Origin of the sequence: Cysteiniphilum sp. JM-1, from assembly GCF_008711525.1 — a bacterium.
Lineage (GTDB): Bacteria > Pseudomonadota > Gammaproteobacteria > Francisellales > Francisellaceae > Caedibacter.
Map to the genome: position 1 here is coordinate 112242 of NZ_VXKS01000004.1, position 48072 is coordinate 160313.

A 48072-nucleotide genomic window follows, 5' to 3' on the forward strand; every position below is an offset into this window, starting at 1 on the left:
AATCGCGATCAACTCTTCGATACGCAGAAGTAACGCTTTAAATTCATCAAGAATCTTATCCTGTTCTAAGCCTGTCAAGCGATGCAAGCGAAGCTCTAAAATCGCATCAACCTGCGCTTGTGACAGGAAATATTCATCATTGTGTAAACCGTAATGTGATGCCAAGCCATCAATGCGATAAAGTCCTTGATCAACCCCTTCAAGCATTTGTCCGACAAGTTTACCAGACCATGAACGAGCTAACAGTGCTTCTTTAGCTTCAGCTGGTGTTTTAGACGCTTTAATCAATGCGATCATTTCATCAATATTTGATAAGGCAATCGCTAAACCTTCTAAAAGATGCGCACGCTCGCGCGCTTTACGCAATTCAAAAATCGTGCGGCGCGTTACCACTTCTTTACGATGACGAATAAAGGCTTCAATCACTTCTTTTAAATTTAACAACTTCGGCTGACTGTCAACCAAAGCAACCATATTGACACCGAAGCTTAACTGCATTTGTGTTTGTGCATATAGGTTATTTAATAGCACTTCAGCCATTTCGCCACGCTTAACATCGACAACAATACGCATACCATCCTTATCGGACTCATCACGTAGCTCAGAAATACCTTCGATTTTTTTGTCTTTAACCAGTTCGGCAATTTTCTCAATTAAACGCGCTTTATTTACCTGATATGGGATTTCAGTAACAATAATCTGCTCTCGATCAGTTTTCTTATCGGTTTCAATCGATGCTTTAGCGCGCATAATAACACGCCCCCTGCCCGTCTTATACGCATCAACAATGCCGGCACGTCCATTGATATAAGCACCCGTTGGAAAATCAGGTCCTGGAATATACTCCATCAATTCTTCAATGCTTAACTCAGGGTTTTCAATGAGTGCAATCACACCATCAATGACTTCATTTAAATTGTGTGGCGGAATATTTGTTGCCATCCCCACCGCAATACCGGATGAACCGTTGACCAACAGGTTAGGTATACGCGTTGGTAACACATCCGGAATCATCTCGGTTTCGTCATAGTTTGGCGAGAAGTTAACCGTTTCTTTATCGATATCGATTAATAGTGAATGCGCCATCTTTGACATGCGCACTTCGGTGTAACGCATTGCCGCAGGTGAGTCGCCATCAACCGAACCAAAGTTACCCTGACCGTCAACTAGCATATAACGCAATGAAAACGGCTGCGCCATACGCACAATCGTGTCATAAACAGCCGTATCACCATGCGGATGATACTTACCAATCACGTCCCCAACAACACGTGCTGATTTCTTATAAGGCTTATTAAAGTCATTTCCTAATTCTTTCATCGCAAAAAGAACGCGTCGATGCACAGGCTTTAAGCCATCACGCACATCAGGAAGCGCACGTCCAACGATGACGCTCATTGCATAATCAAGATATGATTGCTTTAATTCCTGCTCGATATTAACCGGAAAAACTTCATTGGCAAATTGTGTGGTCATAAGGATATAAACGCTTCAAATATTCTAAAAACTGGCACGAATTATAACATACTCGCCACAGCACAGAAACAGGATTCTCCAGCATATGAAGTAAATATTTCTAAGTTTAAAAACGTCATGCTACAATGTTGTTTGCATAACAACACTCTCTACGCAATGGCAAGTAATATGAGCAGCAAAATAAATATGAAACCTGAAAACTACGTTTACTTTTTTGCCATTTTCCTCGTGGGCGTTTATGTCTGCGCTTATGATATGTATATCTCAGCGCTGCCATTGCTACAAAATGACTTTGCGGTGAATGTTGGACAAAGCCAGTTAACACTGACCTTATTTGTTATTGCAGGTGCGATCTTCGCGATTCCAGCGGGTCTTATCAGTGATCGTTTTGGACGCAAGAAAACACTGATTCTTTATTGTTTAATCGTCATTATTGGCAGCATTGTGTGCCTGTTATCGCAAAGCATCTTTGCCTTTTATATCGGGCGAATACTGCAAGGCATTGGCGCTTCTGGTTTGTATATTCTTGCCGTTGCTTTACCCAAGGATATGCTAACGGGTAATACCTATGTTAAGACCTGGCAGAGCTTAACACTTTTGTTTTATTTAGCGCCCTCACTTGCTGGCTTCATCGGTGGCTATATCGTCTATTACGGAGGTTGGGAATGGGTTTTTAATGGTGTTGTTTTGGTGGCACTGCTCGCTCTTATCTTGATTACTATTTACTTCAAAGAGATACCAACCGCAACCACTGGAGTCAAAACTTCAAGTCGCAAAAAATTCTTTAGCATTGCCAGCAACACGCAATTCTTAAGCTACTGCTATATCACGTCAGTGGCATGGGCGGGCATGTCGGTTTTTTACATCTGCACGCCTTATATTGTGATCACAACGCTTGGCTTTAATACAATTGTCTATGGTTGGTTATCCTTTTTATTGATCTTCTTTGGCGCCTTAGCACGTTGGATTAACATTCGCTGGCTTAATGGCTTGATAAGCTACGAGCAAAGCGCTTACAGCTTCTCTTTTGTTGCTGTATTGAGCGGCATATTATTTATCAGCGCTTATTTTCTACCGGCACATTACGCCATTTACTTGATTGGTCTAAGTGCGATTTTATTTGGCTTTTCCTCAGCACTTGTGAGCGTAAACACATCAACGATGGCGTTTTTGCTGATTGACAAGAACCATAGTGCTGTTGCTTCATCAATCTATGGACTCACCATTGATCTTATTGTCGCGTTATCGCTTATCTTTGCTAATTTAATGCGCGCTAACTTAATTCTCCTAGGTGCAATGATTGCTGTGTTTTACGTCATTGCTATTATGCTGCTGATGAAATTCAAAGAACCCACAGCTGCCAAAATTCGCGTTTAGTGATCTAGAACTTTCCATCTAAAGATAATTTACATACAATAAGCGCACTTTTCTAAGTTAATAAACACGGAATCATCTAATGTCTAAAATCCAAGCCGTGCGTGGCATGAATGATATTTTACCGAGCGATATTTACAAATGGCACTTTTTTGAAAACGCCATAAAACAAACCTTACACAACTATGGTTATCAGGAAATTCGCCTGCCTATCGTTGAAAAAAGTGAATTATTTCATCGTGGCGTTGGCGCAGGCACGGATATCGTTGAAAAAGAAACCTATGATTTTAACGATCGCAATGATGAAGCATTGACTTTAAGACCTGAAGGCACTGCAGGCTGCGTGCGTGCGATGATTGAACATGGGCTTTTACGTAATCAAATCCAAAAGGTGTGGTATACAGGTGCTATGTTTCGCTATGAGCGTCCGCAAAAAGGACGCTATCGCCAATTTTATCAACTGGGTGTTGAGGTATATGGCAATAGTCATATTGCTCAAGATGCTGAAGTGTTAAGCTTGTCATGGCAACTATGGCAAGCCTTGGGGCTTGATACACATGTTACACTTGAGCTTAACAACCTAGGCAGTGGTCAAAATCGTGCTGATTATGTCAATGCATTGGTTGATTATCTGACACCACTTAAAGATCAATTGGATGAAGACTCACAGCGTAGACTAGGTAAAAACCCACTGCGCATTCTTGATAGCAAAAATGAAAACACGCAACGACTGTTGGATAATGCACCTAACCTGCATGATTTTCTTGATCAAGATATTAAAAAAGACTTTGAAGCACTTACTAAGTATCTAAGTACACTAAACATCCCTTACAAAATCAACTCGCGATTGGTTCGTGGGATTGATTATTACTGTAATACCGTATTTGAATGGGTCACAGACAAGCTAGGCGCACAAGGCACCATTTGCGCTGGTGGACGCTATGATTCACTTGTTAGTGATTTGCAAGGTCCTGAAACACCTGCTGTTGGTTTTGCTATGGGCATTGAACGTATTATTTTGCTGTTAGAAACCCTTGATCTTATCCCCGAAGCTACACAAACTGCAGATATTTATGTAATCAGCGATGAGTCATCAATCTTTAAATCCATGCCAATGATCGAAACCCTACGTAAGTCCTTGCCTCACCTAACCATTGAACAAAACACCTCGCTAGGTAGCTTTAAATCACAATTTAAAAAGGCTGATAAGTCAGGGGCAGCATTAGCATTGGTAATCGCTGAAGATGAAGTTAATAACAACACCTGTGTAATCAAGTTCTTACGTGAAGATAAAGAACAAGTGACCATACCGCAAGCTGAACTGGCTTCGTACATTCAAAGCCATTACGCCTAGTATGATTATTTATATCGATGCCGATGCGTGCCCTAAAGCAGTCAAAGAAGTGCTTTATAAGGCAGCGCACCAACGCAAAGTTATGTGTATTTTTGTTGCCAACCAACCACTTACACACCCGCCATCGCCTTTTATCAAAATGCGCTGTGTCGATAAAGGCTTTGATGTTGCCGATAATTATATTGCTAACAAGGTTGAAACGTGTGACTTGGTGATTACCGCGGATATTCCACTGGCAAAAGAGGTTGCTGATCGTGATGCCGTGGTGATTACACCGCATGGCAAGCAATATACCAAGGCAAATATTTCGCAAACTTATGCCATGCGTAATTTTTTCACTGAACTACGAGATGCCGGATTAGTTGAGACAAAAACCAAGGCGTTCTCAAATAGCAATATCAATGCCTTTGCCAATGCTTTGGATCAGCTATTGACTAAACGCGGGTTTATCAAGCAATGAATTTATACGATATCCCTAAGCATGCTGAGCATGAATTGTTTGATATTATTCATGCAGTCAAAAATGCACAAAATCTCAAGATTGAACGGATTGTTTCCTACGGACAAATAACACCTAAAGACAAACCTTATATTCAAACACAAGATGAACTGGTATTTGTTTTGCAAGGTGAGGCGACACTGTTGATGGATGGTACAATCCACACACTCACTGCAGGCGAGAGCTTATTGATTCCTAGCAACACCATGCATTGGGTGACTTACACATCGCCTTCCCCTGCCACGATTTGGCTTGCGATTCACTTTGATACAGTCATTTAACCCAAAATGCATCATATCCTGCGCGTAATCGAAGGATATAATACTTCGTTTATCGTAACAAAGTATCGTTATTGCCAAAAACTTGTTTGTCTTAGTACTTTTGCCTCAGGTATACTGATGCAATTTATTTTCTTTTGACAAAAATTTATGAGCTTATCTTCAAGCATCTTACCTAAAAGCATTACCGAGGACTTTACCAAGGCGACCATTTCGCGTGCACATGCCTATTGCAATCAATACTCGATCAAATCATTGCAAGCAACATCCGATGATGGCATTAATTTTGTCATTAAGAGCGAGGTTTTTGGCTCTGGCAAAGAATCCTACTCCCAAAGCATTTTTGTCGATGTGAACTCACGAGCAAAAACACTCTTAAGCGTACTTGATGCTGAGTGTTCATGCCCTGTAGGCTACTTTTGCAAGCATATTTATGCCGTATTATTTATGTTTAATAAATCACTCGCTGAGCGTTTAACAGAATTCAATGCATACACTCCAATTGCAGCGACAAAATCTGTCAGCGCTCAACCGACAAAAAAAGCGAAAATCCCCGCATCTCATTTTGACAAAGCCGCCTTTGAGCGCCAATTTAATGACAATATACGCCTTGAGAAAAGCACACTATTATCCCAAGGCAAAGCACCTTCTAACTTGGTGATTGCCTATCAACTCGTCGCTTTTAAAGAAGGGCAGCAGCTTTCTTATAGGATAGAGGCAAGCTATGTGCGCATTCTAAAAAGTGGTGATGGCTATGGCAAACCACAAAGCGCCAACCTTACCAATATCGTTGCCGGTTATGCTAAATACCCAGACTGTGCCGACATCAAAGACCTTGAGATTTTTAAATACCTACAAGCACAAATCAATCGTTATGCGATACATTTACCGAGCTTAACAGGAGAGTACGGCGCGCAATTTTTAAAACTGCTTATTGCAACTGAACGTTTTTTTGTTGGCGACATCGTCATGGGCAAACATTGCACCTTAGCACCAGATGTCAAGCTTGATATTGATTGGAGTGAAGTCAACGGCACATTTCGCTTTAATGCGCAAATCAATAGCAAAACAAACACCAAAATCATACCGACAACACCTGCTTTTTACATTGATGGCAACAAAATGGGGCAGATCGTCAGTGACATTCCTGGCAATCAATTAGCACTTCTTAATACGCTTAAAGATATCTCAAAAGATGATATGTCATTTGTTCGTCACACCATTGAGAAATCGACACTTGGCAAGCAAATAAAATTCCCAAGCAAAGTCAAAAAGCTTAAAACTGAAAAAATCACGCCAAAAGCAATTGCCCATTTTAGCAAAGGATCATCAGTAAACTGGCCACATTATGGCTTCTTTGCTGATGTTAGCTTTGAATATGACGGCACACGCTTTGAGCCACATGAAAGTGGGACACACATTATTGAGCATAATGGTCGCTTGATTGAAAAAGACATAAAATTTGAAAAAGCTAAGCTTGAAACCTTAGGAGGATTTGGCTTTGTAAAATCAAGACGTGCTTACTTTGGCTATGGCAATCAAGCACACAAGCCATTTGGTGAAAGTTATATTTTAAACAGCAATCCTTATATTGAACCAGAAGAGCAATGGGAAGGCTTCTATGTTGAAGATCTTGAGGACTTCAAACTTTTAGGCTGGCAGGTTGAGTTTGATGATGACTTTGCACATCACTATATTGTTGCTGATGATATCGACATTGGCATCGAAGAAGGTGCGCAAAATGATTGGTTTAATGTACATCTGAGCGTTAATCACAACGGCAACACCATCGATCTACAGCCGCTGATTATGCAATATCTACAAAAAGGGCTTAACAAAGAAGAGCACGACCTTGTTGCCATTGTTGATAAGAATCACCGTTTGAAAATTGATTACAGTATTATTGAGCCGGTTATTAATTCATTGTTTGAATTAAATGATGAGCGTGGCGGCACACTAAAACTCTCAAAATACCAAATCGGTGCGCTGATGAGCCTTGAGGAGCAACTAGGCAAAAGTGGCGCGATTGATTATAGTAAAGCCAATGCTTTAAAGCGCTTTGTTGACTCACTGAAAGACACAACAAAATTACCACTACTAGATACACCAAAAGAAGTACAGGCAACTTTACGCGACTATCAGCGCTATGGCGTAAGCTGGATGGATTTCTTATCCAAACATGAAATGGGTGGTTTGTTAGCCGATGATATGGGACTTGGCAAAACCCTGCAAACGCTCACTTGGCTTCAGTTACAACACGATACTGATAAAGATTTTGGTACAAGCCTTATCATCGCGCCCACCTCGGTTGTCGGCAATTGGATTAGAGAAGCTGAGAAATTCACACCTAAGCTCACAATTTTGCTATTGCATGGCTCTGAACGTGCCGAGCATTATAATAACTTGCTTAACTACGATATCGTCGTCACAAGCTATCCACTTATTTTAAAAGACGAAGAAATTCATCGCCAAAATACCTATAGCGCACTGATTTTGGATGAGGCGCAAACGATTAAAAATGCTAAGACAAAGCAAGCGCAAAGCATTTTCACCCTTTCAGCTAAACATCGCTTTTGTTTAACAGGCACGCCACTTGAGAATCACCTCGGTGAATTATGGTCGCAATTCAACTTCTTAATGCCTGGTTTCTTGGGCAATGATAGCCAGTTTCGTAAACACTTTAAAAATCCAATTGAAAAACATCAAGACAGCGATCGTTTAAAAATACTGAAAAGTCGCATTGCACCCTTTATGCTTCGACGCACCAAAGCGCTAGTTGCTAAAGATTTGCCTGAAAAGACTGAGTCGATTGAAATTATTGAGCTGCCAAATACGCAAAAGCAACTATATGAAAGTGTGCGCATGACAATGGAGAAAAAAGTACGTGAGCTCTTGAAAAAACAAGGGCTTGCCAAGAGCCATATCCATATTCTTGATGCACTCTTAAAGCTACGTCAATCATGTTGTCATCCGCAATTGGTTAAGCTAGAGAGCGCCAAAAAAGTCCATGAATCGGCTAAGCTTGATTATTTACTAGAAATGCTGACCGAACTTGCTGCTGAAAAACGTAAAGTACTGGTGTTCTCACAATTTGTCGAAATGCTTGATTTAATTGCACTTGAACTTGGCAAACATAAGATCCAATATGTACAGTTAACCGGACAAACTAAAAATCGCCAGAAACTGATTGATGACTTTAGTGAAAACCCTGATATCACGGTTTTCTTAATCAGCCTAAAAGCCGGCGGCACGGGCTTAAATCTTGTTGCCGCTGATACGGTTATCCACTTTGATCCATGGTGGAATCCAGCCGTTGAAGCCCAAGCCACGGATCGAGCCTATCGTATTGGTCAAGATAAACCCGTCACAGTTTATAAACTCATTGCCAAAGACAGTGTTGAAGAAAAAATCTTAAAACTTCAGCAGAAAAAAGCGGATCTTGCCAGTGGGCTTTACAACAAAGATGGACAAGCTGATTTCAAACTCAGTGAAAATGATCTATTGAATTTATTTGAACCGATTGTTTAAGATAAGACTATTTACTTTGAGTGAACTCCGTTAAATATAGAAGTTTAGCTGCCGTTGATAACAACTTAAATAAGCTTTAGCACGCTCGAAATAAGGTCATCCTTTTGATGTGCCACATACGCTTGGCTTTCGCTTTTACCCCACACTACATCTGGCCAACAAAAATCATCTTTTTTGCGCCCGATTACGTGAATGTGCATCTGTGAGACGACATTGCCAATTGTCGCAACATTGACTTTATCAACGTGTAAATTCTCTTTGAGAAAACGGGATAATGTATTTATCAAGGCATTGAGTCTTAGCTGCATCTCCAGATCAAGCTCAAACCATTCAATGACGGACACTTTAGGTACGATGAGAAACCACGTTACTAGCGCGTTGTTTGATAATCGTAACTGAACATCGCCAAGATCTTTGATGAGGCTACTGGAATCAGCTAAACGTTTATCGAGCACAAAAGCTGTCATACATCTTCCTTACTTTGTCTAAGTCAGCTTGTGTGTCAATCCCAGGAGGCGTTGACGCCTTAGCTTCAGCAATTGCAATTTTTTGATTATGCCATAACACACGTAATTGCTCTAAAGACTCAATTTGCTCTAACGGACTTTTCTCCATCTGTGCATACACCTTTAGAAACCCTGCGCGATAAGCATATAAGCCAATATGACGATAATGATCTCCCATCTTAATCTCACCTTGGTCAAACACACCACGCTGCCATGGAATCGGCGCTCTTGAGAAATACAAAGCATATTGCTCACGATTAAAGACGACTTTTACGCAATTTGGATCATGCACTTCACTTTCATCAGTTATGCGCTCACACAAGGTTGCTATTACTGCTTGCGATCTATCCACCAACAAATCAGCAGCTTGAATCACATTTTCCATCGGAATTAATGGCTCATCCCCTTGAATGTTAACAACGATATCCTCATCAGCAATTGCTAATTTCTGCACGGCTTCAGCTAAGCGATCAGTGCCTGATTGATGATCTACTGCCGTCATGCATACTGTCGCACCAAAACCATGTGCTATGGTTTGAATTTCCTCACTATCCGTCGCAATCACCACTTGCTCAAAGCCACATTGTAATGCACGCTCATAAACATGCTCAATAATGGGTTTGCCTGCCAAATCAAGTAATAACTTATTGGCAAGGCGACTGGATTGCAAACGCGCTGGAATAATAATATGGCGCTTACTCATAGTGTTTGACTTCTTCAAGCGTTAGCTTCTTGGCTTCTTCCAATAGCATACGCGGCACGCCATCAATAATGGGGTATGCCAATTTATCCGCTTTACACACAAGCATCTTGTTTTGTTTGTCATATATCAATGATGATTGACACTCAGGACACACCAAAATACTTAATAAACCTTGATCCATTTGTTACGCCTTAATCACAAAAATAAATTCATTATCTATTTCAAGTTGCTCTAAGATAGCATAGCCATTGATCTTACACCAAGCAGGAATATCATGCTTGACACCCGGATCGGTACAAGTCACTTTTAACTGCTCACCGGCGGTCATCTTTTTTAATGCATTTTGTGTTTTAATCACAGGCATTGGACATAATAAACGACGCAGATCTAGCTCAACATTAACTTCCATCAGACATACCACGCTTGTTGTACTTCATCAACGGTAAAAGGCTTCACCGTATGCTCGCGTGCAACACCATCAGGATAAGCAAAACGCACAGTCACTTTTTCAGCCTCTCTACCTTGTGAAAAACGCGCAATAATTCTGGCGACAAACGCTTCATCTTGAGTGTCAAAATTGCCATCAATCAATGTAAGTGGTCCACCATGACTTTCAACGGTGATATGTGGAAATTGTCGCTTATAACCATTTAGAAAATTATTTTCACCTTCTTCGCGTGCAATAATCAATTTAAACTCAGGTTTAGGACGCAAGTGGCGACCAACTTTCAACAACATAATGTCATCAAAATCATAATCACGCTTGTCATTGCGACCTTTCCACAAATCAACCAACTTATCCGAGTATTGCTTATCGGTTAAAAAGCAGCACCCACCTGCAGGTGTTGCATAATCAACAAAACCATATGAACTGGCTAGTTCAAATTGTGGCGTGCGATTGCGTCCGTGAAAACCAAATAGTTTCTCACGATCAACCCAACCTTCGCGCTCAGGCTTGGTTTCAGGTAGATTTTTAGCGCATAATGGACGCAATAATAAATCATCAATACCTGATTGCTTTTGAATAACTGGCATGGTGTCTTTACGTTGCGACATCGGACGCTGACCAATGACCTCACCAGTAATAATGAAATCAAAACCATTTTCAAGCGCCCATTCTTTGGCTTTTTTAACCATAAAGATCTTACAATCCAAACACGGATTCATATTTGCACCATAGCCATACTTTGGATTTAAGAGCACATCTTTGTACTCTTCAATCACATCGATAATATGCAGTTTAATCCCAAGTTGCTCAGCAACCCATAAGGCATTATTGCGCTTTTCTTTGCTTTGATCTTTCTTACGAATGGCATGCGTATGTCCTTCGACACAAAACCCGGTGAAGAAGTTAATCCCTTCAACATGAATGCCTTGATCTGCAATCACCTTGGTTGCCAACATAGAATCTAAACCACCGGAAATAAGCGAAACCGCCTTATATTGCTTAGGTTTTTCTGAATGAGAATTATGTAATGATGTCATTTATTCTTTTGTGTCTACTTTAAAATTTGCGCACATTGTACGCGCTATAGACAATTTTTTCATTATTCAAATGAAACTTTCTATAACTTTCTGTCGAAGTATTTGTTTAAAAAGCTGCCTGAACCCACTGGATCTCATCTCCTGTGATACCGATGACATCAAAACGGCATTCGGCATGTTGGTAATGTCGATGTTGCTGCAGAAAAACTTGCGCTGTTTTACGCACTTTAATCTGTTTAGATTTGGTCACCATCTCGAGTGCCGAGCCAAACTGTGCTGATTTTCGTGCCTTAACCTCAACAAATATCAATACATCAGCAATTTGACCAATTAGATCGATCTCACCTAATGGCGTCAGAAAATTCTTAGCAATTAAGCTAAAACCTTGGGTCTCTAGAAACACTAAGGCTTTATTTTCCGCCTCACCACCAATGGCTCGGCTCATCTAAACAATACCATTATGACGCAGTAGCGCATCAACTGACGGTTTTTGTCCTTTAAATTTCTCAAATAGCTCTGCCGCTGGAGCTGAGCCGCCTTTTTCTAAGATAATGTGCATAAACTTCTGACCAATGGCTTTGTTTAATACTGTCTGACCCTGTTCAAATTCCGCAAAAGCATCACTGGATAGCACTTCCGCCCATTTGTAACTGTAATAGCCCGCCGCATAGCCTCCTGCAAAAATATGTGAGAAGCTATTTTCAAAGCGATTAAATGCAGGCACTTCTAACAATGCCGTTGATTGGCGCACATCCTCTATTATTTGATGAATATCTAAATCCTCAACACTACTTTGGTGTAGTTGCATATCAAACAGTGCAAACTCAAGCTGACGTAACATTGCTAAGCCCGATTGATACTGACGTGAGGCAACTAGCTTCTGAAATAGCTCTTTTGGTAAGCTTTTTTTAGTCTCAACATGCTGTGACAGCAATTGTAATCCTTCTTCACACCAACAGAAATTCTCCATAAACTGACTTGGTAACTCAACAGCATCCCACTCAACACCATTAATCCCTGAAACAGGCAAATACTCCACTTGCGTTAGAATGTGCTGCAAGGCATGCCCAAACTCATGAAATAAAGTCAATACATCATTATGCGTCAATAACGCATCAGCACCTTCATTGGCAGGCATAAAGTTACAGGTAACATACGCCACAGGCGTTTGCACTGAATGATCAAGACGCTTATAGCGCGTACGGCATTCATCCATCCACGCACCATCACGCTTATGTGCTCTTGCAAAGAAATCAACTAAAATTGCCCCACGAAGTTGCTTGTTTTCATCATAAAACTCATACAACTCTGTTTGCGGGTGATAGCGATCCCAATCATTACGCTTCTTCGCCGTGATACCATAAAGAGATGACAACACACTAAACAAACCTTTCATCACGTGATTCAAAGGAAAGTAAGGACGCAGCTCTTCAGAGGTAAAGTCATAACGTGCTTTTTTCATTTTATCTGAATAATATACGCTATCCCAAGGCTTAAGCTCATCATCCAATCCAGACTGTTTAGCAAATGCTTGAAGCTCTTGAAACTCTTTTTGTGCATGCGGTTTCGCCTTTTGTAGCAAATCTTGCATAAAGTGCATCACCTCATCAACTGAGGTTGCCATCTTCGTTGCCAGTGAGACTTCAGCATAGTTTTTAAATCCCAAAAGTTTAGCTTCTTCAGCCCTTAAGCGCATAATCTCTTGCATAACCTTGGTATTATCAAAGCTTTTATTGTCCGCTTCGCTTGAGGCGCGCGTGACATAGGCTTTATAGAAAGTCTCGCGCAGCTTGCGATTATCTGCTTGCTGCATCACGGAAATATAGGTTGGTGCGTCAAGACCCAAGACAAAACCATCCTTTTCTTCTGTTTGCGCCTTCAAACGTGCTTGCTCTTTAGCACTGTCTGATAAACCTTTTAATTCATCTTCATCTAATGTGTGATAATGCCACGCCATCGTCGCATCAAGCACATTATTCTCAAAATCACTTTGCAACTTGGCAAGCTTGGTAACGACTTGCTCAAACTTCTCGCGCTTATCACCCTCCAGATCCACTCCTGACAATTTAAAACTGCGAATAGCATCATTAATCGCCTTAATCTGTGCTTGATCCAAAGTTTTATCATGTTGCAAAATAATTTGATACGCCTTTAACATGCGTTCATCCTGCGCTGTTTGCGTTGAGTATTCTGAGATTTTCTCAACACAATGCTGATAGACTTCACGCAACTGCGGTGTATTTTTAACAGCATTTAAATGCCCCAAAGGACCAAAAGTTTTACTAAGCGCATCTTCGGCTTCTTCCAAAGGATAAATAAAATTATCCCATGTATAATTACTCTCTTTAAGTAATTGCTCTTTTAAATCACGGCAATACTGGATGCACTTTTCCACTTCATTTTTGGTGCTATTAATGTCTATTTGTGAAAATTTGGGTAAATCTAATGTAACTACATCGCTCATCTGTATGTTCCTTGGCATAAATTCTTCATTCTGCTAAGGCTTTATAATACACTTATTTCACTGCGAAAAAACACGAAAAAAGCACTAATAGACAATGCCTGCTGATCTTAACACTTATTTAACAGCTTTTGTGATGTTTATCATCCCAATGCTCTTTGCTATCACACTACATGAAGCAGCACACGCCTACATTGCCAAATTACGCGGCGACAAAACCGCCTATCTTATGGGGCGAGTGACTTTAAACCCGATTAAGCATATCGATATTCTCGGCACGATCATTCTACCAACTGCAATGTTTCTATTAGGCACAGGGTTCTTGTTTGGTTGGGCAAAGCCTGTGCCTGTTAATTTTAATAACCTCAAAAAGCCGCGACAAGATATGATTCTTGTCGCAATTGCTGGACCTTTAGCCAACTTCATTATGGCAATTATCTGGTTTTTGCTGTGGAAATTTGTGCCTAACTTTGGCTTCCATCAGATGGCACAATTTGGCGTAATGCTAAATTTAATGTTAATGGTATTTAATTTACTACCCATTCCACCGCTTGATGGCAGTCGTGTTATTAGCGCATTATTGCCTTATAAAGCAGCCTTACAATATAACCGTTTAGAACGCTGGGGATTTTTGATCGTATTATTATTGCTATTTATTCCTTTTGGGCAATCAAATTTACTGGCAAGCATCTTGTTACCACTAATCAATAAACTCTCTTTACTCATTCAATTTATCTTTTAATTTCAAGGTCAAACAATGCAATTAGAATATGAAAAACCAGACACCCTCATTTTTGTTAAACATTATAAGTCTGGCGAGCTGACACTCTCACAACAAACATTTTCTCACAGCGTGATTATCACACCTGAAAAAATTATTAATAATAATTGGGATGTCAAATCCATTGACGCGCTTAATCTTGATGCTATTGAAGCCCTTATCGAACTTGATGCTCATATTTACCTTCTTGGCACCGGTGAAACATCATTGATTCCACCGCAAGAAATCATCATTGCTTTTGCCCGCCTAGGAAAATCCATCGACTTTATGGACTCAGCTGCCGCATGCCGCACTTTTAATATTTTGGCAAATGAAGGACGACGCGTTGCCGCTGCCATCATCGTTTAAAGCCGTAACACTCGGCATAAATCAATTTTTCGTCATTTTTTATTAAATTTTCTCTAACCTCCTTGATATCTTTTTGCTATACGCTAGGATTAGGTCTATAGTAATCAGTGATTCTTATAGGTTCATACAACAGAAGGAAGACAACGATGAGAAAAATCACACTACTTGGCATTGTTTCTAGTGCCGCATTATTATCTGCTTGCGCTACATCACCTAAAGCGCCAGCACCACAAAATACAGATGCATCTGTTACAGCAATGTCAACACCAGCGTCAGTCAACTCAACACAAACAACAAGCAATAGCTCATTACCAAGCTCAACGGTTAAACTAAGCGCCAAAGATGGTCGCTTGGTTGCAAAAATTTATACTGACTGGAATGGCGCCAAACAAGGCGATCTAAAACTTCACTGGGTTGCACCTAGCCAATCACACTGCATGAGCACAACCTTTCCAATCATGAAATACAAAGAAGCCAGTGATTACTCTTGGGCTTACCGCACACTTGAGCATCAAAGTGCTAATGGCGCAATCGCATGCCCAGGCGTATGGAAAGCTGAAGTAGTTTACACTCCAACCAAAGCAGTTGTTGGTCAAGCGGAGCTTAACGTTTCTCAATAGAGTGCAGCAGCGCCTCAGCAGTAACTTTCCTATCCATTAATACTTTTTCAACTCGATTAAGACTAATATTCACCTTACCCTGAGCGTAAGTCAAAGCGATGCACTGAGTATCAGTCGAAGTGGGTACGCTTGGGAAAATCACACTTCATAGAGGCTTCGACTTGCGCTCAGCCAACGCTTACACAATTAAAGCGGGCAGGAATATGGTCATAGCCTTAAATTCTACAAAAAATTCAATCTGACCTTGCTACTGCTTCTCTCAAAACTTAAGCACAGCGGTGTATTTTCATCTAATTGTTGATGGAAATAATATATATCTTGGACATTTTTCTTTTTGCATTCGCCACTTTCAGTTACTTCAAAAACATAACGATTTAACCCATTGGCAATCCCTTGACCCGTCAGTTTAAGGCTTGCCTCTTTATATGCCCATAACCAATAAAACACGTCTCGCTGCGCACTGTCGCCCTTCTTAGCAGCAATCAAATCATACTCGCTCTTTGCAAAATACTGTTTTGCTATCGCTAACACATCGACTTTTTCTTTTTTGGTCTGTACATCGATACCAACACGCTGTCCTTTGCCAATTGCAATAACAACATAATCACGCGTATGACTGATATTAAAATCAATCATACTATTAACGAGAAACGGTCGACCATTGCTCGTCTTTGAAAACTGTAGGTTAGTGATGGCAACCCCTGAGCGTTCACTTAATAACTTATAGCGCAACCACTGTGATGCGATATATTCAACACGCTTGCGCTCCAATTTCAAATCGCTGGCATAATCTCTCACTTCAAGTGGTAATGTATTAAGCGCTTCCAACGCATTAAAGTTGTTTAAATTTAGAACATATATATCAATCATCATTATAGACTTATTGAGCAGATTCATTTTAGCTTCATAGTTAAATTAGAAATTTAAACGTAAACTTACAGAAATGAAAGCATTTCAAGCACTTGAGGCACCTTATATTAATCCTTGGGAATGTTAGTATTTAATTAAACGCGACTATTCAACTGCATGCTTGCATTATATAATTGGCATAGTTTACTTAATTGGAGACCGACCATGAAACAAAAACTCCGTTATATTGCTGATGCTATCTTCTTTCTTGCTTGCATTACCTTTATTGCCTCACTTACCTCTATTTTCTATTTCAATAACTTTAGCATTATCGTTAAAGGGCACGTTGTTTACTGGGTTTATGCGGCTCCTTTAGCAATGGTTTTATACACTTTTTTACGCAATCAATTCTTAACAGATAAACCAAATAAAACAAATTCCGAAAATCCGCTTGAACCGACTCAAAAAACGAGCTAACGTAACCCCACACATTGCTTTTCACAAGATTCTAATATGAGAGTATCGCAAACTTTACTTGCCACTGAAAAAGAAACGCCAAAAGACGCTGAATTAATCAGTCATCAATATATGTTACGTGCCGGCTTAATTCGCAAACTTGCCTCAGGTATTTATCAATGGCTACCTACGGGGATGAAAGTGCTACAAAAAGTGCAAACAATCGTCCGTGAGGAGATGGATAACGCAGGCGCCTGTGAGATTCTAATGCCTAGCATATTGCCTGCTGAGCTACTCCAAGAAACGCATCGTTGGCAAAAATTCGGTCCTGAGCTTCTAAAAATGCAAGATCGCCATGAACGTGATTTTTGCTATGGACCAACACATGAAGAGTCGATTGTTGACATTGCACGCAAAGAAATTAAAAGCTATAAACAATTACCACTTAACCTATATCAAATCCAAACAAAATTCCGTGATGAGATACGTCCACGCTTTGGCGTGATGCGCGCACGTGAATTTATTATGAAAGATGCTTATTCATTTCACAGCAATTATGATTGCTTAGAAGACACCTATCAGAAAATGCATCAAGCATATTGCAATATCCTAACGCGTATGGGGCTTAAGTTTCGTGTCGTTAATGCTGATGCTGGTGCCATTGGTGGCAGCAAAACGCATGAGTTTCAGGTACTTGCTGCAGCGGGCGAAGATATTGTTTGCTACAGCAATCAAAGTGATTATGCTGCCAATATTGAGATGGCAGAGTATTTAAAACCAGATCTTACGACACGCAAGTCTCCTTTTCAATCACTTGAAAAAACAGCAACACCTAACTTAAAAACCATTAGCGATATTTGTCAAAAGTTTGACTTGTTACCTGAAAACACGATCAAAACCATTATTATCAAGGATAGTGATAATACACTCTTTGCCTTAGTGCTACGTGGGGATCATGAGTTAAATGAGATCAAAATCGATAAGTTACCTCAAATCAATGCACCTTTTACTTTTGCCACGGAAGCCGAAATACAACAAGCATTTAATGCCAACATTGGCTCTTTAGGTCCTGTTAATTCACCGATTAAAGTGATTGCTGATCATAGTGCTGTCATGTTACACGACTTTGTATGTGGAGCTAATGAAGATGATTTTCACTTCTTTGGTGCAAACTGGGATCGCGATATTAAAAGCTATGATGTTGCTGATCTTCGCAATGTGGTTGTCGGCGATATATCTCCTGATGGCAAGGGCACACTTGAGCTTACCAGCGGCATTGAAGTTGGGCATATTTTCCAACTGGGTGACAACTACTCCAAAGCGATGAACGCTAATATTCTTGATGAAAATGGCAAGAAGCAGGATCTTATCATGGGCTGCTATGGTTTTGGTGTCACACGGATTATTGCGGCGGCAATCGAGCAATCACATGATGATAACGGTATTATTTGGCCAAGTGAGATCGCACCGTATGATATCTCGATCATTCCAATGAACATGCATAAATCAACTAAAGTCTTCGAGGTTGCCAATAAACTTTATAATGACCTTAGAGCTGCCGGCTTTGATGTTTTATTTGATGATCGCAAAGAACGCCCTGGTATTATGTTTGCTGATGCGGATTTAATTGGCGCACCACATCAGCTTATTATTGGTGAGCGTGGACTAGAGAGTGACATCATCGAATACAAATGTCGTAAAACACAACAAAAATCTGAGATCCCTTATACCATTGACGCTGTTTTGCAAAAGGTCTGTGCTAAGCAAACTGGCAAAGCAACATTAAATCCATGTCACTAGGTTGATGTTTTACCCTATCCTCACTTACAATAACATGCATTGAAAATGCTTTATTATTTGATTTTATTATGTCAAACAACCATCCTTTTGCTCAAGATGCACTAAAAACAATCAATCTAGAAATTGAAACACTTGAGCAGCTTAAAAAGCATATTGGCGACAATTTCATCGCTGCTTGTGAGTTGATTCTCAAATGCCAAGGGCGCGTGATTATCATCGGTATGGGCAAATCAGGGCATATCGCCTCAAAGATTGCTGCGACTCTTGCTAGCACGGGAACACCTGCATTCTTCGTCCATCCAGCTGAAGCAGGACACGGCGATTTTGGCATGATTACGCGTCAAGATGTAGTCATTGCCATCTCAAATTCTGGCTCAACGCCTGAGTTAACGTCATTAATTCCAATGATCAAACGCCTTGATATCCCACTTATTGCCATATCTAGCAAACCGCAGTCAGCATTGGCGCAAGCTGCGGATATTTCACTGAATCTTGGGGTTGAAAAAGAAGCTTGTCCGCACAATTTAGCACCAACATCAAGCACAACAGCAACATTGGTATTGGGTGATGCCTTAGCGATTGCACTATTAAATGCTAAAAACTTTAGTGCGGAAGATTTCGCCAACTCACACCCAAGTGGTGCTTTGGGTAAACGCTTACTGTTAAAAGTATCTGATCTTATGAAAAGCGGTGCATCGCTGCCGATTGTAACCTCTCAAAGTACATTAGAAGATGCGATTTTAGAGATCAGCTCTAAAGGCTTAGGAATGACACTTATATCTGATGATAACAAAACACTCAATGGTATTTTCACCGACGGTGATTTGCGTAGAATCTTCCAGCAATCGATTTATCAAAAAGGGCTTAACATTGCAGAAGTTATGGGCAAAAGACCAAAGACAATTATCGAAGATGCAATGGCAATTGAAGCATTAAGCCTTATGAATCAATTGAAAATTACCACATTGGCAGTTTTAAATCATCAAAATGAAATTGCTGGCATCATCCACATGCATGATTTAGTGCGCGAGGGTATCGCTTAAGTAGCTAACTTTAATTACTCCTCACCCGCACAGTCTGCGCTGCACGACCGCTCCCGCATGGGGCGAGGTAATCGTTGCTGAAACTTTTTTCATTATGACTAACTTGAGAAATCCAATACAAAAATATCATACTTTTTGATTTTAGCTTTCAAAGTCGCAGGACTTATGCCCAATACTTCAGCAGTATTACTTAAATGAAATCCTGTATACGCTAAAGTTGCCTCAATTAAACCACGCTCAATTTCCTCAGTGACTAAGCTTAACATAAAGCGCGGTTCATCTTGCGGATTACGTCTTGCTTCTTCATAGCGCATTTCAGCAATGGCATAAATAAATCTTTCTATATTGCTACTCATGATGAATATCCTTATCTAACTCTTTAATTTTCTTGTACTGTTAAGGATAGAAGTAAATTTAAAGCTTGCATAAAGAGATCTACACTTTGATGCTTACGTTTTCGCTGAAATCACTGTAATCAAATTGCCATGTTTTAATGTCGCATAAACGCACAGCTTTGCTATCATAGCTCGTGTTTGAATTAAAATTAGCGGCTTCACAATGCACTTAGAAAGAAAACAAAATGCTTTTGAACTCCATACAAACTACACTCCCGCAGGAGACCAACCAACCGCAATTGCATCCTTAACGCAAGGTTTAAAAGAAGGTTTAAGACACCAAACATTACTTGGCGTCACCGGCTCAGGGAAAACCTATACAGTGGCTAATGTTATTCAGAATGTTCAACGCCCTACGTTGATTCTTGCACATAACAAAACACTTGCCGCACAATTATATGCCGAAATGAAACAATTTTTTCCAAAAAATGCCGTGGAATATTTTGTATCGTATTATGATTATTACCAACCAGAAGCTTATGTTGCTGCATCAGATACTTATATCGAAAAAGATTCATCGATTAATGAACATGTTGAACAAATGCGTTTATCTGCAACCAAAGCGATTTTAGAACGCCAAGATGTAATCATTGTTGCCACCGTATCAGCGATCTATGGCTTGGGTGACCCTGAACAATATATGCAAATGCTACTACACCTTAAAGTCGGTGAACAAATCGATCAACGCAGTATTTTAAGGCGCTTAAGTGACATGCAGTATCATCGCAATGATATGGATTTCTCACGCGGAACCTATCGTGTGCGTGGCGAGGTTATTGATATATTCCCTGCAGACTCAGATAAAGACGCGGTGAGAATTGAGCTATTTGATGATGAAATCGAAAGCATTAAACTCATTGATCCACTTACTGGCAAAATTACAGCGAATACCTATCGCGCGACAATATTCCCAAGTACGCATTATGTCAGCTCAAAAGAACGCCAAAAAACCATGGTTGAGGAAATCAAAGATGAGCTACGTGAGCGTGTTGCGTATTTTCAAAAGGAAAACCGCCTGATTGAAGCCCAGCGTATTGAACAGCGCACACTATATGATATTGAGATGATTAATGAATTAGGTTATTGCACAGGCATTGAGAATTATTCACGTCTTTTGTCAGCTCGTGCGCCTGGCGAGCCACCGCCAACATTACTGGATTATTTACCGCAAAATGCATTTATTGTGATCGATGAGTCACACGTTACCATCCCGCAATTTGGCGGCATGTATAAAGGAGATCGCTCACGCAAAGAGAATCTTGTTAATTATGGTTTTCGCCTGCCTTCAGCTCTAGATAATCGCCCGCTTAAATTCCATGAATTTGAAGCATTAGTTACCCAAGCAATTTATGTCTCAGCCACACCCGCTGATTATGAGAAAGAGCATCAACAAAATGTAGCTGAACAAGTCGTACGCCCAACAGGATTACTTGACCCCTTAGTTGAAGTAAGATCTGTGAGCATTCAAGTGGAAGATGCATTATCTGAGATAAACAAAGCGGTACAAAAAGATGAGCGCATTCTTATAACAACCCTTACTAAGCGTATGGCTGAGGATCTCACAGATTACTTATCTGAACATGGGGGCAATGTCCGTTATCTTCATGCTGATGTCGACACCGTTGAACGTGTTGAGATTATTCGCGATCTACGCATTGGCGTCTTTGATGTACTGGTTGGCATCAATCTATTACGTGAAGGCTTGGATATGCCTGAAGTCAGCACGGTTTTAATCTTTGATGCGGATAAAGAAGGTTTCTTAAGATCCGAGAGATCATTGATCCAGACTATTGGCCGCGCTGCACGGCACATTAATGGTAAAGCTATTTTATATGCTGAGGTAATTACCGGATCAATGCAGCGTGCGATGGATGAAACATTGCGGCGACGCAACAAACAACAGCAGTTTAATACTGATCACGGTATTACGCCGACATCCATTAAAAAGAAGGTTGGTGACTTATTAGAATTATCACCTGAATTTAGTAAAAAGGCGGCAAAGAACAATGCTCGTAAAAAGGTGAGAGATATTGCAGTTGATGAAGTTCTCGGCGTTAAAGAAGCCATAATATTGGTTAAAAAACTCGAAAAGTCGATGAAAGAACATGCGCGCAATCTCGAGTTTGAAGAAGCTGGACACGTGCGTGACCAGATCAAAACCATCAAAGAAAAGTATTTATTATAGCCAGTTAATGACTTTATAATTGACTTAAATAGCGTATTTTTTACAAAGATTGAGAAAAAATCTACTTGTCGATGGTTAATATCTCACATTTTCATGCTACAATCTCTGCACTTTAATAGCTACCATGGTGTAAGATGCGATTTTTACTATGTTTTGCAACATTCGCGGCAATGCTCTATAACAGCAGCTATGCAGCAGAACGAATAATCACTGAAATGAATATTCCAGCAACGCTATCTTTTATTCCACAAATTGTGCAAGAACATCCGATCATTGCACTTGTTATTGCACTTATTGTGGTTGCTTACCTTATCTTACGCATTCGCAGGTTTCTTAGAAGCAAATAGCCCTGTCAAAGAACTAGACTTTTCCTTTATCATTTTGCGTATTACAACTATACCGTTCGTTAATCATTTGCGGTGTTTCATTGCGTAGCAGTTTGTAATGAGTATAAAATCTAGAGTTATCCTTATCTTAGCCGTTATCTACGCCATGATGAAAGAACACTGCCAAAGCATTATGCATGATGTTACTGAGATTTTTCTTAAGAAAAAACACTCTATCTATAAAACTTTACTCATTTACAGCAAGCGCATCGATAAGCTATTAATAGAATATTTTCCACAGCAAATAGCGCATATTTCCTTGATTGCTATCGGTGGCTATGGTCGTCAGGATCGCGCTTTATATTCAGATCTTGATTTATTGTTTTTGGCAGAAAATGATCAATCACTAGAAAGTCCCGAACTGTTAGCATTTATTCAGGAATTACAAAGCTTGCCAATTAAAGTTGGCTATTCAACTCATACTATCAGCAGTGCCCTGCAGCATGCTAATAATGATATCAATTTACTCACTGCCATTTTGGATGCACGTTTTATCTGTGGCAATGAGAGACTATTTGACACATTTAAATCATTAGTTGAAAGCAAACAAAATCTCCCTGTTCATCGCGACTTTATTTATAGCAAATATGCTGAACAAATTGATCGTGATTGCAACTTCCCAATCAACCAACAACCTGATCTTAAAAATACTGTGGGCAATCTGCGCTACTTACAAAGTATTCACTGGCTATTGATTTATCTCCACCCTAATGTAAATTTACATTACCTTGTTGAGCACCATTATATTACTGCAGATGAGTTAACGAGTTTAAGTAAGGCGCATCGTTTGCTTTCTGCTATTCGCTTTTATTTGCATATTCTGTATCAACGCGAGCAAAATTCACTACTAATTGACAAACAACTTATGATTGCTGAGTTTTTTGGTTTTAAGCATAAAAAGCCACATAAAAGCATTGAGCTATTTATGCAGCATTACTATAACAGCATTCGTCACGTTAAACTTATTAACCGCATCATCTTCCATGAATTAATGGCATCTCAAGTGATCAGCAATGATATAGCACTTAGTGACGGCTTTAGTATCCATGGCGGCATTTTAAAGCATACACAGAATAATTACCCTACACATATAAACAATATTTTGATACCTTTTAAATATTTTTGCCAACACCAAGAAGTTAAAACGCTTGATGCTCAAATCGTTCGCAATACACTACAACTACTTGCAGCATTAGCTAAGAAAAACTTACTTTCCAACCAAATATTACAGCAACAATTTTTAGCGATTTTCACCTATCCATACAATATCAAAGGTGCGCTAAGTATTATGATGGATTTAGGGATTGTTGAAAAAATCATCCCTGAGTTTACCATTAGCAAAGGGCAGATGCAGTTTGATCTATATCATCAATACACTGTTGATCGCCATACAATTGAGGTTATCAGCAACCTACGCAGCATGCGAACAGCTCATTTTGAACAAGACTTCCCATTAGCTTATCAGGTGATGCTTAAGCATCCTGCGCAACGACTATTATATATTGCCGCATTCTTTCACGATATTGGTAAAGGTTCCGGCGTTGATCATAGTAAATTCGGCGCGCGTCTTGTGCAAAAATATGCTGAAATATGGCGTTTAAAACAAGATGAAATCCATCTTTTGTCATGGTTGGTGAAACATCACTTGGCATTTTCGCGTATGATCAAGAAAGAAGATATCTATGACGGTGCGGTTATCGCGCAATTTGCTGAATTTTGCCAAAGCCAATATTATCTGGATAGCTTATTTCTTTTGACCATTGCCGATATTAAAGGCACCAACCCCGCATTGTGGACACAGTGGCAACAGACAATGTTTGAGCATCTGTATACGCGCACCAGTGAACTGTTGAGCAGATCCGTAAAGCTCACGCTTAAAGAGCAAGTTGGCGAAACGCAAAAGAAAATTCTGACACAGCTAGAATGCACTGATCACAGTATAGTCATGTCACTATGGCAGAATCTACCCGCTCGCTACTTTACAGAACAGGCATTAGCTACCTTGGTCTGGCAAAATAATATACTTTGCCAACAGATGATCAACAACCACAATCTTTCAATCCACACGCATTTTGATCATAGCTTGAACCAAACGCTATTACTGATTTTAATGACCGATAAGGACATTAGATTATCATCGCTATGTTATCTACTATATAAAGCCAGCATCAACATCACCGAAGCAAGCTTTTTCAAACTTCCCGATAATCAAATGCTTTATCAATTTAACATTACTAATTTAAGTTATCAGCCACTGCAAAACGAGCATGAGCTGCTATGGCTAGAGCAGCATTTAGAAACGCAATTGACACCTCATAGAATAGATTATGCCCCTACTAAATTAAATGCTTTGGTAACGGATAAATCAACCATAAAGCGTCTAAAGAAGAATGTGCAAATTTTGAGTCCTCGACATAAAAACTACAGCAAGGTCATTGTTAAATGCCCTGATCGACCGGGTCTTCTTGCTGCACTTTGCTATTTTTTTGAAATGCACAATCTTAATATTACACGCGCGCGAATTCACACCTCTGGATTCTCAATCGAGGATAGTTTTTATATTACAGATAACAATGATCAACCGATCATCAAACAGAGTAAGCGCCAATTACTGGCGCATAAGTTTTTGAAATATCTAAAATCGTTAGATGAGTAATTACTCCATTCCACCCATGCTCACACAATGATAACCGGCATCGACGTAGACCACTTCACCCGTAATGCCGCTGGCAAGATCAGATGCTAAGAATGCGACGGTATTACCAACTTCGATAATATCAACATTACGCTTAAGCGGTGCTACTTGCGCATTGTAATCAAGCATTTTTCTGAAGCTCTTAATGCCCGATGCTGCCAATGTGCGAATTGGTCCTGCTGAAACAGCGTTAGCACGAATGCCCTCTGCACCCAAAGACAATGCCGTATAACGCACGGTTGCCTCAAGTGATGCTTTGGCAATCCCCATTGTGTTATAACTTGGCATCGCGCGCTCAGCACCAAGATAAGTTAGCGTCACTAAAGAGCCATTACGATTTTGCATCATACTGCGTCCTGCCTTTGCTAATGCAGCAAAGCTGTAAGCACTAATATCATGCGCCACTTTAAAGCCTTCACGATTAACCGCTGAAATAAAATCACCCTCAAGCTGATCAGCCGGAGCATAAGCTACTGAGTGGATAATGCTATCCAAGCCATCCCACTTTTTACCAAGCTCAACAAACACATTATCGATCTGCTCATCATTGGTAACATCACACTCTATAAGTGCGGCAGAATTATAGTGTGCAGTCAGCTTCTCAATACGCTCTTTAAAACGCTCATTTTGATAAGTAAATGCAAGCTCAGCACCTTCGCGATGCATTGCTTCCGCAACACCGTAGGCAATCGACTTATTACTTAAAAGACCGACGATTAAAACTTTTTTACCTGTTAAAAAACCCATCATGTTTCCTTTTGTTTTAATGATATGCTCAATTGCGGCTTATTATGCAATAATTTCTTAAATTACGCAGCACCTAACATAGCATACTTATGCATTTGTGTTACCATATTGCGCTATCATCATGGAATACGATAATGAAAAATGAATAAAACAAGAAAAACCGTTCACCCACGCTCGCATACTGATGCAACGACTTATGGCAATGTCCATTTTGACCAATCACGTGCTACTTGGAATATTTTCAAAGTCATGTCAGAACTTGTCGAAGGTTATGAACGCCTGGATGATATTCAACCCGCGGTGAGTATCTTTGGCTCAGCCCGCCTGCCAAGCACCTCGCCACACTTTAAAGATGCCGAGGAAATTGCGCGCAGATTATCCAATGAAGGCTTTAGCATCATTACTGGTGGCGGTCATGGCATTATGGCAGCAGGCAATATTGGCGCATCAAAAGGCGATGGCTTAAGTATTGGTTTAAATATTCACTTACCTTTTGAACAAGTGCCAAACCAACATCAAGATATCTCTTTACACTATCGTTATTTTTTCACACGTAAAGCGATGTTTGTTAAACACTCAATGGCATATATCGGCATGCCTGGCGGCTTTGGCACATTGGACGAGCTTTTTGATATTGCCACTTTAGTGCAAACTAAGAAAAAGCGTCATATGCCTATCATTCTATTTAACACCAGTTTCTGGGGTGGATTGGTTGAGTGGATTAAGACAAAGCTTGTTGCTGAGGGTGTTATTAGCGAGGGCGACACTGAGCTTTTGATCATGACTGACTCAATTGACGAAGTTGTTGAGATTATCAGCGAACATCACCAGCATAACCAACGCAAAGATATTGACAAAAAACCTGAGTTTATTTTTTAAAATTCAAATAGCATGAGGGAATCACCATGGATTATTTCCACCAAGCCGTGATCAATCTGTATCAAAACATTTATTACGTTATCAGTGCATTCACTGTGATCGTGCATCTTGTTTGCACGTTAGCAGTCATTCGTGATTTAAATAACTTCACCAAACATAATGTCACCCCGCAAATGATGCCTAACTTTGCTTGGGTTGTTACCGTTCTTATTACTGGTGTTTGGGGCTTATTTATTTACTGGATTATGCATCACTCAAGCCTTTCACGACGCTAATGACAATATTTCAAAATCAATTCCGCCAGCTCATCTGCCTTCTCTCTTGGCAACATATGTCCTGCACCATGTATCATTTCAAGTTTTGCATTAGGTAATAGACCACAAATTTCACGTGATAATGACATTGGTGTCAGAATATCCTCATCACTGACAACGACTACAACAGGATGTGTGATAAGGGCAAGATCCTTTGTCATATCAAAGCTTTCAACCGCACTAATCTGTGCATGTAATGCTAGCTTAGACTGCGGCACTGCTTGGTGTGTAAGATAATGAATCTCTTCATCAAGATACCCCTTGTTTTTTAGTAAACTTTCAGAGTAAATCCATGGTAAGACAATTTTTTCAATTAATGATAAAGGTGCGCCCAATGCAATCACTTCCTCTAATGATTCAACATGCATGCGCGCCATGATTGGCAAGCACGCCAATGAACAAACGAGCATTGCCATATTAATAACCTCTGGTGCTATTTTTAACATCATCTGTATAATAGCTCCGCCCATAGAATGCCCCACGATATGCGCTTTCGTAATACCCAAATACTTAAGTAATGACAGAGTATCTGCCGCCATATTCTCAATACTGAAGTGCTTAATAGTTTGCGTGGATCGTCCAACCCCACGATTATCAAACACCGTTACTCGATAGTGGTGTGATAATATTGGTACAATTTTTTGCCAAAAGCTTACATCCGCTGACAGTCCCGCGATCAACACCAAATCAGGTCCTTTACCATGCTGCTCAAAATAGATAGTTACATCATTTTGTTGAAAAACTGCCATTACTTATCCTTAAGCCTATCCTGCAACACCATTAACTCCGACTGTAGCAGAGAAGATTCAAAGTTCAAGATCCAAAAAAATCAAAGGCTAAAAACACTAACTCACAGATGAAGACTACGTGTACAATCATCAACTGTTAGAAACATGCAAAGGACGTAAGATGCAACACAATACTGAATTTCTCAAACTGGTCAACGATGCCAAAACACGCATCAAAGAGTGTGATGTTTTTCACATTAAACATATGCTTGACAATAACACATTAGATGGTCTTCTTATCGATGTCCGTGAAGAGTCTGAATTTGCGCATTCGCATTTACCGGGCGCTAATCATTTAAGCCGCGGCATTATTGAAGTTAAAATTGAACAACTCATTCCTAACAAAAATCAAAAGATGTACTTATATTGCGGTGGTGGTTTTCGCTCAGCATTAAGTGCTGACAACCTACAAAAAATGGGTTATGACAATGTCATATCAGTGGATGGTGGTTTTCGTGCATGGGTTGGCAATAGCTTCCCATTAAGTGTCGAGGATTAATGATGTTTCGTATTGGTCACGGCTATGATGTGCATCGCATTAGTAGCGAAGATAAGCCATTAATGCTTGGCGGCATTGAGGTTAATGCACCTTTTTCACTTCAAGCGCACTCCGATGGCGATGTCATTTTACATGCCATTACTGACGCAATCCTAGGTGCTGGTGCTTTAGGTGATATTGGTCAGCATTTCCCTGATACTGACCCCAAACATAAAAATCAAGCAAGTAAAGATTTTTTAGTGCATGCGCAACACGGCATCAAAGCACAAGGTTATGACATTGCCAATATTGATGTCACTGTTGTTGCTCAAGTGCCAAAGCTTGCCCCTTATATTCTTGAAATGCGTCAATGTATTGCAACGCTGTTGCAGCTTACGTTAAATCAAGTTAACATCAAGGCAACTACGACTGAAAAACTTGGGTTTACCGGCAGAAAAGAAGGTATCGCCTGCCATGCGGTTACCCTTATTTATCAACAATAGGAGCAAATATGCTTATTTCGTTAATTTTAGGTATCATCGCCGCTTTTATCATCGGGCTTATCATTGGCTTGAGTGTGCGTAAAAGTAGCAAAAATCTAAGCACTGAATTAGATGAAACCAAAAAACTACTAACCCATTACCAAAACACCATCAATGAACATGTACATAAAACACACGAGATTATGGAAAACATCTATCAGCAATTTTCTGAGCTACAGAAACATTCGCAAGAATACAGTGTTAAGCTTAATCTTGATCCATCAAGACAGTCTTTATTGCAGCCTAAAGCCTATCGCGATAAAGAAAAAACCCATCAGTTAAACAATGAGCCACAATACCCTAAGGACTACGCTTCTGAGGGCGAAGAAAAGCAATGAGTCAATTGATTGGCGCCCTCAAAACCTATCACGAAGACTTTTTGGTTGAAGAAATCTTTGATTTTGATTTAACTGGTGAAGGTGAGCATATTTGGCTTTTTATCGAGAAAAATGGTTTAAATACCAAAGACATTATTCGTGCACTATCTCAATATACCGGCCTTAAGCAGCGCGATATTGGCTACAGTGGTTTGAAAGATAAACACGCGATTACTCGCCAGTGGTTCTCGCTATATTATCCAGGTAAAGCTGATATCGATTTTAGTGAGTTTGATGTGGAAAATTGCAACATTCTACGCATTAGTCGCCACAATAAAAAGCTTAAAATTGGCAGCCACAAAGCCAATCGCTTTACCCTTGTGTTACGTGATTTAACATCACCTTTTGCAGAAATAGAGCCCAAGATAAAACATATTATGCAAAATGGCTTTATTAATTTTTTTGGTGAGCAACGTTTTGGTCACGATAATCTACAGCAAGCGCATGATGTTATTGACGGCAAAATTAAGCTTAACCCAAAAGATCATGGCTTTTTATTATCAGTTATGCGCAGCTTTTTGTTTAATGCTTATGTTCAATTTCGCCAACAAAACCACACAGATCAAATAGCGCTAATCGGTGATATTGTCGGCTTTAGTGATGGCAATAGCGTCTTTCAAGTCACTATGGAGAATCAAGGCGAAATCCAACAGCGTATTGAGTCCAAAGAGTTAAGCATTGCCGCACCATTAATTGGTAAACAGCAGAAGTTATTCTTCAGCAGTGAGGCATTAAGCCAATATGAACAATTTACGCAAACTCATGGCAAGTTTATTGATTATTTAGCTGCGCATAGTGAGATGCAATTTCGTAGCATCTATGCATATCCTGATACTCTCAAGTATGATTATAACGAAACAGATAATACGTTAATGCTTACTTTTAGCTTAGGTACAGGCGCATACGCAACCTCATTAGTTCAAGCGTTATCCGCATAAAAGGCATATTAACATGGCAGAACACTATCCCATTGCCATCATTGGCGGCGGTATCTCAGGGGTAAGCTTTGCACACTTTGCAGCGCTTAAAGGTTATAAAAGTATCATTCTTGAGCAAAATGACAAGCTTGGTGGCTGCATTGAAACCTATCACAGCCCCAAAACACGTGATTTCTGGCTTGAACTAGGCACCCATACCATTTACAACTCTTATCAACATTTGATTAGTTTTTGTCGTGATAGCGGACTTTTGAATCAGTTGCAAAAACGTGAAAAACACCCCTTTAAACTACTAACAACACAAAATCAAATTGCCAGTGTTGTCAGTAAGCTTAATCCAATTCGTGCTGGAATTGGCTTGCCGCTATTTAAGTTTAGCCATGCTAATGATCGCACCATTGAAGAATATTTCAGCTTTGTCTTTGGATCACACAATTACCAAAAAACACTGCGTTATTGCTTTGATGCCGTACTTTGTCAAGATAGCCAACACTTTCCGGCTGACTTTCTTTTCAAAACACGCGCCAAAGATAAGCGTTTACCGCGCAGCTTTACTTTTGAGCATGGCATGTCAAGCCTATTTAAAGATATAGCTAACCCAAATACAAAGATCAATCTCAACACTCAAGTCATGAGCGTTGAGCAGCAAAACCAACAATGGCATATCACCACAAATAATGGTGTATTCACAGCCGATAAGCTGGCTTTAGCGACACCATGGCATGTTTGCTATCAATTGCTTGCACAAATCAATCATCCACTTGTGCATATTAAGCAACAACCAACTGTTTCAAAACTTATAACAGCAGCATTAATCTTTGATAAAGACAAGATCAAACATATTAAGCCAATCAATGGTTTAATTGGTGTGAATCAAGACTTCTTTTCGATGGTGACGCGCGACACGCTAACACATGAGAAATATCGTGGCATGACAGTGCATTTTAAAAACACAAACATCTCTTACCAACAATTAATTGATGGATTTTTATCGAAACTTAACATTGCTAAAGATGCCTTGATTGATCTCAAACACAAACAAAATAGCGTGCCATGTTATCAATCACAGCACCAACAGTTTATTGACGGGATTAATAGTGAGCTAAGCAAAGATATCAGTTTAGCATTAACGGGTAACTACTTTACGCGCTTAGCCGTTGAGGATTGCGTGAAACGCTCTTTTGAAGAGGCAAAAAGAATTCTTAATTAAACACGTTCTATTTTAAGACATATTTTTAAGTGCTTTAACCCACGGATAACGCGTGCCAAATGAACACGGTCTTTGACTTCAATCATCGTCTGCACAATACCATATTGCGCATCAGACTCCAGAATATTAAAACTTAAAATTTGTGCATCATGGCGTGAGATATTAGCAGTAACTTTGGCAATCGCACCTTGTACATTCTGCAAACTCACACGCAACTTCACCGGATAATACCCTGTGCAGTCTTTTGCCCATTGTGTCTCAATAATTTCATGTATTTTTTTAAGTTTTAATAACTCATTACATTTAAGGCGATGAATCATTAATCCTTTATCAGATATCAATACACCAATAATTGGATCATCAGGAATTGGTGTGCAACAGCTTGCTAATTGGCGCAAATAACTATCATCAATCAGTAATTTGCGTTGTGAGTCATAACCATCACTCTCAAGCTGCTGTTTTTGCTCAACAAAACGCACAAACGTATTTGCTGAGAAATGTGCCTGCCCAATGGCTGCATGGAGCTCAGCAATACCTGGGAAATTAAACTCAACTAACGCTTCTTGCAATAGTTCCGCTGAAATAGTCGAAAAATCCATATGGTTTTTAAGTAGTGCTTGCGTCAAAATCTGCTGCCCAATATGCACAAACTCTTCATGCTCATGCCGTTTTAAAGCATGCTTTATCGCGTGTTTTGCTCGCGCTGTTTTAATAAACTCAAGCCATGCGGGATTTGGGTGGGCATTAGGAGAAGTAATAATCTCAACGGTGTCACCATGAGTTAATACATAACTCAGTGGCGTGATTCTGCGATTGACCTTAGCCGCAATGCAGTGATTACCGATATCGGTATGAATGTGATAAGCAAAGTCAACACAGGTTGCACTTTTGGGTAGTTCAATAATTTCACCATTTGGCGTGAACACATAAACCTCATCAGGGAATAAATCAAGCTTAACACTTTCCACAAAATCCGTTGATTTAGTGACGTGTTGTTGCAAATCAGAAAGCTTCTCTAGCCACTTTTGAGCATTATCATGGCTTAATGATTTCGCCTTATAAATCCAATGTGCGGCAACCCCTTTCTCTGCCGTATCATCCATCATTTTGGTTTTTATCTGCACTTCAATTGGCACACCATAAGGACCAAAAACGGTGGTGTGTAGAGACTGATAACCATTAGCTTTTGGTGTGGCAATGTAGTCTTTAAAGCGTCCAGGAATAGGTCTGAAGATCTCATGAATTGCACCTAAGATCATATAACACTCGCGACGCGTCGGTGCGATCACTTTGTAAGCATAGATATCCATGATTTCAGAAAATGACATCTCTTTATCACGCATTTTGCGATAAATACTATATAAACGTTTCTTACGTCCAGAAACAAGCTGCTCACTTTCTAACAGCTCAGCTAAATGGTGTTGTAATCGCTCCATAATCTTACGAAACAAGCGATCACGATGCTTTTGCGCGTGTAATACTTTTGTTTTAAGTGTCTTATAGCGATAAGGATACATTGCCTCAAAGGCTAGCTCTTCAAATGAGTTTTTAATGTGATGCATCCCCAATCTGTGCGCAATCGGGGCATAAATCTCCAGAGTTTCTAATGCAATTCGTCGACGCTTATCCGGGCGAAGTGGCGCAAGGGTTGTCATATTGTGCAATCGATCAGCAAGCTTAATCAAAATAACACGAATATCCTGCACCATTGCCAAAACCATTTTACGGAAATTCTCGGCTTGTAATTCTGCTTTTGAGTGGGTTTCTATCTTACTTAACTTGGTAACACCCTCAACCAATTGGGCTGTTTTCTCACCATAGCGTTTGGCAATAATCTCCGATGAAACGTCTGTATCTTCAATCGTGTCATGCAACAGGGCGGCAATCACCGTTTCACAATCAAGGCGCATGCCCGCCAATACACAAGCAACTGCCACCGGATGGGTAAAATAAGGCTCGCCAGAGCTTCTAACCTGCAGCTCATGCGCATCAGCACCAAACAAGAAAGCATCTGCCACTAGCGCACGCTGCTCATCATTTAGGTAACTGTGAATAATTTTATTTAACTTATAAAATAAAAACATCTAGCATAAGTGCTTCTTAATAATTTTTTCAGTATAACGATAATTTACCTAAAGCCCTACTGCTGCTGTGGCAAAACTGGTCAATTTCAATTTAAATGCATAAAATTCTGGTAAAACTTATTTATTTGTTTAGAATTACCCAGTTTTTAGATGCATATAAATATTTTAAGTCTATACTTTTTGCAAGGACTAAAAGCATTTTAAGCTTGGGGTTGTGCATTTGCTTTGCAAAGGGTTGGTATAGGTTTAATCAGCTTTGGAAGATAAAGCTATATAATAAGGAGTAACTTTAACATGTTAATTTTAACAAGAAAAATTGGCGAGACTGTCATGATTGGGGACGAAGTAACAGTCACTGTTTTAGGCGTCAAAGGAAATCAAGTTCGTCTAGGCATAAACGCACCTAAAGAGGTGTCAGTACATCGTGAAGAGATTTTTGTGCGCATTAAAGGTGAGCACTCATTAGGTGATATGGAATAACATACCACCATAAGCACAACGCATATTGAGCAACAAGCTATTATCAAGAGCGATTTATATCGTTTGCTTAAAGATAGCAATCTGACTCATCATATTATCACCCGTCCTTATATTCTTTCACAAACAATATACTTCGGTACCTCACAATTCAGCCGTAAATCTTTTGCAGCACTTATGCTTTATAGCTACACTGATGAAGTACCATCAAAAGAAGGAGCGAGTTATGCAAAAGAAACTTTATATTGTTGCTGCAAATATATTGCTGTTAGCCGGATGTGCGCAATTTGCGAGTCAAAACAAAGAACCTGCTGTTATCACATCAACACAGGCAGGATCTGTTATTAAAGATAAAGCCGCTGTAGCCGCAAACGATACAACACCAGCTAACAAGGTATCCACCGCGGATGACACAACCAAAGTCATTGAAGCAGTCGGCGCACCTCAAGCGAAAGCCCAAGAAATTTCAGCAGTTGCTAGCGCTGTAGATAATGACAAGCCCGTCACTTATAAAGTCGAGATTGGCGATAGCTTATATAGTATTGCACGCAAGAATAATATCAGTATGACCTGTCTTTCTAAAACCAATAAAATAACAGATCCTAACCGCTTAGCAGCAGGACAAACCCTCATCATTCCTAAGCCTACTGACTGCTAAAAACCCCCATGAACCAATATCTAAAATATCTGAGCCTATGCATGTTAAGCACGACGGCTTCTTTTGGGTTTTGCAAAAGTTTCAGTTTACAGCAAGCTGTGCAATACGCGATTGAGCATGCCCCAAGTTTAAAATCGCAACAGTCACAACTTAATATTGGCACCTTGCAAAAAGACAATGCCTTTGCTGCCTTCTTGCCAAAGCTTGATTTAGTTAGCACATCAACAGCAAGTGATACGACATACAACGCAGTCAATAGCACAGGATTTAATACTGGCAACACCTTTGGCTTGCAGTTATCGGAAGATTTTAGTCAAAATGGCATCAAGATTACCAACTATTACCAAGCCAAGATCCAAACCGCGATTGATCAACTTAACTATCGCTATGCTAAGGATCAGCTAATCCAAGAAGTGGCTGAAAATTTTATCCAATACTCACTTAGTGTACACAACCTTAAATTGCAAGAAACACTTTATCAGCAATATCAAACACAGTATTTAAGTGCCAACACCCTATATAAGCAAGGGCTTAAATCACGCTCAGATGAGCTAAACTTAAAAACGCAGCTCTTAAGTACCGAGATTACGTTAAAGCAACAAAAACAAAGCCTTAAAGTTGCCAAGCAGAAATTACTAAAGAGCATGGGGGTTAGTGCTTTTAGCCCTCAGGATTTCAGTTTTAATGTATTGGCATTACAAGATCTAAAAGACATCCCTAAAGCATTGACACACTTCTCTGAGCAATATCTCTATCAATACCAGTTATGGCAATTACAACAACAAAAAGATGATTGGAGTATCAATCAGGCAAAACGTAATTATTGGCCAAACGCCTCCTTCTCCATCAATGGCGGTTATCAAAATCCTTATGCGCAAAATGGCTTTTTTGGCGGCATTGGCGCACGCAAAGAATTTAGCTGGAACGCAACCTTAACGTTGAGTTTCAATCTATTTGATGGCGGCACGTTGGATCGCAATATTGTCATTGCCGAAGAAACAAAGCTTAAAAATCAATATGACAATCAAGGTAACATGCTCGATGTGCAAAAAACGCTCGCGGATTTGCTTAATGATTTCAAAAACCAATATGACACGCTACCAACAGCGATTGAACTGCAAAAATACGCCAAAGAAAGTTACACATCGGTGAAGCGTAATTTTCAAGCAGGAAGTCAGTCTTATCTTGATTTAATTAATGCATTAAGTAGCTTACAAACAGCCGAGCAAACGATGCTAAATCTTTATGCAAGCTTATTAAAAGATACCTATCAATATCATTTCTACAAAGGAGACATTGAGCGTTATGTTTTCAAGAATCATTAAATGGCTAATCACCATTATTATCCTAATTGCGCTTGGCTATGGGCTTTATTATTACTTCGCTGTTAAAACCAGTCAGCCATTAGCAACAACTGATACGCCCTACACAGTAAGCAAAAAAACACTCGTTAATAAAATATCAGCCTCAGGAGTGATTAGTGCCAATAAAGAAACCATGGTCGCAGCCCCTTATGCTGGTTATATCCAAAAAATCTATGTTAACCTAGGGCAGCACGTCGTCCAAGGTGATCCTCTTGTAAGTATCGTCAGCTCACTGCAATCACCAGAGAAAGTCTACCCGATTAGAGCGCCTTATGTAGGAACGGTGGTCTATATCAAGAAATCTGAAGGTGAGTATGTTACCCAAGGTTCAGGCAGCACTCAAAACAGTGACTTTATTCTCAAAGTCGATGATTTATCAAAACTTTATGTCACCGCAGACATTGCCGAATCAAACATACTGCAAATGAAAAAAGGCTTAAAAGTCATGATCAAAGCCTCAGCTAACAACAATACCAGCTTTGATGGTGTTATCACTAGCGTTGCTCTCGCGCCCTCACCAAACAATTCGGGGACATCATTTAATTCGACACAACAGACCATCTACCCGATAAGGGTGCTTATTACAACAAAGAGTGCTGATCTTTTACCAGGAATGAATGTTGTTTGTGATATTTACATTGATGAAAAACAAGATGTCATCGCCCTTCCTAAACAATATATTCGCATTCAAGATGGGCATAATTATGTCAAATTGAGCAATGGTAAAATGCAAGAAGTCAGCTTAGGCATACAAACCACACAAGATGTTGAAATCACCAAAGGCTTAACTGTCGGTGATCAAGTTGAGCCAATCGATTACTTCAGCGGAGTATAGCCATATGAGTTTGGCGTATGAGGTAAACAATCTTAGCTTTAGCTACCATGGCGCAATGAAATCAACACCTGTGCTGCATGATATTAATCTCAACATCACACAAGGTGAGTTTGTTGCCATTGTCGGGGCGTCAGGATCAGGCAAGTCAACACTACTGCATTTATTGGGTGCTATGCTGACACTTGAATCAGGCAATATCAAAATCAATAGCGAGTCACTTGCACACACTGATAGTCGTAAGCTAGCACAGATACGTGCTAAACATATTGGCTTTGTATTTCAGCAATTTCACCTGTTACCCAAGCTTAGTGTGCTCGATAACATCCTATTACCGATGAATTATCCGATCAATATTCAACATGATCGCAAAGCATTAAAACAAAAGGCTCATGACATTGCCAAAGCAGTCGGTATTGCCCACCGTTTAGATCATTATCCTAAAGAGCTATCGGGTGGAGAGCAACAACGTGTCGCAATTGCCAGAGCATTGATGCGTGATGCCGACATTATCCTTGCTGATGAACCAACGGGTAATTTGGATAGTCACAATACCCAGAACATTATGGCGCTATTAACCAAGCTCAATCAACGCGGCAAAACGATTATTTTAGTAACACACGATAAGGAAATTGCTGAGTTTGCACCGCGCACTATCGAGATTAAAGATGGTAAAGTGCTTGCGGATATTAAAAAGGACAACCAAATAAATTCTTCTGCCAAGCAGGATATAACTCAAGACCACGGTAATAAACAAAATCCAAGATCAAGCAGCAGCTACACACATGCGTTAACACGACTTTTTGCTTTAGCCTTGCGCACCTTGATGATCAAAAAAGGTCAAACACTGTTGACTGCTTTGGGCGTAATTATCGGTGTTGCTTCCATTATTGTGATGATGACGCTTGGGCAATATGCTAAAGATAAAATTCTAGCGTCTTATGATAAATTGGGCGCAAAAACGGTATTATTCTATGCCTACAAAAACTGGATGCAATCAGCATCTGATCATAGTAATTCCGCATTTGAGCAACTTTCGGTTAAAGATGATCTCATACCGATAAAGCGGATTTTCCCACAGATTACCATGCTATCGCCTTCGATTAGCAGCTATGCCAACAGTGTGATTTTTAACAGTAACAAAGTGCATCAAAATCAAATCTCAATTCAAGGTGTTAATGAATATTTCTTGCCTATTGTAAATACACACCTAGCGCAAGGACGTAACTTCTCAGCACTCGATATTCAAAATGCAGATAACGTCTGCATTATTGGTAATGATATTAATCGCGAGCTTTTCCCAACACAAAGCGCGATTGGCAATGTCATTAAAATCGGTGATTATGGCGGCAGTTATACCTGCTTTGTGATCGGTGTACTGAAGAAAAAATCTAGCTCAAGTAGTGATGCTTGGAATAATATCAATATGCAGGTTCTTCTGCCTTTTACCTATTTACAAAAGGTCAATTGGAGCTTTTTAGCGCAATTTTATTTTAGTGTTGATGATGTAAACGCTGTCATTCCCGTGAGTGACGCGCTTAAAAATTACTTCACTAGCAAATATGGCAATAGCGGCACCTTTATGGTATCACCGGATATTGATCTACTGCACAATATCCAGACTTTCTTAAATATCTTCACGTTAATGCTCGCCGTGATCTCGATCGTGTCACTTGTTGTGGCAGGCATTGGTATTACCAATATGATGCTGGCATCAATTTCTGAAAATCTATATGAAATCGGCTTATTAAAAGCTATTGGTGCTGGAGATCGCACAATCTTTTGGAGCTATTTGATTGAAGCCATTTTACTGTGTTTAAATGCTGGGATTATCGGCTTTGCACTTGGCATTGGCAGTTATGAACTGATCTTATATATCGCCTCAAAATTTGTGCAAGAGATTCAGTTTATCTGGTTCATCTCACCCTTTGCAGTATTACTAGCGTTTATCTCTGTCGTCAGCTTAGGGATATTAAGCGGCTTGCTACCTGCACGTAAAGCTGCTGCTTTAGATGTCGTGAAGTGTTTAAACCATTAAAACCCCACTTTAAAAACCTTGCCAGTTTCAATACCGGCAACGGATCTTAGGTAGGCTTGTGCTGCCTCATGGGCTGATACCGATTTAAAACCAGGGAAAAATGGTGCATAAGATGCAAGAGCTTCGGTGATAACCGTTGGGCTTACTGCATTGATGCGCACTTGTTGGCGCAGCTCTAAGCTTGCGGCTTTGATATAGCCTTCAAGTGCAGCATTAACCATTGCTGCCGAGGCGCCAAGGGCGATAGGCTCTTGATTTAAAATCCCTGTGGTTAGCGTAAATGAGCCATTATCGTTAATATATTTTAATCCCTCTTGCACGAGATTGACCTGTCCCATCAGCTTGTTGTGAAGCCCAAGCATAAAATCAGCTTCCGTCATTTCAGTTAACGCTTTAAAAGTTACTTTACCCGTGGTCGATACCAAGGCATCAAATGAACCAATCTTGGCATACATGGCTTTGATCGAGTTAAGATCGGCAATATCCACTTCAATATCACCTGAACGTGATACTTTCAAAACCTCATAGCCATGGTTTTGCAATGTAGTACAAACACCTTGCCCAATCGTACCCGTCGCACCAACAACAATCACTTTTTTCATAACTACATCCTTCTTAAATTACACAATTAGGTTATAACAACTTTATCATCTATCAACACTCAGTCGCTGGCTGAACATAAGTCGAAGCCAGTATAATAAGTACCTATGCAAATATTATCAGGTGTTTTTTTAGATTCTCGGGCTTGACCCGAATATCCATTATTACCCAGAAACTATTGTTTAGGTACTTACATGTCGGATTTATTAGCACTCCCTTCGACTTATGCTCAGGGAGAAATTAGCTTTTTTGGGCGAAATTCATCGCATTTAGTAATAAAGTATTATCATTATAATTGATAATTTACTTATTGATAGTTATTTCTTTTACGCCTTCATAATTTTTTATGACGCAAGTAACTCCTCCCTATGAGAATACGTAACATACGGATATTGCTTTAAAAAACAAATAGTTAAGATGAATTGCGTCAATCATTATGTTGATTAATTGGTAATAATACGAGTTTAAGCACTCAACAAGATTAATTAGTATCAATAATGTCTGTTATTGTGTTAGGTTATTAACAGCAATGTTGATTGCATGATGATATTGACAAGAATGTTATAGCAAAAATCATAAAAGGAGTCGAAAATGAGAAGGCAAGCAATCGCCACGTTAGGCGTATGTAGTACATTGATATTTAGTGGTTCGCTAGCTTATGCTGCTAATGATGCACCCAACGCCTATGTGGATCCCACCGCAAGAGTTGAGGCACTTGTTAATGCAATCAATCAAAGTAATGCTGAAGTAAACAAACAAGCACAAGATGTGCTTGCTGATCATAAGCAATGGGCTGACAATGCCGCACTAAGTTCATATAGTGGTTGGACAAAATTTAAGTCTTTTTGGCCATTCTTGGGACTCTCTATGCAAATGGGCATTAACACGATTGAGTTAGGGACTAATTTATCAAAAATGAAATTTGATAACGCCGATCAAAACATGGATGAATACCATACCATTATGAAAAATATGATGACGGGTTCAGCGCAACCGATGACCTACACAACAACAAAATCATTGTTAGGCACAATCGGTAAAACACAAAAAGTCGATTTAGACACCGCTAAAGTTCGTTATTATGACGGCATGGCGCAAGCATATGCTGTGCCTAAGAAGATTATCAAAGCAGCAGGTATCGCTTATACATCAACGATTAAATCCGTTGATAATTATCAAAAATTCTCAGAAAGTGACTGTATTCTAGCCGTTAACGCCTCGCGCGGCACTGATCTTTATCAAAATATTCTAGGATCAGTCAATGCCTTTAATAAGTTATTAGACAATAATAAATTATTGGATAGTATTAAGTTCTTGCATGATGCCAATGTTTATATGCAGTTCTACTACACCGCGGATCCTGCCAAAGTTTGTAGCTATAAAGTAGCAACTGAGACACTGCAAAGTAATCAATTTATGCAAGCTTACATGCAAGGTTTTGAGCGTTACAAAAACTTATTAAGTACATTTTCTAAAGATTTAAATGTGACAAATGATCACGCATACCCAGTCTATGCTGCCACTGCTGCCATTGATTTTGTGACAATTACTGAAACACAATCAATTATTGATGCACTAAAGAAATTAAAGCCGTAAACAGATGAAAAAGACTATTTTCTTTCTCTTACTCTCAATGCTATGTATTGCACTGCCAATTTATAGCACGGCAGCAGCAAGCATGGCAGTCCAATCATCTTTGAATGATATGACCGTTGCTGATTACCTTAAGCTTTATTATTCAGATAATCCTAATGATAATCAACGCGCGCGCGGAATCCTCGATGATACTGAGAATTGGCTTATTGCCGCTGATGTCTTTTCCCGCGAAATACAGGGAAAACCATTATTTTGCGCCAATGCCAAAGATGAGCCTATCAATTTAGATATCGATACATTTAATAGCATCATTATGGCAAACCTATCACGCTTGGATGCATACAATAATATCTTGTCAATCAAGGAAGTATTGCCATTTACTTATTACGTGCTTGGCGTTATGGAAGCAACTTTCCCATGCAAAGAGGTTAAATCTCACTTTGATCTTTTTGGTCGAATTGAAAAAAGTTATCTACAAGCTAAAAATCAACAGAAGATTGATGATAAGTCATCACCGCATTAATAATGCCGCTTTAAAAAAACTTTAATTTCTGCCACCAGCTCTTGTTATGAATATTTTTCTCAAGCTTTTCGCGCTTAATTGCCAATGAGGTTCTTAAATCATTCGGCGTTAAACGGTGTGAAGCAAAGTCACTGTTGGTTAGCGGTGATTTTGCTGCTTTAAATGCAGCATCAATAAGCTCGGAGCAGAACCACTTATCATGCTCATCGATCCAGTCACGACGCCACAAGCCAAGACCCAATGCCGATGAGTAATCATATTTCTTGCCAAGTTGGCTATTTAAAAAACTCATCAGATCGCTTTTTTGTGCGTCACTGATTTCTGTACGCCAAGTTTCTAGCATATCTTGAGATTTGCGTAAGTCATCATAGCTGCGCTTATAAACACCTAATGAACCATTACTGCTATAGCAATCATCGTCAACTTGCAATTCGACATGTGAGAAATGTGAACGTGTTACCCAACGAATACCATAACTAACGGGATGATATTTGCGACCAAAATATATTTGAATGAGAGGCATAACAATTTCCTTTTTATCTTTCCATCAACTCCTTGGCAATTATAGCTAAGGATTATCATAATAAGCGAAATGTTAATAGAAATAAGCGTATCATATTTGATTTTTCCAAATTTTTACGTTAATTTGCGCGAACCAAAAAATAGGTCTTTGGTACAAAACAAATCTATAGGGGGTTTATCTCATGACAAAAATGAACAAAATAATTGGCTTATCAGCGATTGCATTGTTAAGCATCTCTGCAGCAAATGCTGGCGCGCAAAGCGGTTTAGTCGTTGGTGGCAACGTTGGTTACTCATTTGCACAAAATGGTTTTGCAAACCACAAAGGTGGTGCAGCTTTCGGCGGTTTAGTAGGTTATGACTATGCTTTAAATCGCAGCGTTAGCGTTGGTGCGGAAATGGATTTGCAATATGCAAACCAAGTATCAAAAACAGCAGGTAACAAAATCAATGTTTGGAATGTGCCATTATTCTTAGTTGGTAAGTACTACTTTGGCAGCAACAAACAGTTTAATGTCTTTGGTAAAGCAGGTTATGCATGGAACCGTGTTGGTGCCAATGATAACTACAGTAAAATCTTCAGACCTGTTGTTGCAGTGGGTGCTGGTTACCAATTGTCTCGCACAATGAACGTATTTGCACAATACCAATACAACTGGTTACCACAGGGTGGTCACAGCATGGGTCAAGCAACAGCTTCTGTTGGTTTGACTTACACGATCCCAATGGGTCCAAGCAATTATTTCTCAAATGAAGAGAATAATGCGATCGGTCAAGAGCAGCCTGTAATGCACAATCAGCCAGCTGCAGCTGAAGCACCAACAGCTATTGGTAATGCAACATATACTGTGAAAAAAGGTGATACTTTATATGATATCGCTGTAGCTCATGGCTTATCAAAAACTAAAGGTACCAACTGCATTGCTAAAGAAAATAACATCACTAACCCATCTAAGATTCGCGTGGGTCAAAAGCTTGTTATTCCAGCAGTACACTCTTGCTAATCATTGCACTAGATAAGATACAAAAACTTTAAGCCAGCAGCACTGATATTGCTATTAATGCTATGGTTTTTCGCAGGAACATAAATATAGCTTGCCCATGGCGCGATAATAAAGCGCCCATAACTGCTATCAAAATTAAAGCCTAGACCTAATAATGAATATAATCCACCATGATTTGTGGTGTTTTGTGACAATGTGGCTAAACCATTGGCTTGATAAAAATCCACTTGCGTATTGTTGTAATAGATATAACCAAGCTCAGTACGACTTGAGATTGAGAAATGACGATTAAAATGAAATGTACTTGACTGCAATACCCCTGCGTGTAGATATAGATCATCCTGATTGGTGCCACTGGTATTGACCAATGCCAACATCATCGGCTCTGTCGTCCGATATTTTGAGTAATTTGCCGTAGTATAAACACCTGGGGTTATGTGAAATCGCCCCTGAATGAACTCATAACCAAAACTTAAAGTTGAGGTTGCAAAGTAATGCTCAAGATTGGTGTGTTGATCAATATTATAATCATTTGCGCGCAGATTAACGCGCCCTGTTCCTGCCGCGCCATGAATATACCAATGCGCTTGCCAATGATTATAAGTGCTAATCACACCAAAAATAGCGCCCCCCATCCATTCAGACGTTGCCGCTGTACCAACAACATTAAAAAGATTCAAACGACTATGGGTATAGCGCGTCTCTAGTGTTGGACCAAAGTACCAGTGATTATCTAAGCGATTATCTGAATTATGCAATGCCATCGTAGGATGCAGATCATCTTGGTCATGATTATCGACAACATTTGCTGCAATAGCAGATTCAACCAAGCCTAGTAGCAAACATAGCCCACTATAAAAAGGGAGTTTATTTCTTATATCCATTGTTTGTTTAGGTACCATCTAATCATTCTTAGATTGAGTATAGTTGATAATTGCAAACCATCATTATTTCTTTGACTATACTCAACATGTGTGCGATCAATCTTAACTGGGGTAATGATGATGAATGAATTATTGTTGTTTGGTCTACTTGCTTGCTTTATATTTGTTAGTCTTATTATGGTTTGGGTGAATACGGTAGCGATTATTTACCTTAAAAAGCAACTTACTGAAATAGACAAAAAGCTAAACCATACCTCTTTCAAATCTGACGTAACAAATAAAGGTCGTACCCCAGAAGCTATTGAGATAAAAACAGCAAAAGGCATAATGACTAACACACCCTCAACACTTCAAACAGATTCATTAGTCATTCAAAATATGCCAACCAATGAAATGGATCAAAAGCATAACCCCTCATCGCAAATATCTTTTATCAAACGATGGTTCACCAGTGAAAAATTCATCATGATGCAAATTCCTATCTGGATTGGAGCCATTGCCATTATTGTCGCCATGGCTTTTTTGATTAAATATTCATTACAATACAGCCTACTTACTCCGTTTACGCGCTTATCCCTAGCCTCTATTTTCGGTATTTCTGTGTTATTCATCGCCAATTGGATACGCTTGCGCCAACCCAATATGGCAAATGGTCAAAGAATTGCACAAGCGTTATCTGGAATTGGTATTGCCACTTTATACGGCAGCATTTATGTTGCTGTATCCATTTATCAACTCATGCCTCTTTTTGTTGCCGCCATTGCGGTAATTGCCATCACGGTTATTGCACTGCTTAGTGCTTTACGATTTGGGCAACCCATTGCCATTATAGGCTTTATTGGTGCGATTATTATGCCAGTACTTGCTGCTGAAACAGGTATTTCATCTGTGCTTCTTTGCTTGTATTTATACCTTATACTGCTGAGCTTTATGTGCTTATGTCGCGCTCAAAACTGGTGGCGTGTAGCACTTGTCGTTACAGCACTCAATACGACGTGGTACTTTGCTTGGATTATCTTCTGGTTTGCCAAAGATCAAGCATTCTGGTTAAGCATCTTTGCCACACTCAACGCTATAACGATCTTTATTGCAAGCTATCCACAACTTAAACATGCACACGACATCCTCAATGGCAAGCATAGCTTATATGCCTATAAGCGTCTCACAACAGCAAGCGCACTCGTCAATCATCTAGGGTTTGTTGCGAATACAATAATCATTGTGCTGCTTTTATTGCTCATGCCAACTGAACTCATCATTTGGACTACCTTTTTTGTAGTCTTTATCTATGCTTTTATCGCTTTTAGACTAAAAGAGTATTATTACTTCTATGCGCCGTTACTGCTAATTAGCGCCTTTAGTTATATTGCCCTTTTGCATACCTATCAACTCTCACAGCACGGTATTTTATTAACCTGTCTTATAGGAATGACAATAATCAGTGCAGCATTTTATTTCTGGCTTTTTTATTATCTCAAAAATCGACATATAGTTAGTTTCTTAACGACGCTGTCACTTAGCGTACTTTTTCTTGTAGGTTACTTTACCTTGCCAAATTTCTCCGAGATTCCAATGTTAAATCAAGTCATATGGAGCTTGATTGCTGTGCTTTTTGCCGCTTATTATGCCATGATTATTTGGCGCATATTGCAATTGAGTCTTACTGAGAACCTCAGTCTTGCCTTTGTTATCTTAGGACTGACATTCTCAATTAGCATTGCAATAGCTCTCCTATGCAACTACCATCACCTAGCATTTATATTTGCGGCAGAAGCAGCTGTTATTTCGTGGATTTTCTATCATAGCAGATTACCCATTTTTAAATGGATTAGTCTTATTTTTGTTGCACTATACACCTTAAGCTTTATGCGCTATTTATTGATAAACCTTCACATCTTAAAAATACCATTGTTGCATTCTCAACTCTTTTCATCATGGGCAATTTTAGAAGTAGCCGTACCCGCTTTATTGTTTGCCTTTGCCAGTATTTACCACTTTAAATCCAAGGCATTAGATCTTGTTAAAATATTTTCACTCTATAGTTACTTGCTTGCCGCATTATTTTCGTATCTATTCATCCAAAAGTGCTTCAACTTCAACACACACGTCTTACCATTATTAAAGCACACATTAATCATCAACTTATTTTGGATGCTTGGCTATATTGGGCTATGGCTTGGTCAAAGATATCGTCTTGTCTTTGTGACTCAGGCAGCGCATACATTAAATCTCTTTAGTTTCTGCTATTTTATTGTCGTTATTGTCGTAATCAACAACCCATTATTTGGCACTTATGTTGATGGTGTAGCCGTGTTTAACCTCTTGACTTTCGCCTATCTTAGCCCCGTACTATGGATATATGTTCAAAGACGTTATTATCTATCAAGTAAATATATTTTTGTTTTAGATTATGCCGCAGCCATTATTGTTTTCATTTGGCTAAACCTAAATATTCGCTTCTTCTTTCACCCCAATAAGCTATTGCTTGGCGCAACTACTTATAGTGAAATCTACAGCTACTCAATTATCTGGCTATTGCTAGGTATTGTATTATTAGCGCTTGCAATTAAATGGCAATGGAAAATATTGCGCTATATCTCATTTGTTCTTGTCATGCTATCAACAGCTAAAATTTTTCTATATGACGCATCGGCACTTGATGGGCTTTATCGCGTTCTTTCGTTTTTATGTCTTGGCTTTATTCTCATTACCATTAGTTATTTATACGCACGTTTTATTTTTAAATCACCTTCTGACTAACAGAGCCAAATATCAACCACCCTGCTGAAATATTCAACTAGTTTCTACGGCAGCTTTTGGTTATGATTGGCAAGATTTCATTTAGCAAAACCAAAGGATACAATACGATGCTTAAGAAAATTGGCGTGATATTCTCATTTATGCTGTTAGCGATGTCAGGCTTCCAGTTAGCTGAAGCTAAGCGTTTTGGCGGTGGCTCAAGCCATGGTTACAGTCGCTCAGCACCGACACAAACACACAATAGCACAGCCGCTGGCAGCACTGCTCAGAAAAAAGGTGGCATGGGCACCTTTGGCAAGATCTTAACTGCTCTTGGATTGGGTGCACTTTTTGCTTGGCTATTTAGCGCACATGGTATGACAGGACTACTTATCGTTATCGCATTGATCGCACTCTTTGTTTTCTTTATGCGTAGAAAAGCCATGCAGCAACAAATGCAAAATAGTAACAATAATGCTTCACCTAACCAAGCATCACCATTACATACCGCTGCTAATGCCTTCACAGGCAATGCACAAGAAAGTGCTACTGAACAGCACAATCACTCAGAGCCAGTAAGTAATGGTATTGTTAATGGTCAATTGGCTGATGGCACCCCCGAGACAGTCTTTAATCACCAAGCATTAAACTTATTTAGGGCGCATTCGCGATTTGTGGGTAAATCAGCTGTAGTTTAACTTGAACTGAATGCGATCTTTATGTACAAATACCCTACTGCCTTTAAAACATAAGCAAGTTATGGATGAATTTAGCTGAGCAAAACCTAGAAACGATTCAGAATGAGATATCAAATACGATAGTAGAGCTATCTAAACTTAACACCGTTACGGAAAATAAGCTTGATAAAGATCGTATTGAGCATGCACAAGATCTATCAAGCAAACTCTCCGACTTATACGCAGCACTAAGTCATCAAGAGAAAGTTCTCAGTGACTCATTCAAAAAAGATGAAAAAGCACAGTTAGATGCCACAGGCAAGCGCTACATTTTCAAAGGCTACAGGGCGACTAATGTGATGTATCGCAATGGCAACCGTTTTGATATTTATATGCCTTACTATCTTTTCAAAGGAACAAATAACGGCAAAGGTACGGGCTGTAAGCCAGGCTTGCAATTACTGGGTATTCACCATGCTATATCCAATGGTTTAAGCACCTATATTGCGATGCTTTCGGCAGCATTGAGCTCATATGATGAAGTCAAAAAGCATCTTGCTAAAGTCAATATTCATTTAT

At 39.6% G+C, this 48072-nt stretch carries 47 protein-coding genes and 1 pseudogene (1 of these 48 cut by a window edge); 32 read left to right on the forward strand and 16 right to left on the reverse strand.

Annotation, left to right across the window (positions count from 1 at the left end):
• Positions 1-1476, reverse strand: partial view of a DNA gyrase subunit A gene (gene gyrA / locus F3D68_RS02830; RefSeq protein ID WP_151192975.1) — the 5' portion only. The gene continues 1176 nt to the left of window position 1, outside the view; only the first 1476 of its 2652 coding nucleotides appear in the window; it begins with the start codon at positions 1474-1476; the stop codon falls past the left edge of the window.
• A gap of 168 nt (positions 1477-1644) precedes the next feature.
• Here gyrA and F3D68_RS02835 point away from each other — a divergent pair, with 168 nt between their 5' ends.
• The 5 genes from F3D68_RS02835 (at position 1645) to F3D68_RS02855 (ending at position 8509) form a co-directional block, all read left to right on the forward strand.
• Complete coding sequence (locus tag F3D68_RS02835; RefSeq protein ID WP_191092678.1) at positions 1645-2853, forward strand: MFS transporter; 1209 nt, start codon at positions 1645-1647, stop codon at positions 2851-2853.
• A gap of 79 nt (positions 2854-2932) precedes the next feature.
• Entirely contained in the window at positions 2933-4204 is a 1272-nt protein-coding gene (gene hisS, locus F3D68_RS02840) for a histidine--tRNA ligase (protein ID WP_151192977.1), read from the forward strand.
• A gap of 1 nt (position 4205) precedes the next feature.
• Entirely contained in the window at positions 4206-4664 is a 459-nt protein-coding gene (locus F3D68_RS02845) for a YaiI/YqxD family protein (protein ID WP_151192978.1), read from the forward strand.
• Positions 4661-4984, forward strand: a complete 324-nt coding sequence (locus F3D68_RS02850; protein ID WP_151192979.1) for a cupin domain-containing protein — start codon at positions 4661-4663, stop codon at positions 4982-4984. Before F3D68_RS02845 ends, F3D68_RS02850 begins: the two co-directional genes overlap by 4 nt.
• A gap of 147 nt (positions 4985-5131) precedes the next feature.
• Positions 5132-8509 carry a DEAD/DEAH box helicase gene (locus tag F3D68_RS02855; RefSeq protein WP_151192980.1) on the forward strand — a complete coding sequence of 1126 codons (3378 nt, stop codon included), beginning with the start codon at positions 5132-5134 and terminating at the stop codon, positions 8507-8509.
• Between the two features lie 65 nt (positions 8510-8574).
• Here F3D68_RS02855 and F3D68_RS02860 read toward each other — a convergent pair whose 3' ends face one another.
• The 7 genes from F3D68_RS02860 to F3D68_RS02890 form a co-directional block, all read right to left on the reverse strand.
• Complete coding sequence (locus tag F3D68_RS02860) at positions 8575-8976, reverse strand: HIT family protein (protein WP_151192981.1); 402 nt, start codon at positions 8974-8976, stop codon at positions 8575-8577.
• Entirely contained in the window at positions 8954-9718 is a 765-nt protein-coding gene (kdsB, locus tag F3D68_RS02865; protein ID WP_151192982.1) for a 3-deoxy-manno-octulosonate cytidylyltransferase, read from the reverse strand. The genes F3D68_RS02860 and kdsB overlap by 23 nt, the downstream gene beginning before the upstream one ends.
• A complete protein-coding gene (locus F3D68_RS02870; protein WP_117001503.1) occupies positions 9711-9899 on the reverse strand; it encodes a Trm112 family protein in 189 nt (62 codons plus the stop codon). Before F3D68_RS02870 ends, kdsB begins: the two co-directional genes overlap by 8 nt.
• Positions 9900-9902: 3 nt before the next feature.
• The gene (locus tag F3D68_RS02875; RefSeq protein WP_117001504.1) at positions 9903-10127 is read right to left on the reverse strand and encodes a sulfurtransferase TusA family protein; all 225 of its coding nucleotides are present in this window, start codon (positions 10125-10127) and stop codon (positions 9903-9905) included.
• The gene (locus F3D68_RS02880) at positions 10127-11203 is read right to left on the reverse strand and encodes a tRNA (5-methylaminomethyl-2-thiouridylate)-methyltransferase (protein ID WP_151192983.1); all 1077 of its coding nucleotides are present in this window, start codon (positions 11201-11203) and stop codon (positions 10127-10129) included. The genes F3D68_RS02875 and F3D68_RS02880 overlap by 1 nt, the downstream gene beginning before the upstream one ends.
• Positions 11204-11309: 106 nt before the next feature.
• Entirely contained in the window at positions 11310-11648 is a 339-nt protein-coding gene (locus F3D68_RS02885) for a YraN family protein (RefSeq protein WP_151192984.1), read from the reverse strand.
• Positions 11649-13667, reverse strand: a complete 2019-nt coding sequence (locus tag F3D68_RS02890) for a M3 family metallopeptidase (protein WP_151192985.1) — start codon at positions 13665-13667, stop codon at positions 11649-11651.
• Positions 13668-13761: 94 nt separating this feature from the next.
• Here F3D68_RS02890 and F3D68_RS02895 point away from each other — a divergent pair, with 94 nt between their 5' ends.
• The 3 genes from F3D68_RS02895 to F3D68_RS02905 all read left to right on the forward strand — a co-directional run bounded on the left by F3D68_RS02895 (position 13762) and on the right by F3D68_RS02905 (position 15413).
• On the forward strand, positions 13762-14406 hold the full coding sequence (locus tag F3D68_RS02895) for a site-2 protease family protein (protein WP_151192986.1): 645 nt from the start codon (positions 13762-13764) through the stop codon (positions 14404-14406).
• Between the two features lie 15 nt (positions 14407-14421).
• Positions 14422-14793, forward strand: coding sequence for an Mth938-like domain-containing protein (locus tag F3D68_RS02900; protein ID WP_151192987.1), 372 nt, complete (start codon positions 14422-14424; stop codon positions 14791-14793).
• A 146-nt stretch (positions 14794-14939) separates the two neighbouring features.
• Positions 14940-15413, forward strand: a complete 474-nt coding sequence (locus tag F3D68_RS02905) for a TUL4 family lipoprotein (protein ID WP_151192988.1) — start codon at positions 14940-14942, stop codon at positions 15411-15413.
• A 222-nt stretch (positions 15414-15635) separates the two neighbouring features.
• Here the strand turns inward: F3D68_RS02905 and F3D68_RS02910 are convergent, their stop codons facing one another.
• Positions 15636-16286 carry a 4'-phosphopantetheinyl transferase family protein gene (locus F3D68_RS02910; protein WP_191092679.1) on the reverse strand — a complete coding sequence of 217 codons (651 nt, stop codon included), beginning with the start codon at positions 16284-16286 and terminating at the stop codon, positions 15636-15638.
• 201 nt (positions 16287-16487) lie between these two features.
• Here F3D68_RS02910 and F3D68_RS02915 point away from each other — a divergent pair, with 201 nt between their 5' ends.
• From F3D68_RS02915 to F3D68_RS02925, 3 genes are all read left to right on the forward strand, one after another.
• A complete protein-coding gene (locus F3D68_RS02915) occupies positions 16488-16739 on the forward strand; it encodes a hypothetical protein (RefSeq protein WP_151192990.1) in 252 nt (83 codons plus the stop codon).
• 36 nt (positions 16740-16775) lie between these two features.
• Positions 16776-18518 (forward strand): proline--tRNA ligase, encoded by a 1743-nt coding sequence (locus F3D68_RS02920; RefSeq protein ID WP_151192991.1) that lies wholly within the window; start codon positions 16776-16778, stop codon positions 18516-18518.
• Positions 18519-18586: 68 nt separating this feature from the next.
• Positions 18587-19561: an SIS domain-containing protein gene (locus tag F3D68_RS02925; RefSeq protein WP_151192992.1), complete on the forward strand. Its 975-nt coding sequence runs from the start codon at positions 18587-18589 to the stop codon at positions 19559-19561.
• A 98-nt stretch (positions 19562-19659) separates the two neighbouring features.
• Here the strand turns inward: F3D68_RS02925 and F3D68_RS02930 are convergent, their stop codons facing one another.
• Complete coding sequence (locus tag F3D68_RS02930) at positions 19660-19917, reverse strand: helix-turn-helix domain-containing protein (protein WP_117001517.1); 258 nt, start codon at positions 19915-19917, stop codon at positions 19660-19662.
• A gap of 202 nt (positions 19918-20119) precedes the next feature.
• Between F3D68_RS02930 and uvrB the strand changes: the two genes are divergently transcribed.
• From uvrB to glnD, 3 genes are all read left to right on the forward strand, one after another.
• Positions 20120-22141, forward strand: a complete 2022-nt coding sequence (gene uvrB, locus F3D68_RS02935; protein ID WP_151192993.1) for an excinuclease ABC subunit UvrB — start codon at positions 20120-20122, stop codon at positions 22139-22141.
• Between the two features lie 134 nt (positions 22142-22275).
• Positions 22276-22488 carry a hypothetical protein gene (locus F3D68_RS02940; protein WP_151192994.1) on the forward strand — a complete coding sequence of 71 codons (213 nt, stop codon included), beginning with the start codon at positions 22276-22278 and terminating at the stop codon, positions 22486-22488.
• Between the two features lie 97 nt (positions 22489-22585).
• The gene (glnD, locus tag F3D68_RS02945; protein ID WP_151192995.1) at positions 22586-25183 is read left to right on the forward strand and encodes a [protein-PII] uridylyltransferase; all 2598 of its coding nucleotides are present in this window, start codon (positions 22586-22588) and stop codon (positions 25181-25183) included.
• Here glnD and F3D68_RS02950 read toward each other — a convergent pair whose 3' ends face one another.
• On the reverse strand, positions 25184-25969 hold the full coding sequence (locus F3D68_RS02950) for an enoyl-ACP reductase (protein ID WP_151192996.1): 786 nt from the start codon (positions 25967-25969) through the stop codon (positions 25184-25186).
• Between the two features lie 249 nt (positions 25970-26218).
• On the opposite strand from F3D68_RS02950, the gene F3D68_RS02955 reads away from it, so the two are divergent.
• Positions 26219-26848, forward strand: coding sequence for a TIGR00730 family Rossman fold protein (locus F3D68_RS02955; RefSeq protein WP_117001538.1), 630 nt, complete (start codon positions 26219-26221; stop codon positions 26846-26848).
• 26 nt (positions 26849-26874) lie between these two features.
• Entirely contained in the window at positions 26875-27123 is a 249-nt protein-coding gene (locus tag F3D68_RS02960; protein WP_117001522.1) for a hypothetical protein, read from the forward strand.
• Here the strand turns inward: F3D68_RS02960 and F3D68_RS02965 are convergent.
• Entirely contained in the window at positions 27120-27911 is a 792-nt protein-coding gene (locus tag F3D68_RS02965; RefSeq protein ID WP_151192997.1) for an alpha/beta fold hydrolase, read from the reverse strand. The genes F3D68_RS02960 and F3D68_RS02965 overlap by 4 nt on opposite strands.
• Before the next feature lie 160 nt (positions 27912-28071).
• On the opposite strand from F3D68_RS02965, the pseudogene F3D68_RS02970 reads away from it, so the two are divergent.
• The 5 genes and pseudogenes from F3D68_RS02970 to F3D68_RS02990 all read left to right on the forward strand — a co-directional run.
• Positions 28072-28431 (forward strand): annotated as a pseudogene (locus F3D68_RS02970) (rhodanese-like domain-containing protein); the annotation flags it as partial.
• 17 nt (positions 28432-28448) lie between these two features.
• Positions 28449-28931, forward strand: coding sequence for a 2-C-methyl-D-erythritol 2,4-cyclodiphosphate synthase (ispF, locus tag F3D68_RS02975; RefSeq protein WP_191092680.1), 483 nt, complete (start codon positions 28449-28451; stop codon positions 28929-28931).
• An 8-nt stretch (positions 28932-28939) separates the two neighbouring features.
• Positions 28940-29308 carry a ZapG family protein gene (locus tag F3D68_RS02980; protein WP_151192998.1) on the forward strand — a complete coding sequence of 123 codons (369 nt, stop codon included), beginning with the start codon at positions 28940-28942 and terminating at the stop codon, positions 29306-29308.
• Positions 29305-30285 (forward strand): tRNA pseudouridine(13) synthase TruD, encoded by a 981-nt coding sequence (gene truD, locus F3D68_RS02985; RefSeq protein WP_151192999.1) that lies wholly within the window; start codon positions 29305-29307, stop codon positions 30283-30285. The genes F3D68_RS02980 and truD overlap by 4 nt, the downstream gene beginning before the upstream one ends.
• Before the next feature lie 13 nt (positions 30286-30298).
• Entirely contained in the window at positions 30299-31495 is a 1197-nt protein-coding gene (locus F3D68_RS02990) for an FAD-dependent oxidoreductase (protein ID WP_151193000.1), read from the forward strand.
• Here F3D68_RS02990 and F3D68_RS02995 read toward each other — a convergent pair.
• Positions 31492-33579 carry a RelA/SpoT family protein gene (locus tag F3D68_RS02995; RefSeq protein ID WP_151193001.1) on the reverse strand — a complete coding sequence of 696 codons (2088 nt, stop codon included), beginning with the start codon at positions 33577-33579 and terminating at the stop codon, positions 31492-31494. The two genes, F3D68_RS02990 and F3D68_RS02995, sit on opposite strands and share 4 nt — an antisense overlap.
• A 294-nt stretch (positions 33580-33873) precedes the next feature.
• Here F3D68_RS02995 and csrA point away from each other — a divergent pair, with 294 nt between their 5' ends.
• The 5 genes from csrA (at position 33874) to F3D68_RS03020 (ending at position 38948) form a co-directional block, all read left to right on the forward strand.
• The gene (gene csrA, locus F3D68_RS03000) at positions 33874-34059 is read left to right on the forward strand and encodes a carbon storage regulator CsrA (RefSeq protein WP_117001530.1); all 186 of its coding nucleotides are present in this window, start codon (positions 33874-33876) and stop codon (positions 34057-34059) included.
• A gap of 223 nt (positions 34060-34282) precedes the next feature.
• Entirely contained in the window at positions 34283-34714 is a 432-nt protein-coding gene (locus F3D68_RS03005; RefSeq protein ID WP_191092681.1) for a LysM peptidoglycan-binding domain-containing protein, read from the forward strand.
• Positions 34715-34755: 41 nt separating this feature from the next.
• Positions 34756-36039, forward strand: a complete 1284-nt coding sequence (locus F3D68_RS03010) for a TolC family protein (protein WP_191092682.1) — start codon at positions 34756-34758, stop codon at positions 36037-36039.
• Positions 36020-36913 (forward strand): efflux RND transporter periplasmic adaptor subunit, encoded by an 894-nt coding sequence (locus F3D68_RS03015; RefSeq protein ID WP_151193004.1) that lies wholly within the window; start codon positions 36020-36022, stop codon positions 36911-36913. Before F3D68_RS03010 ends, F3D68_RS03015 begins: the two co-directional genes overlap by 20 nt.
• Complete coding sequence (locus F3D68_RS03020) at positions 36873-38948, forward strand: ABC transporter permease (protein ID WP_151193005.1); 2076 nt, start codon at positions 36873-36875, stop codon at positions 38946-38948. The genes F3D68_RS03015 and F3D68_RS03020 overlap by 41 nt, the downstream gene beginning before the upstream one ends.
• Here F3D68_RS03020 and F3D68_RS03025 read toward each other — a convergent pair.
• Entirely contained in the window at positions 38945-39550 is a 606-nt protein-coding gene (locus F3D68_RS03025) for a short chain dehydrogenase (RefSeq protein WP_151193006.1), read from the reverse strand. The genes F3D68_RS03020 and F3D68_RS03025 overlap by 4 nt on opposite strands.
• Positions 39551-40139: 589 nt before the next feature.
• Between F3D68_RS03025 and F3D68_RS03030 the strand changes: the two genes are divergently transcribed.
• Positions 40140-41144 (forward strand): hypothetical protein, encoded by a 1005-nt coding sequence (locus F3D68_RS03030; protein ID WP_151193007.1) that lies wholly within the window; start codon positions 40140-40142, stop codon positions 41142-41144.
• A 4-nt stretch (positions 41145-41148) separates the two neighbouring features.
• Positions 41149-41667, forward strand: coding sequence for a hypothetical protein (locus F3D68_RS03035; protein ID WP_151193008.1), 519 nt, complete (start codon positions 41149-41151; stop codon positions 41665-41667).
• 10 nt (positions 41668-41677) lie between these two features.
• Here the strand turns inward: F3D68_RS03035 and F3D68_RS03040 are convergent, their stop codons facing one another.
• A complete protein-coding gene (locus F3D68_RS03040; protein WP_117004137.1) occupies positions 41678-42190 on the reverse strand; it encodes a hypothetical protein in 513 nt (170 codons plus the stop codon).
• A gap of 181 nt (positions 42191-42371) precedes the next feature.
• Between F3D68_RS03040 and F3D68_RS03045 the strand changes: the two genes are divergently transcribed.
• On the forward strand, positions 42372-43193 hold the full coding sequence (locus tag F3D68_RS03045) for an outer membrane beta-barrel protein (RefSeq protein WP_224728214.1): 822 nt from the start codon (positions 42372-42374) through the stop codon (positions 43191-43193).
• A gap of 8 nt (positions 43194-43201) precedes the next feature.
• On the opposite strand, the gene F3D68_RS03050 is transcribed toward F3D68_RS03045, so the two are convergent.
• Positions 43202-44077, reverse strand: a complete 876-nt coding sequence (locus tag F3D68_RS03050; RefSeq protein ID WP_191092683.1) for a hypothetical protein — start codon at positions 44075-44077, stop codon at positions 43202-43204.
• 117 nt (positions 44078-44194) lie between these two features.
• Here F3D68_RS03050 and F3D68_RS03055 point away from each other — a divergent pair, with 117 nt between their 5' ends.
• From F3D68_RS03055 to F3D68_RS03065, 3 genes are all read left to right on the forward strand, one after another.
• Positions 44195-46837 carry a DUF2339 domain-containing protein gene (locus tag F3D68_RS03055; protein ID WP_191092684.1) on the forward strand — a complete coding sequence of 881 codons (2643 nt, stop codon included), beginning with the start codon at positions 44195-44197 and terminating at the stop codon, positions 46835-46837.
• Positions 46838-46944: 107 nt separating this feature from the next.
• On the forward strand, positions 46945-47514 hold the full coding sequence (locus F3D68_RS03060; protein WP_191092685.1) for a hypothetical protein: 570 nt from the start codon (positions 46945-46947) through the stop codon (positions 47512-47514).
• A 65-nt stretch (positions 47515-47579) separates the two neighbouring features.
• Positions 47580-48072, forward strand: a 493-nt coding sequence (locus tag F3D68_RS03065) for a hypothetical protein (protein ID WP_151193012.1), incomplete at its 3' end; no start/stop codon positions are given.

Excerpts from the sequence above, each read along its gene's own strand:
- F3D68_RS02835 (WP_191092678.1), top strand. The coding sequence starts at position 1,645 with ATGAGCAGCAAAATAAATATGAAACCTGAAAACTACGTTTACTTTTTT.
- hisS (WP_151192977.1), top strand. The coding sequence starts at position 2,933 with ATGTCTAAAATCCAAGCCGTGCGTGGCATGAATGATATTTTACCGAGC.
- F3D68_RS02845 (WP_151192978.1), top strand. The coding sequence starts at position 4,206 with ATGATTATTTATATCGATGCCGATGCGTGCCCTAAAGCAGTCAAAGAA.
- F3D68_RS02850 (WP_151192979.1), top strand. The coding sequence starts at position 4,661 with ATGAATTTATACGATATCCCTAAGCATGCTGAGCATGAATTGTTTGAT.
- F3D68_RS02855 (WP_151192980.1), top strand. The coding sequence starts at position 5,132 with ATGAGCTTATCTTCAAGCATCTTACCTAAAAGCATTACCGAGGACTTT.
- F3D68_RS02860 (WP_151192981.1), bottom strand. The coding sequence starts at position 8,976 with ATGACAGCTTTTGTGCTCGATAAACGTTTAGCTGATTCCAGTAGCCTC.
- kdsB (WP_151192982.1), bottom strand. The coding sequence starts at position 9,718 with ATGAGTAAGCGCCATATTATTATTCCAGCGCGTTTGCAATCCAGTCGC.
- F3D68_RS02870 (WP_117001503.1), bottom strand. The coding sequence starts at position 9,899 with ATGGATCAAGGTTTATTAAGTATTTTGGTGTGTCCTGAGTGTCAATCA.
- F3D68_RS02875 (WP_117001504.1), bottom strand. The coding sequence starts at position 10,127 with ATGGAAGTTAATGTTGAGCTAGATCTGCGTCGTTTATTATGTCCAATG.
- F3D68_RS02880 (WP_151192983.1), bottom strand. The coding sequence starts at position 11,203 with ATGACATCATTACATAATTCTCATTCAGAAAAACCTAAGCAATATAAG.
- F3D68_RS02885 (WP_151192984.1), bottom strand. The coding sequence starts at position 11,648 with ATGAGCCGAGCCATTGGTGGTGAGGCGGAAAATAAAGCCTTAGTGTTT.
- F3D68_RS02890 (WP_151192985.1), bottom strand. The coding sequence starts at position 13,667 with ATGAGCGATGTAGTTACATTAGATTTACCCAAATTTTCACAAATAGAC.
- F3D68_RS02895 (WP_151192986.1), top strand. The coding sequence starts at position 13,762 with ATGCCTGCTGATCTTAACACTTATTTAACAGCTTTTGTGATGTTTATC.
- F3D68_RS02900 (WP_151192987.1), top strand. The coding sequence starts at position 14,422 with ATGCAATTAGAATATGAAAAACCAGACACCCTCATTTTTGTTAAACAT.
- F3D68_RS02905 (WP_151192988.1), top strand. The coding sequence starts at position 14,940 with ATGAGAAAAATCACACTACTTGGCATTGTTTCTAGTGCCGCATTATTA.
- F3D68_RS02910 (WP_191092679.1), bottom strand. The coding sequence starts at position 16,286 with ATGATGATTGATATATATGTTCTAAATTTAAACAACTTTAATGCGTTG.
- F3D68_RS02915 (WP_151192990.1), top strand. The coding sequence starts at position 16,488 with ATGAAACAAAAACTCCGTTATATTGCTGATGCTATCTTCTTTCTTGCT.
- F3D68_RS02920 (WP_151192991.1), top strand. The coding sequence starts at position 16,776 with ATGAGAGTATCGCAAACTTTACTTGCCACTGAAAAAGAAACGCCAAAA.
- F3D68_RS02925 (WP_151192992.1), top strand. The coding sequence starts at position 18,587 with ATGTCAAACAACCATCCTTTTGCTCAAGATGCACTAAAAACAATCAAT.
- F3D68_RS02930 (WP_117001517.1), bottom strand. The coding sequence starts at position 19,917 with ATGAGTAGCAATATAGAAAGATTTATTTATGCCATTGCTGAAATGCGC.
- uvrB (WP_151192993.1), top strand. The coding sequence starts at position 20,120 with ATGCACTTAGAAAGAAAACAAAATGCTTTTGAACTCCATACAAACTAC.
- F3D68_RS02940 (WP_151192994.1), top strand. The coding sequence starts at position 22,276 with ATGCGATTTTTACTATGTTTTGCAACATTCGCGGCAATGCTCTATAAC.
- glnD (WP_151192995.1), top strand. The coding sequence starts at position 22,586 with ATGAGTATAAAATCTAGAGTTATCCTTATCTTAGCCGTTATCTACGCC.
- F3D68_RS02950 (WP_151192996.1), bottom strand. The coding sequence starts at position 25,969 with ATGGGTTTTTTAACAGGTAAAAAAGTTTTAATCGTCGGTCTTTTAAGT.
- F3D68_RS02955 (WP_117001538.1), top strand. The coding sequence starts at position 26,219 with ATGTCAGAACTTGTCGAAGGTTATGAACGCCTGGATGATATTCAACCC.
- F3D68_RS02960 (WP_117001522.1), top strand. The coding sequence starts at position 26,875 with ATGGATTATTTCCACCAAGCCGTGATCAATCTGTATCAAAACATTTAT.
- F3D68_RS02965 (WP_151192997.1), bottom strand. The coding sequence starts at position 27,911 with ATGGCAGTTTTTCAACAAAATGATGTAACTATCTATTTTGAGCAGCAT.
- ispF (WP_191092680.1), top strand. The coding sequence starts at position 28,449 with ATGATGTTTCGTATTGGTCACGGCTATGATGTGCATCGCATTAGTAGC.
- F3D68_RS02980 (WP_151192998.1), top strand. The coding sequence starts at position 28,940 with ATGCTTATTTCGTTAATTTTAGGTATCATCGCCGCTTTTATCATCGGG.
- truD (WP_151192999.1), top strand. The coding sequence starts at position 29,305 with ATGAGTCAATTGATTGGCGCCCTCAAAACCTATCACGAAGACTTTTTG.
- F3D68_RS02990 (WP_151193000.1), top strand. The coding sequence starts at position 30,299 with ATGGCAGAACACTATCCCATTGCCATCATTGGCGGCGGTATCTCAGGG.
- F3D68_RS02995 (WP_151193001.1), bottom strand. The coding sequence starts at position 33,579 with ATGTTTTTATTTTATAAGTTAAATAAAATTATTCACAGTTACCTAAAT.
- csrA (WP_117001530.1), top strand. The coding sequence starts at position 33,874 with ATGTTAATTTTAACAAGAAAAATTGGCGAGACTGTCATGATTGGGGAC.
- F3D68_RS03005 (WP_191092681.1), top strand. The coding sequence starts at position 34,283 with ATGCAAAAGAAACTTTATATTGTTGCTGCAAATATATTGCTGTTAGCC.
- F3D68_RS03010 (WP_191092682.1), top strand. The coding sequence starts at position 34,756 with ATGTTAAGCACGACGGCTTCTTTTGGGTTTTGCAAAAGTTTCAGTTTA.
- F3D68_RS03015 (WP_151193004.1), top strand. The coding sequence starts at position 36,020 with ATGTTTTCAAGAATCATTAAATGGCTAATCACCATTATTATCCTAATT.
- F3D68_RS03025 (WP_151193006.1), bottom strand. The coding sequence starts at position 39,550 with ATGAAAAAAGTGATTGTTGTTGGTGCGACGGGTACGATTGGGCAAGGT.
- F3D68_RS03030 (WP_151193007.1), top strand. The coding sequence starts at position 40,140 with ATGAGAAGGCAAGCAATCGCCACGTTAGGCGTATGTAGTACATTGATA.
- F3D68_RS03035 (WP_151193008.1), top strand. The coding sequence starts at position 41,149 with ATGAAAAAGACTATTTTCTTTCTCTTACTCTCAATGCTATGTATTGCA.
- F3D68_RS03040 (WP_117004137.1), bottom strand. The coding sequence starts at position 42,190 with ATGCCTCTCATTCAAATATATTTTGGTCGCAAATATCATCCCGTTAGT.
- F3D68_RS03045 (WP_224728214.1), top strand. The coding sequence starts at position 42,372 with ATGACAAAAATGAACAAAATAATTGGCTTATCAGCGATTGCATTGTTA.
- F3D68_RS03050 (WP_191092683.1), bottom strand. The coding sequence starts at position 44,077 with ATGGATATAAGAAATAAACTCCCTTTTTATAGTGGGCTATGTTTGCTA.
- F3D68_RS03055 (WP_191092684.1), top strand. The coding sequence starts at position 44,195 with ATGATGAATGAATTATTGTTGTTTGGTCTACTTGCTTGCTTTATATTT.
- F3D68_RS03060 (WP_191092685.1), top strand. The coding sequence starts at position 46,945 with ATGCTTAAGAAAATTGGCGTGATATTCTCATTTATGCTGTTAGCGATG.